The organism is Nonomuraea sp. NPDC003707 (assembly GCF_053587055.1).
This window is the reverse complement of record NZ_JBSFNK010000030.1, coordinates 1-56519: the sequence shown is the minus strand read 5'-3', so window position 1 is coordinate 56519 and position 56519 is coordinate 1. Positions and strand designations below refer to the sequence as shown.

Annotated in this window: 51 protein-coding genes and 1 pseudogene (1 of these 52 running past the window's edge); 25 read left to right on the top strand and 27 right to left on the bottom strand. The window is 71.3% G+C overall.

Translation table 11 applies throughout. The features are described from left to right. The 4 genes in view from ACWDRB_RS48990 to ACWDRB_RS48975 are tightly spaced (at most 15 nt apart) and all read left to right on the top strand, a layout consistent with a single transcriptional unit that may run on beyond the window. Positions 1 to 621, top strand: partial view of a condensation domain-containing protein gene (locus ACWDRB_RS48990; protein WP_449906354.1) — the 3' portion only. Its footprint begins 699 nt before the window's first position; the window shows 621 of its 1320 coding nt (coding positions 700-1320); its start codon lies beyond the left edge, outside the window; it ends in the stop codon at positions 619 to 621. A gap of 8 nt (positions 622 to 629) precedes the next feature. Further along, positions 630 to 794, top strand: a complete 165-nt coding sequence (locus ACWDRB_RS48985; RefSeq protein WP_449906637.1) for an MbtH family protein — start codon at positions 630 to 632, stop codon at positions 792 to 794. A gap of 15 nt (positions 795 to 809) precedes the next feature. Continuing rightward, complete coding sequence (locus ACWDRB_RS48980; protein ID WP_449906351.1) at positions 810 to 2681, top strand: non-ribosomal peptide synthetase; 1872 nt, start codon at positions 810 to 812, stop codon at positions 2679 to 2681. Further along, the gene (locus tag ACWDRB_RS48975; protein WP_449906348.1) at positions 2678 to 5713 is read left to right on the top strand and encodes a condensation domain-containing protein; all 3036 of its coding nucleotides are present in this window, start codon (positions 2678 to 2680) and stop codon (positions 5711 to 5713) included. The genes ACWDRB_RS48980 and ACWDRB_RS48975 overlap by 4 nt, the downstream gene beginning before the upstream one ends. Here the strand turns inward: ACWDRB_RS48975 and ACWDRB_RS48970 are convergent. Genes ACWDRB_RS48970 through ACWDRB_RS48960 form a run of 3 tightly spaced genes read right to left on the bottom strand, consistent with a single transcriptional unit; the run spans position 5703 to position 8753 of the window. Next, a complete protein-coding gene (locus tag ACWDRB_RS48970) occupies positions 5703 to 6839 on the bottom strand; it encodes a 2-oxo acid dehydrogenase subunit E2 (RefSeq protein WP_449906345.1) in 1137 nt (378 codons plus the stop codon). The two genes, ACWDRB_RS48975 and ACWDRB_RS48970, sit on opposite strands and share 11 nt — an antisense overlap. Next, positions 6836 to 7837: an alpha-ketoacid dehydrogenase subunit beta gene (locus tag ACWDRB_RS48965; protein ID WP_449906342.1), complete on the bottom strand. Its 1002-nt coding sequence runs from the start codon at positions 7835 to 7837 to the stop codon at positions 6836 to 6838. The genes ACWDRB_RS48970 and ACWDRB_RS48965 overlap by 4 nt, the downstream gene beginning before the upstream one ends. Positions 7838 to 7841: 4 nt before the next feature. Continuing rightward, complete coding sequence (locus ACWDRB_RS48960) at positions 7842 to 8753, bottom strand: thiamine pyrophosphate-dependent dehydrogenase E1 component subunit alpha (protein WP_449906339.1); 912 nt, start codon at positions 8751 to 8753, stop codon at positions 7842 to 7844. Between the two features lie 259 nt (positions 8754 to 9012). Between ACWDRB_RS48960 and ACWDRB_RS48955 the strand changes: the two genes are divergently transcribed. Both ACWDRB_RS48955 and ACWDRB_RS48950 read left to right on the top strand, forming a co-directional pair. Further along, positions 9013 to 10428, top strand: coding sequence for a condensation domain-containing protein (locus ACWDRB_RS48955; protein WP_449906336.1), 1416 nt, complete (start codon positions 9013 to 9015; stop codon positions 10426 to 10428). 10 nt (positions 10429 to 10438) lie between these two features. Continuing rightward, complete coding sequence (locus ACWDRB_RS48950) at positions 10439 to 11731, top strand: condensation domain-containing protein (RefSeq protein WP_449906333.1); 1293 nt, start codon at positions 10439 to 10441, stop codon at positions 11729 to 11731. A 16-nt stretch (positions 11732 to 11747) separates the two neighbouring features. Here the strand turns inward: ACWDRB_RS48950 and ACWDRB_RS48945 are convergent, their stop codons facing one another. Both ACWDRB_RS48945 and ACWDRB_RS48940 read right to left on the bottom strand, forming a co-directional pair. Further along, positions 11748 to 12956 (bottom strand): FAD-dependent monooxygenase, encoded by a 1209-nt coding sequence (locus ACWDRB_RS48945; protein WP_449906330.1) that lies wholly within the window; start codon positions 12954 to 12956, stop codon positions 11748 to 11750. Between the two features lie 51 nt (positions 12957 to 13007). Continuing rightward, positions 13008 to 16094 carry a BTAD domain-containing putative transcriptional regulator gene (locus ACWDRB_RS48940; RefSeq protein ID WP_449906328.1) on the bottom strand — a complete coding sequence of 1029 codons (3087 nt, stop codon included), beginning with the start codon at positions 16092 to 16094 and terminating at the stop codon, positions 13008 to 13010. A gap of 212 nt (positions 16095 to 16306) precedes the next feature. Between ACWDRB_RS48940 and ACWDRB_RS48935 the strand changes: the two genes are divergently transcribed. From ACWDRB_RS48935 to ACWDRB_RS48915, 5 genes are read left to right on the top strand one after another with little or no spacing between them, the layout of a single operon-like run. Then, entirely contained in the window at positions 16307 to 16693 is a 387-nt protein-coding gene (locus tag ACWDRB_RS48935; protein WP_364257937.1) for a YbaB/EbfC family nucleoid-associated protein, read from the top strand. A 21-nt stretch (positions 16694 to 16714) separates the two neighbouring features. Beyond that, on the top strand, positions 16715 to 17014 hold the full coding sequence (locus tag ACWDRB_RS48930) for a hypothetical protein (protein WP_449906324.1): 300 nt from the start codon (positions 16715 to 16717) through the stop codon (positions 17012 to 17014). Then, entirely contained in the window at positions 17011 to 21021 is a 4011-nt protein-coding gene (locus ACWDRB_RS48925; RefSeq protein ID WP_449906321.1) for a toxin glutamine deamidase domain-containing protein, read from the top strand. Before ACWDRB_RS48930 ends, ACWDRB_RS48925 begins: the two co-directional genes overlap by 4 nt. 19 nt (positions 21022 to 21040) lie before the next feature. Beyond that, positions 21041 to 21325, top strand: coding sequence for a YrhB domain-containing protein (locus ACWDRB_RS48920; protein ID WP_449906318.1), 285 nt, complete (start codon positions 21041 to 21043; stop codon positions 21323 to 21325). After that, the gene (locus ACWDRB_RS48915; protein ID WP_449906315.1) at positions 21322 to 21561 is read left to right on the top strand and encodes a hypothetical protein; all 240 of its coding nucleotides are present in this window, start codon (positions 21322 to 21324) and stop codon (positions 21559 to 21561) included. The genes ACWDRB_RS48920 and ACWDRB_RS48915 overlap by 4 nt, the downstream gene beginning before the upstream one ends. Before the next feature lie 523 nt (positions 21562 to 22084). Here the strand turns inward: ACWDRB_RS48915 and ACWDRB_RS48910 are convergent. Beyond that, on the bottom strand, positions 22085 to 22327 hold the full coding sequence (locus ACWDRB_RS48910; protein WP_449906312.1) for a hypothetical protein: 243 nt from the start codon (positions 22325 to 22327) through the stop codon (positions 22085 to 22087). 398 nt (positions 22328 to 22725) lie between these two features. Here ACWDRB_RS48910 and ACWDRB_RS48905 point away from each other — a divergent pair, with 398 nt between their 5' ends. Together ACWDRB_RS48905 and ACWDRB_RS48900 are read left to right on the top strand one after the other, a co-directional pair. Beyond that, positions 22726 to 23109, top strand: a complete 384-nt coding sequence (locus ACWDRB_RS48905; RefSeq protein WP_449906309.1) for a hypothetical protein — start codon at positions 22726 to 22728, stop codon at positions 23107 to 23109. A gap of 495 nt (positions 23110 to 23604) precedes the next feature. Continuing rightward, positions 23605 to 24909 (top strand): phosphatase PAP2 family protein, encoded by a 1305-nt coding sequence (locus ACWDRB_RS48900; RefSeq protein WP_449906306.1) that lies wholly within the window; start codon positions 23605 to 23607, stop codon positions 24907 to 24909. Positions 24910 to 24920: 11 nt separating this feature from the next. Here the strand turns inward: ACWDRB_RS48900 and ACWDRB_RS48895 are convergent, their stop codons facing one another. The 6 genes from ACWDRB_RS48895 to ACWDRB_RS48870 are packed head-to-tail and all read right to left on the bottom strand — an operon-like array spanning position 24921 to position 30924. Continuing rightward, complete coding sequence (locus ACWDRB_RS48895; protein WP_449906303.1) at positions 24921 to 25466, bottom strand: gluconokinase; 546 nt, start codon at positions 25464 to 25466, stop codon at positions 24921 to 24923. Continuing rightward, entirely contained in the window at positions 25456 to 26685 is a 1230-nt protein-coding gene (gene manD, locus ACWDRB_RS48890) for a D-mannonate dehydratase ManD (RefSeq protein WP_363975308.1), read from the bottom strand. The genes ACWDRB_RS48895 and manD overlap by 11 nt, the downstream gene beginning before the upstream one ends. A gap of 43 nt (positions 26686 to 26728) precedes the next feature. Next, positions 26729 to 27877: a galactonate dehydratase gene (gene dgoD / locus ACWDRB_RS48885; RefSeq protein WP_449906300.1), complete on the bottom strand. Its 1149-nt coding sequence runs from the start codon at positions 27875 to 27877 to the stop codon at positions 26729 to 26731. 5 nt (positions 27878 to 27882) lie between these two features. After that, positions 27883 to 28698 carry a carbohydrate ABC transporter permease gene (locus tag ACWDRB_RS48880; RefSeq protein WP_449906297.1) on the bottom strand — a complete coding sequence of 272 codons (816 nt, stop codon included), beginning with the start codon at positions 28696 to 28698 and terminating at the stop codon, positions 27883 to 27885. Then, entirely contained in the window at positions 28695 to 29645 is a 951-nt protein-coding gene (locus ACWDRB_RS48875) for a carbohydrate ABC transporter permease (RefSeq protein ID WP_449906294.1), read from the bottom strand. The genes ACWDRB_RS48880 and ACWDRB_RS48875 overlap by 4 nt, the downstream gene beginning before the upstream one ends. Before the next feature lie 28 nt (positions 29646 to 29673). After that, positions 29674 to 30924 carry an ABC transporter substrate-binding protein gene (locus ACWDRB_RS48870; RefSeq protein WP_449906292.1) on the bottom strand — a complete coding sequence of 417 codons (1251 nt, stop codon included), beginning with the start codon at positions 30922 to 30924 and terminating at the stop codon, positions 29674 to 29676. 231 nt (positions 30925 to 31155) lie between these two features. Between ACWDRB_RS48870 and ACWDRB_RS48865 the strand changes: the two genes are divergently transcribed. Further along, entirely contained in the window at positions 31156 to 31860 is a 705-nt protein-coding gene (locus tag ACWDRB_RS48865; RefSeq protein ID WP_350735496.1) for a FadR/GntR family transcriptional regulator, read from the top strand. A gap of 103 nt (positions 31861 to 31963) precedes the next feature. On the opposite strand, the gene ACWDRB_RS48860 is transcribed toward ACWDRB_RS48865, so the two are convergent. Then, entirely contained in the window at positions 31964 to 32536 is a 573-nt protein-coding gene (locus ACWDRB_RS48860; protein WP_449906287.1) for a molybdopterin-dependent oxidoreductase, read from the bottom strand. A gap of 111 nt (positions 32537 to 32647) precedes the next feature. On the opposite strand from ACWDRB_RS48860, the gene ACWDRB_RS48855 reads away from it, so the two are divergent. The 5 genes from ACWDRB_RS48855 (at position 32648) to ACWDRB_RS48835 (ending at position 36240) form a co-directional block, all read left to right on the top strand. Then, complete coding sequence (locus ACWDRB_RS48855; RefSeq protein WP_449906284.1) at positions 32648 to 33061, top strand: TOBE domain-containing protein; 414 nt, start codon at positions 32648 to 32650, stop codon at positions 33059 to 33061. A gap of 10 nt (positions 33062 to 33071) precedes the next feature. Next, a complete protein-coding gene (gene modA, locus ACWDRB_RS48850; protein ID WP_449906281.1) occupies positions 33072 to 33881 on the top strand; it encodes a molybdate ABC transporter substrate-binding protein in 810 nt (269 codons plus the stop codon). Between the two features lie 6 nt (positions 33882 to 33887). Continuing rightward, complete coding sequence (locus ACWDRB_RS48845) at positions 33888 to 34253, top strand: hypothetical protein (protein WP_449906278.1); 366 nt, start codon at positions 33888 to 33890, stop codon at positions 34251 to 34253. Next, complete coding sequence (locus tag ACWDRB_RS48840) at positions 34250 to 34507, top strand: hypothetical protein (protein WP_449906275.1); 258 nt, start codon at positions 34250 to 34252, stop codon at positions 34505 to 34507. The genes ACWDRB_RS48845 and ACWDRB_RS48840 overlap by 4 nt, the downstream gene beginning before the upstream one ends. 164 nt (positions 34508 to 34671) lie before the next feature. Beyond that, positions 34672 to 36240: an aldehyde dehydrogenase family protein gene (locus tag ACWDRB_RS48835; protein WP_449906272.1), complete on the top strand. Its 1569-nt coding sequence runs from the start codon at positions 34672 to 34674 to the stop codon at positions 36238 to 36240. 308 nt (positions 36241 to 36548) lie between these two features. Here the strand turns inward: ACWDRB_RS48835 and ACWDRB_RS48830 are convergent, their stop codons facing one another. Beyond that, complete coding sequence (locus ACWDRB_RS48830) at positions 36549 to 36770, bottom strand: hypothetical protein (RefSeq protein WP_363975334.1); 222 nt, start codon at positions 36768 to 36770, stop codon at positions 36549 to 36551. A gap of 127 nt (positions 36771 to 36897) precedes the next feature. On the opposite strand from ACWDRB_RS48830, the gene ACWDRB_RS48825 reads away from it, so the two are divergent. Further along, on the top strand, positions 36898 to 37416 hold the full coding sequence (locus ACWDRB_RS48825) for a PadR family transcriptional regulator (protein WP_449906268.1): 519 nt from the start codon (positions 36898 to 36900) through the stop codon (positions 37414 to 37416). A 10-nt stretch (positions 37417 to 37426) separates the two neighbouring features. Here the strand turns inward: ACWDRB_RS48825 and ACWDRB_RS48820 are convergent, their stop codons facing one another. From ACWDRB_RS48820 to ACWDRB_RS48790, 7 genes are all read right to left on the bottom strand, one after another. Beyond that, positions 37427 to 39226, bottom strand: coding sequence for a cytochrome c oxidase assembly protein (locus ACWDRB_RS48820; protein ID WP_449906265.1), 1800 nt, complete (start codon positions 39224 to 39226; stop codon positions 37427 to 37429). 80 nt (positions 39227 to 39306) lie between these two features. Further along, the gene (locus ACWDRB_RS48815; RefSeq protein WP_449906262.1) at positions 39307 to 41595 is read right to left on the bottom strand and encodes a polysaccharide lyase 8 family protein; all 2289 of its coding nucleotides are present in this window, start codon (positions 41593 to 41595) and stop codon (positions 39307 to 39309) included. A gap of 393 nt (positions 41596 to 41988) precedes the next feature. Beyond that, positions 41989 to 42810: an SAM-dependent methyltransferase gene (locus ACWDRB_RS48810; RefSeq protein WP_449906259.1), complete on the bottom strand. Its 822-nt coding sequence runs from the start codon at positions 42808 to 42810 to the stop codon at positions 41989 to 41991. Between the two features lie 149 nt (positions 42811 to 42959). Continuing rightward, positions 42960 to 43208 carry a hypothetical protein gene (locus tag ACWDRB_RS48805; protein WP_449906256.1) on the bottom strand — a complete coding sequence of 83 codons (249 nt, stop codon included), beginning with the start codon at positions 43206 to 43208 and terminating at the stop codon, positions 42960 to 42962. Positions 43209 to 43285: 77 nt separating this feature from the next. Continuing rightward, positions 43286 to 43924 (bottom strand): hypothetical protein, encoded by a 639-nt coding sequence (locus tag ACWDRB_RS48800; RefSeq protein WP_449906253.1) that lies wholly within the window; start codon positions 43922 to 43924, stop codon positions 43286 to 43288. Positions 43925 to 44036: 112 nt separating this feature from the next. Next, the gene (locus ACWDRB_RS48795) at positions 44037 to 44975 is read right to left on the bottom strand and encodes a D-alanine--D-alanine ligase family protein (protein ID WP_449906250.1); all 939 of its coding nucleotides are present in this window, start codon (positions 44973 to 44975) and stop codon (positions 44037 to 44039) included. Then, on the bottom strand, positions 44957 to 45511 hold the full coding sequence (locus tag ACWDRB_RS48790) for a hypothetical protein (protein WP_449906247.1): 555 nt from the start codon (positions 45509 to 45511) through the stop codon (positions 44957 to 44959). The genes ACWDRB_RS48795 and ACWDRB_RS48790 overlap by 19 nt, the downstream gene beginning before the upstream one ends. Between ACWDRB_RS48790 and ACWDRB_RS48785 the strand changes: the two genes are divergently transcribed. Continuing rightward, positions 45505 to 47490: a TIM-barrel domain-containing protein gene (locus ACWDRB_RS48785; RefSeq protein ID WP_449906245.1), complete on the top strand. Its 1986-nt coding sequence runs from the start codon at positions 45505 to 45507 to the stop codon at positions 47488 to 47490. The two genes, ACWDRB_RS48790 and ACWDRB_RS48785, sit on opposite strands and share 7 nt — an antisense overlap. Before the next feature lie 15 nt (positions 47491 to 47505). Further along, a complete protein-coding gene (locus tag ACWDRB_RS48780; RefSeq protein WP_449906243.1) occupies positions 47506 to 48546 on the top strand; it encodes an amidohydrolase family protein in 1041 nt (346 codons plus the stop codon). A gap of 78 nt (positions 48547 to 48624) precedes the next feature. Here ACWDRB_RS48780 and ACWDRB_RS48775 read toward each other — a convergent pair whose 3' ends face one another. Then, positions 48625 to 49503 carry an LLM class flavin-dependent oxidoreductase gene (locus ACWDRB_RS48775; RefSeq protein WP_449906241.1) on the bottom strand — a complete coding sequence of 293 codons (879 nt, stop codon included), beginning with the start codon at positions 49501 to 49503 and terminating at the stop codon, positions 48625 to 48627. Continuing rightward, positions 49503 to 50447 (bottom strand): zinc-binding dehydrogenase, encoded by a 945-nt coding sequence (locus ACWDRB_RS48770; protein WP_449906238.1) that lies wholly within the window; start codon positions 50445 to 50447, stop codon positions 49503 to 49505. The genes ACWDRB_RS48775 and ACWDRB_RS48770 overlap by 1 nt, the downstream gene beginning before the upstream one ends. Positions 50448 to 50926: 479 nt before the next feature. Between ACWDRB_RS48770 and ACWDRB_RS48765 the strand changes: the two genes are divergently transcribed. Further along, positions 50927 to 52384 carry an FAD-binding protein gene (locus ACWDRB_RS48765; protein WP_449906235.1) on the top strand — a complete coding sequence of 486 codons (1458 nt, stop codon included), beginning with the start codon at positions 50927 to 50929 and terminating at the stop codon, positions 52382 to 52384. A gap of 180 nt (positions 52385 to 52564) precedes the next feature. Here the strand turns inward: ACWDRB_RS48765 and ACWDRB_RS48760 are convergent, their stop codons facing one another. The 3 genes and pseudogenes from ACWDRB_RS48760 to ACWDRB_RS48750 all read right to left on the bottom strand — a co-directional run bounded on the left by ACWDRB_RS48760 (position 52565) and on the right by ACWDRB_RS48750 (position 54367). Further along, complete coding sequence (locus tag ACWDRB_RS48760) at positions 52565 to 53377, bottom strand: methyltransferase domain-containing protein (RefSeq protein ID WP_449906634.1); 813 nt, start codon at positions 53375 to 53377, stop codon at positions 52565 to 52567. 507 nt (positions 53378 to 53884) lie between these two features. Further along, a pseudogene (locus tag ACWDRB_RS48755) lies at positions 53885 to 53941 on the bottom strand (hypothetical protein); the annotation flags it as partial. Between the two features lie 42 nt (positions 53942 to 53983). Next, positions 53984 to 54367, bottom strand: a complete 384-nt coding sequence (locus ACWDRB_RS48750; RefSeq protein WP_449906232.1) for a hypothetical protein — start codon at positions 54365 to 54367, stop codon at positions 53984 to 53986. Between the two features lie 463 nt (positions 54368 to 54830). Here ACWDRB_RS48750 and ACWDRB_RS48745 point away from each other — a divergent pair, with 463 nt between their 5' ends. Then, entirely contained in the window at positions 54831 to 55361 is a 531-nt protein-coding gene (locus tag ACWDRB_RS48745; RefSeq protein ID WP_449906229.1) for a DinB family protein, read from the top strand. Positions 55362 to 55368: 7 nt separating this feature from the next. On the opposite strand, the gene ACWDRB_RS48740 is transcribed toward ACWDRB_RS48745, so the two are convergent. Next, complete coding sequence (locus tag ACWDRB_RS48740) at positions 55369 to 55797, bottom strand: hypothetical protein (protein ID WP_449906226.1); 429 nt, start codon at positions 55795 to 55797, stop codon at positions 55369 to 55371. A gap of 458 nt (positions 55798 to 56255) precedes the next feature. Between ACWDRB_RS48740 and ACWDRB_RS48735 the strand changes: the two genes are divergently transcribed. Next, the coding region (locus tag ACWDRB_RS48735) for a hypothetical protein (protein ID WP_449906223.1) at positions 56256 to 56519 on the top strand (264 nt) is incomplete at its 3' end.

Genomic DNA, 56519 nt, shown 5'->3' with positions numbered 1-56519 from the left:
CCCAGGTTCGTCAAGCTCGGCATGGAGTCGGCGGCGCTCGGCGCGGCGGCCACCGGGCTGGCCGCGCGCTGGGGGGTGAGCACCAGCAGCGTGCTGCTCGGGGCGTACGCGACGCTGCTGTCCCGGCTGACCGGCCGCGGCACGGTCGCGCTGCAGCTCATCGTGGGCAACCGGCACGATCCCCGGCTGGCGCCCATGGTGGCCACCCTCGTCCAGGACGGGATCTTCGTCCTGGACGTGGCCCCGGGTCAGCCGCTCGCCGAGGTGGTGCAGGCCGCCCACCGGGGGGTGCTGGCGGCGTACCGGCACGCCCGCTACGACCCGGCCGCCCAGCGGGCGCTGATCGAGGAGACCGGGCCGCCGCCCACCGCCTACTTCAACGACGTACGGGTCACCGGGGGCTGGCCCAACCTGCCGCCGAACCCGCCCGCGACCCCCGGCCGGATCTTCCCGGTGGGGGCCTGGCCGGAGGTGGACGCCGAGGTGTTCTGCACCGCCGGCCCCGCCACCCACACCTGCCGGCTGGACCTGCTCGCCGACACCGCCCTCCTGCCCCGGGAGGCGATCGAGGCGACGCTGCGCGAGGTCGAGACGCTACTGGTCAGCGAGGAGAACACGTGAGTGCCGAGATGCGCGTGGTCGTCAACCACGAGGAGCAGTACTCCGTCTGGGCCGCGGATCGCGAACTGCCGCCCGGCTGGTCCGACGCGGGGTTCGCGGGCACCCAGGAGGAGTGCCTGGGCCACATCGAGACCGTCTGGACGGACATGCGCCCGCTCAGCCTGCGAGACTGAAAGGCGATACCGACGTTGAGTGACGACACGACGCCGCCCCCGCGCAGTGCCGCGAACGGGACGGTGGGCACGATATGGCGGTGGCTGGACAAGGCGCCCGACGCGGTGGCCGTGACCGGCTCCGACGGCCAGGTGACCTACCGGGAGCTGCACCGGCGCGTCGAGGACCTGGCCGCCGTGCTGCGCGGGCACGGCGTCGGCCCCGAGACGCCCGTGGGTCTGTGCATGGAGCGGACCACCGGGATGCTCGTGGCGATGCTCGCCGTGTGGACGGCGGGCGGTGCGTACGTGCCGCTGGATCCGGCCTTCCCCGCCGGACGGCTGCGCATGATGCGCCAGGACGCCGGCATCGGCCTGGTGCTGACCCAGGCGGGCGTCGATCCCGCACTGCTGGACGGCGTTCCGGCCGTCGTCACGCTCTCGCCCGGGGGGAGGCCGCTGACCGGCGCTCCCGCCCCGTCCGGCGGGGTCGCGGCCGATGGGGACCGGCTGGCGTACCTGATGTTCACCTCCGGCTCCACCGGCCGCCCGAAGGGGGTGGCGGTGCCGCACCGGGCCGTGGCGAACCTGCTGGAGTCGTTCGCCGAGCTGCTGCCGATCGGGCCGGAGGACCGGTGGCTGGCCGTCACGACGCTGTCGTTCGACATCTCGGTCCTGGAGCTGCTGCTGCCCCTGTTCACGGGCGGCCGGGTGGTGATCGCGGCCACCGGGGAGGTCTCCGACGGGTGGGCGCTGCGCGAACGGGCCGTCGCCGAGGGGGTCACGATCATGCAGGCGACGCCGGCGGGCTGGCGGATCCTGCTGGAGTCCGGCGGGGTCCCCGCGACGATCAGGACCCGGTTGTGCGGCGGCGAGGCGCTGCCCCGCGATCTCGCGGACGCGCTGCCGGCCGACGGCGCCGAGCTGTGGAACGTGTACGGCCCCACCGAGACCACCGTGTGGTCCACGGCCGGCCGGGTGCGGCCGGGACCCGAGGCCGTGGATCTCGGCTCGCCCATCGGGCGGACCTCGCTCCACCTGCTGGACGGGAACGGGACGCCGGTCGCCGACGGGGAGGCCGGCGAGCTGCACATCGGCGGCGCGGGGGTCGCCCGGGGATACCACGGGCTGCCCGGCCAGACGGCCGCGCGTTTCCTGCCCGACCCGTACGCCGGCGTCCCCGGCGCCCGCATGTACGCCACCGGCGACCTGGCCAGGATCACGCCCGACGGCCGGCTGGAGTACCTCGGCCGCGCCGACCAGCAGGTCAAGGTGCACGGATTCCGCATCGAACTGGGCGAGATCGAGGCCGCCCTGCGATCGGCCGCCGAGGTTAAGGACGCCGCGGCCGCCGTCCGCGACGGGCGGCTGGTGGCCTACCTGGTCCCGCGGGCGCAGGCCGTGGACTGGGCCGCGCTGCGCGAACGACTGCGCGCCTCGCTCCCCGACTACATGATCCCGGTCCGGCACACGACCCTGACGTCCCTGCCGCTCACCCCCAACGGCAAGCTCGACCGCGCCGCCCTGCCCACCCCGTCCTGGACGCGCCCCGGCACCGCCGCCTTCCGCGCCCCGGCCGCCGGGGTCGAGTCCGACCTCGCCGAGATCTGGGCGGGGGTGCTCGGCGCCACCGAGCCCATCGGCGCCGACGACGATTTCTTCGAGCTCGGCGGCCACTCCCTGGCCGCCACGCAGATCATCGCCAGGGTCCAGGCCAGGTACGGCCTCGAGGTGCCGATCGTCGTGCTGTTCGAGCGTCCGACGATCGCCGGGTTCGCCGCCCGGCTCGACGACCTGGACGACGCCGAGCTCAGCCTGGCCGACGTCGCCGCGCTGCGCGACCAGCTCGACGGCCTGAGCGCCGAGGAGCTCCAGGGGCTGTTCGACGACCTGGCGGCCGGGTCATGAGGGCGCCGCTGTCGCCCGCGCAGGAACGGCTCTGGATGCTCCAGCGGCTGGAGCCCGGCGACGCCTCGTACACGATGTACCTGGTACGACGCCTGCGCGGCCCCCTCGACCGCGACGCGTTCACCGCCGCCGTCGGCGCGCTCGTGGCCAGGCACGAGAGCCTGCGCACCGCCTTCGCCGAGGAGGACGGCACGCCCTGGGCGGTGGCCGGGCCGGCCGGCTGGGCGCTGCCGATCGAGTGGCTGACGGCGGCGGAGGAGCAGGTGGGCGCGCTGGTCGCCGAGCGCACCAACGCCGCCTTCGACCTGGCCGCGGGCGTCCCGCTGCGGGTCGCCGTCATCGAGGTGGCCCCGGACGATCACGTGCTGTGCCTGACGCTGCACCACATCCTGGCCGACGGGCACTCCCTGGAGATCATGCTCGACGACCTGGGCGAGCACTACGCCGCCGCCGTCGAGGGCCGCCCCGCCCGTCTGCCCGACGTGCGCATCCAGTCCAGTGACTACGCCCGCTGGCAGCGGCGCAGGGCGGACAAGGCCATGCCGTACTGGACCGAGGCGCTGGCCGCGCCGCCGGTCACCGAGCTGCCCTTCGCCCGCCCGGGAGCGCGCGCGGCCGTCCGGGAGGGCGGCCATCACTGGGTACGGCTGGGCGCGCGGCACCTCGCGGAGGTGGAGCGGCTGGCCGTGGCCCACCGGGCGACCCCGTTCATGGTGCTCATGGCGGCCTACCAGGCGTTGCTGTTCCGGCACAGCGGGCAGCACGACCTGGTGGTCGGCACCGTGGTCGCCGGGCGGGACCGGGTCGAGCTGGAGCGGATGGTCGGCTACCTCACCCAGACCCTGCCGCTGCGCGGCGATCTGGAGGGCGATCCGACGTTCGCCGAGCTGCTCGGGCGGGTCAAAGGGGTGGTGCTGGACGCGATGGGCCGGCCCGCGCCGCTGCTGGAGCGGCTGGCGCGCGGCGTCGAGACGCTGCTGCCGACCGTGTTCATCATGCAGGACTACGCCGCCGGGCAGGACCGGGCGTACGGCGGGGTCCGGGTGTCTGACTTCGAGGGACGCCACGAGCAGATCGTGGTGGATCTGCTGGTGGAGGTCTGGCCGGCGGGGGAGGAGCTGGCGATCTGCTTCGGCTACGACGGCGCGGTGTTCGAGGCCGGCGAGGTGGCGACGATCGCCGAGCGCTACCTGACGCTGCTGGCCGGGGCCGTGGCCAGGCCGGACACGCCGATCTCGCGGCTGCCCGCGTGGACCGAGCGGGACGAGAAGGCGATGGCCGAGCTGGCCGACGGTCCCGCCGAGCCGGTCGCGGACGGGGTGCTGGAGCTGGTGGCGGACGTGGTGCGCCGGACGCCGGAGGCCGTGGCCGTGCGCTGCGGCGATCAGGTGGTCTCGTACGCGGCCCTCTGGGACCAGGCCGGCGCGCTCGCCGGCACCCTGCGGGAGAGCGGCGTCCGGGAAGGTGACGTGGTGGCCGTGCGGCTGGCCCCGTCCGCCGAGGTGATCGCCGCGCTGCTGGGCGTGTGGCGGGCGGGCGCCGCGTACCTGCCGCTGGACCCGGCCGACCCGCCCGCCCGGCACGCCGACGCCATGGCCGCCGCGGGCGCCGCCTGGCTGATCGGCGAGGACCGGGTGCGCCCCGTGGCCGAGGGAAGCGTGGCCGAGGGAATCGCCTACGTGATGACCACCTCGGGGTCCGCCGGGCTGCCCAAGGCGGTGCTCGTCGAGCATCGTTCGGTGGCGGCCAGGGTCGGGTGGATGCGGCGGGAGTACGGCCTGGGGCCCGGGGACCACGTGGTGCAGTTCGCGTCGCTGAGCTTCGACACCCACGTCGAGGAGATCTTCCCGGCGCTCGCGTCCGGGGCGACGGTGATGCCGCTGCCGGACGGCCCCGCGAGCCTGCCCGACCTGCTGGCCGGGCCGGACGGGCACCGGATCACCGTGCTGGACCTGCCGACCGCGTACTGGCACCGGCTCGTCGAGTCACCCTCGGAGGTGGCCTGGCCGCCCGCTCTACGGCTGGTGATCCTCGGCGGCGAGCAGGCCGACGGGGCGGCCATCGCCCGATGGCATCGTGAGGGGCCCGGGGCTCGGTTGGTCAACACGTACGGGCCCACCGAGGCGACGGTCATCGCCACCTGGGCCGAGCTGGACGGGACCGACTCCGGCGGGCGCCCGCCGATCGGCCGGCCGCTGTCGGCCACGTCGGTGCGGGTGCTGGACGCCCGGGGGGAGCCGGTGCCGCCGGGCGCGGCGGGCGAGCTGGCGATCGGCGGCGCCGGGGTGGCCCGCGGATATGCCGGGCTGCCCCGCCGCACCGCCGCCGCCTTCGAGCCCGACCCGTACGGCGAGCCCGGGGCCCGGCGCCTGCGCACCGGTGACCGGGCGCGGTGGCGCTCGGACGGGCAGCTGGAGTTTCTGGGCCGCCTGGACGACCAGGTCAAGGTGCGCGGCGTGCGCATCGAGCCCGGCGACGTGGAGGCCGCCCTGCGCGAGCACCCCGGCGCCGGGCAGGTGGCCGTGGCCGCGCGCGGCGAGGACCTGGTAGCGTACTTCACCGGCCCGGCCGCCCCGGCCGAGCTGCGCGCGCACGCCGCGGGCCGGCTGCCGAGGGGCTTCGTGCCGACCCGGTGGTCACGGCTGGCGGAGCTGCCGCTCACCTCCCGGGGCAAGCTCGACCGGGCCGCGCTGCCCGAGCCGGACCGGGTCACCGGGACGGACTACACGGCGCCGCGCACCGACAGCGAGGCGCTGGTCGCCGAGATCTGGGCCGAGGTGCTCGGCCTTGAACGGGTCGGCGTGCTGGACGACCTGCTGGAGTTGGGCGGGCACTCGCTGATGACCACCCGGGTCGCGGCGCGGCTGCGGGCGATGCTGGAGGTGGAGGTGCCGATCCGGGTGGTGTTCGGCTGCGGCACCGTGGCCGAGCTCGCCGAGGCCGTCGAGGACCTGCTGATCGAGGAGATCGACGCGATGAGCGAGGAGGACGCGCGGCGCGCCCTGACCGGGCCGTCCGGGCTCAGGGAGTGATCGTCTTCCGGATGGCGTTCAGGAACATCGCCGCCTCGCGTCCGTTGACGAGGCGGTGATCGAACGCGAGCCCGAGGGTGACCGTGGTGCGTTTCACGACGTTCCCGGCGGAGTCGAGGGCGAACTCGTGCTGCGGCGCGCACAGCGACAGCGCGCACGTCTGCCCGGGGAACACGATCGGCACGGCGAGGAGCACGGCCGTGTCGGTGTGCAGGGTGACGACGATGTTCCCGCCCGCCAGGTCGTCCTCGCGGAACGCCGCCTGTGCCGCCTTCGTCCGGTACGCCGTGAGCCGCTCCGCGATCTCCTTGACGGACAGGCGGTCGGCGTCGCGCAGCACCGGGACGTACAGGCCGTTGCCGACGTCCACGGTGACGCCGACGTTCGGCGCCGTCGAGGGGCGTACGGCCAAGGGGTCGGCTGCCACCGGCTCGGCGAAGCACATCGGGAACCGCCCGTGCAGCGACGCGACCGCCGAGACCAGCAGCTCCGGCAGCCCGATCAGCGCCCTGGCCTCCTTGCTGAGGGCGCGGGCCCGGGCGATCGCGGGGCCGGCGTCCAGCTTCACGGCGGTGAAGGCGGCCGGGATCGTCTGGTGGGAACGGGTGACCGCGGCGGCCACGGCCCGCTGAACGGCCGGCAGCGGCTGCGCGTCGCCTGTGCCGGTTTCCAGTGTGCCGGTTTCCAGCAGGGCCAGGACGTCGGCACGCTTGATCAGCTTCTTGCCCAGTGTGCGGATCCGGGCCGGGTCCACGCCGTGCTCGTCGATCAGCGCCTGGGCGGGCGCGGTGACGATCGGCCCCTCGGCCGCCGCACCGGGGTCGGGGGCCGCCGGCGGAGGCGCCGAGCCGTCCGTCGCCGCACCGGGATCGGCGGCCGCAGGCGGGGGTGCCGAGGCGTCGGAGATGTGCGCGATCACGTCCCCGGGCCGGCAGGTCGCGCCGGTCTCCGCCGTCCGCCGCAGTACGCCGTCGGCCTCGGCCATCAGCTCCTCGGCCGCCTTGGAGGTCTCCAGGACCACCACCGGATCGCCCTTCACCACCCCGGCGCCGTCCTCGGCCAGCCACTCGACCAGCAGGTACTCGGTGTCGTTGTTGTTGAGCTTGGGCACGCGCAGCTCGGTCAAGGCAGGAGCTCCTGTACGGCGCGGACGATGGCGGTGTCCTGCACCAGCACGTCTCGCTCGAGATGGGCGGCCGCCGGGATCACGCTTGCCGCCGAATGGACGAGGGACACGGGACGCCGCAGGCGCCCCCAGAGCCGACTGTGCACCTGGTGCGCCACCTCGGCCCCCCAGGTGCCGCCCGCGGTGCTCTCCTCGGCGACGACCACGGCGCCGGCCCGCTCCAGCAGCGGCGACAGCGGGGCCACGTCGAAGGGGTACAGGCGCCGCGGCACGAGCAGCAGGCAGGAGATCTCCCGCTCCAGCAGCAGCGTGCGCATCGCGGCCAGGGCCCGGTGCGCCAGCCCGCCCGGCGCGACGATCACGCAGTCGGCCTGTTCGGGATCGTCCACGTACACCCTGGTCACCCCGCCGGCCCCGGGCAGCACGTCGTACTGGAACAGATCGTCCGCGACCCCGCCGCCGAAGAGCTGCCGGGTGTAGAGGATCTTGTCCTCGAACAGCAGGCACGGCTCGCCGCGCGCGAGCATCTCGCCGAACAGCTCGCGATGGTCGTCGAAGGGGGACACCTCGTACACCGCGAGACCAGGGACGCCGATGAAGTGCTTCTGCAGGCTCTGGCTGTGCGTGGGGCCGTAGCCGCGACCGCCTCCGGACGGGCAGCGCACGATCAGCGGCAGCCGCAGCGGCCTGCCGTACATGGAGACCGACTTGCTGGCGAAATTCACGATCTGGTCGAAGGCCAGGGCCACGAAGTCGGAGAACATGATCTCGACGATGGCCTTGCCGCCCGCGAGGGCCAGGCCGCCGGCCACGCCGACGATGCCGTTCTCGCTGATCGGGGTGGCCAGCACCCGGCCGGGGAAACGGCTGGACAGCCCTTTCGTGATCTTGAACGCCCCGCCGTACGGGTCGAGCACGTCCTCGCCCAGCACCCGCACGGACGGATCCTCGGCCAGCACCTCGTGCAGCGCCCGGTTGAGGCTCTCCGCGACCCGCATCGCCTCAGCCCTCCCGCGCCGACAGCGGCCGCCCGAGCACCTCGCCGGCGACCACCTCGACGAACGCGCGCGCCTCCGCGTCCATGCGGGCGAAGCGGGGGGAGCCGCCCTGGCGCGGGTACCAGTCGTGGTCGCGGGCGTGCCGGATCTCCTCGGCGGAGCGGGTGTCGTCGCCCTTGCTGTGCGGCCCGATCCGGTGCGTGGCGAACTCCACCACCAGCGGTCCCGCGCCCTGCCTGGTCCGCTCGAACAGCGGCCGCAGCGCGTCCCGGATCTCGTGCGGATGCCGCGAGTCCACGTGCAGGAACCGGCACCCGAACGCCCGCGCCCGATCTCCGATCGTGCCCGCCAGCTGCGCCGACGTCGGCGTGGTCTGCGCGATCCCGTTGTTCTCGGTCACCACGACCAGCGGCAGCCGCCAGAGCGCGGCCATGTTGAGCGCCTCGTACACGGCGCCCTCGCCCCACGTCCCGTCGCCGATGTACGCCAGCGCCAGCGCGCCCGGCTCGGCGTCCCGCAGGTGCAGCGCCACGCCCGCGGCGACCGGCAGGCTCTCGCCCTGGATCCCGGTGGACAGGTAGCGGCCGGACAGGATGTGCTGGCTGCCGCCCACGCCCCCGCAGACCGCGCCCTCCCGCCCGGTGATCTCCGCGAGCAGTCCGTACGGATCCCGGAATCGTGCCAGGTAGTGGCCGTGTCCGCGATGATTGCTGAAGACATAGTCCCGCTCGCCCAGCAGCGGCGTCAGCGCGACCGGCACGTACTCCTGCCCCAGACAGGTGTGGGTGGTGCCCTGCACGAGCCCTTGGCCGAACAGGTCGAGCAGCTTGCGTTCGAAGTGCCTGATCAGCAGGAGCAGCCCGAGGTCGTCGTCGGACAGGTCCTCCGTGATCTCTTCCAGCAGGCGTTCCGGCACGATCGGCACTCCTTGAGGGGGAATGGTGGTTTTGGGAGCGCTCCCATAAATTCTATCGATCACCATGAGGAGCGGCAATGGTCGAACGGGGAGCTTTCCAGACTGTCAAATGCCGAGAATGAAGGGCCGGTGTCACGTGTGCTGATCGCCCACCGTCCGATTCCGGTCACATGGCGTCGCGGTGGGGGATCTTGACCGGCCTCCAGCGTGAAACCTAGGCTTCGGTGGGAGCGTTCCCAACTTTCGAGGTGACCCCCACGTGAGCCCCGACCTCGAGCGCGAGAAGCTGCGGCGCCGCCTGGCCACGCTGCCCCCCGAACGCCGTGCGGCCCTGCGCAGGGCGCTGCTCGGCGGCCGGGACCAGCGCACCTGGCCGCTGTCCACCGGGCAGGAGCGGCTGTGGTTCCTGCAGCGCTTCGATCCTGACGACTGCGCTTATCACATCACCTGGCCGGTACGGCTGCGCGGCCCTATCGACGAGACCGCACTCGCCGCGGCGTTCACCGCGATCGCCGCCCGGCACGAGGTGCTGCGCACCCGCTTCGTCCTGGACGGCGACCTGCCCGCGCAGCTCGTGGACGAGCCCGGCGAGGTACGGCTGGACCGCCTGGATCCCGCCTCCGCCGACCTCGTACAGGCGGTCGCCGGCTACGCGGGGCGGCCGTTCGACCTCGCGGCGGCCCCCGCGTGGCGGGCGGGCCTGCTGCGCCTGGCCGCCGACGACGCCGTCCTGTGCATCGTGCTGCACCACATCGTGGTCGACCACTGGTCGCTCGACGTGCTCATGCGCGAGCTCGGCGAGTGCTACCGCGCCCACCGGGAGGGCCGTGCGCCCCTGCTGGACGAGCTGCCCGCGCAGTACCGCGACTTCGCCGCGGCCGAACGGCGGCGGGCCGAGGAGGGCCGGGACCACCTGGACTACTGGACCGAACGGCTCGCCGGGGCACCCCCGCTCGACCTGCCCCTCGACCACCCCCGCCCGGCCCGCTGGACCGGCCGCGGCGCGAAGGCGGCCGTGGCCGTGCCGGACGCGGACGTCACCCGCCTGGAGCTCCTCGCGCGCGCCCACCGGGCCACCCCGTTCATGGCCCTGCTCGCCGCGTGGCAGGTCACGCTGGGCGCGGCCGCCGGGCAGGACGACTTCTGCGTGGGCGTGCCCGTGGCCGGCCGGGATCGGCCCGAGCTGGCCCCGCTGATCGGCTACTTCTCCACCACGCTCGTCGCGCGGGCCGACCTGTCGGGGGACCCGACCTTCGGCGAGCTGCTGCGGCGTACCCGGATCGGCACCATGAAGGCCCTCGCCCACGCCGGAACCTCCTTGGACCGCATCCTCGGCGCGCTGCGGGTGCCGCGCGACCTGAGCCGTCCGCCGCTGTGCCAGGCGATGTTCAACCTCACCCACAACCTGCCCACCGGCGACCTGCTCCGCACCGAGCTGGGGGACCTGGCCGTGGAGGTGTGTCCGCAGCCCGACCTGGGCCGGGCCCGGGTGGAGGTGTCCCTCGACGTGTACCGGGGGCCCGAGGGGATCGGCGGCTGGCTGGAGTACTCGACCGACCTGTTCGACGCCGCCACCGCGCACCGTCTGGTGGAGGCGTTCGCCCGCGTGGTGACGCGCGCGGGCGGCGACCCGAGCCTGCGGCTGTCCGAGCTGGGAGCAGCGGTCCGGAACTAAGGAGAGCGCCATGCGGCTTTCGGTGGACTTCGCCTCCGGCCGTTCCGGCACGGCGGAGCTCGCATGGGGACAGCGGGACGTCTGGACGGCTATCCAGGGGGTGGGGCCGGACGCACGCTACTTCAACGTGCCCCGGCTGCTGACCGTCCCGGGCGCGGGAGGCCCGCGCCGTCCCGGGGCCGTGGCGGCCGCTCTGGCCGAGGTGATGGGTCGGCACGACGCCCTGAGATCCGTGGTACGGCTCGGCGCGACCGGGCCGTACCAGGAGGTGGCGGCGGCCGGGACCCTGGCGATCGAGCCGGTCGAGGCCGCACGCGGCGACGTGGACGATGCCGCGGCCGGACTTGTCGCCCGTCTGGCCGGGCGACCCTTCGGCGACGGCGAGCAGCCGCTGCGCGCCGGGATCGTGGTCCGCGACGGCGTCGCCACCCACGTGGCGCTTGTGATGAATCATGTCGTCGCGGACTGGCGCGCGGCCGACGTCGTGGTACGCGATCTGCGGATGCTGCTGCTCCGCGGAGTGATCACGCGACCGCCGTCGTCGCAGTTGCTCGACCTGGTACGGGAGGAGGAGGCGGCCTCGGCCCGTTCGGCCCGGTCGATCGCCCAGTGGGAGGCGCTGCTGCGGACCGTACCGTCCGCCATGTTCCCCACCGTGGTCGGCAGCGGCGCGACGCCGAGGTTCGCGCGGGCCGTGCTGTCGTCGCCCCGGCTCGACCACGCCGCACAGGTGCTCGCCCGCCGCACCGGCGTCAGCACCGCCACAGTCCTGCTGGTGGCGGTCGCCATGCTGCTGCGCGAGCTGACCGGGCACGAGGTGTCCGCGATCACCCCGATCGTGCACAACCGCTTCGACAGCCGGACCCGGGGCCTGGTCACCAGCCTGAATCAGCTGGGACTGTTCACCCTGGGCCCGTGCGGAAGCCTTGCCGAGACCCTCGTGAGCGCGTATTCGGCGGTTCTCGCGTCTTACCGGCGCGCCCGCTTCGACTCGCTGGCCCTGCACGCGATGGTCGACCGGATGAGCGCCGACCGAGGCGTCCCCATGTTCCCGTTGTGCTGCTTCAACGACCTGCGCCCCGGCGAGGATTCGGGTGGCGCCGACCGCGCGGACGGGGAGTCCGAGCTGGAATGGCTGCCCGGCATGGACCGGCGCAGCTGCGACTTCTGCGTGGCCCTGATGCGCTGGAAGGGCACGCTCGGTGTGGAACTGAGCGCCGACACGACCCGCCTGCCCAAGGGCGAGATGGCCGCCCTCCTGCACCGGCTGGAGTGCTTCGTGGCCGGCGCGGCTCACCCCTGACGGGGCCGAGTCCCGCTCAGTAGTCCTTGAGGGTGATGGCGTTCGCGGCGGCGTTGAGCGGCTTCAGGATCGGGCGCAGGGCCAGGTCCTTCCAGGGCAGGTGGCTGACCATCCGCATCATGGTCGTCTGCATGCGGATCTGGCGGGTGCTGCCGGCCACCATCTGTTTGGCGTTGCTCTCGCCGAGGCTGAGGTTCACGTCGACGTACCCGCTCATCTCCTCCTGGTAGCGGGCGAACGCCACCCGGTGGTCGCCCCCGGCGGCCTTCAGCTCGCCGGCCAGCACGTACGCCCCCACGAGGGCGAGGCTGGTGCCCTGCCCCGACAGCGGCGACGGGCTGTGCGCGGCGTCGCCGACCAGCGCGATCCGCCCGGCCGACCAGCGGTCCAGCCGGACCTGGCTGGCGGAGTCGAAGTAGAAGTCGGGGGAGTGCGGCATGGCGGCCAGCAGCGTGGCGCTCTCCCAACCGGCGCCGGCGAAGGTCTCGGCGACCAGGCGCTGCTGTGCCGCGACGTCGCGGCGGTCGGGCAGCACGGCGGGGGTGGGGAAGATGAACTGGGCCTTGGCGGCGGACTGCCGGGTGCTGTAGAGGTTCACGACCTTGCCCGGCGTCGGGTAGATCAGCTCCCAGCGGTCGAGGCCGAGGTGGTTGGGCACGGTGAACACGCACGCGTGCATGCCGAGCGGGCGCACGAACTTCGCCTCTTCGCCGAAGACCTGGGCCCGCAGGTTCGAGTGCAGCCCGTCCGCGCCGATCACGAGGTCGAACATGCGCGGCGCGGAGCGCGCGAAGGTCACCATGACGCCGTCGTGGCCCTGGGTGAGGCCGGTGATGCTGTCGCCGAACAGGTACTCCACGCCCTGCTTGGTCGCGTCGTACATGATGCGGGCCAGGTCGCCGCGCAGCACCTCGTCGTCGCCGCGGGCCCGCAGGCCGATGAGGTCGGGGCCCAGGGTCGCGAGCGGCTTGCCGGCCGTGTTCACCCAGGCGCCCCCGCGCATCTGAGTGCTGTACCGCTTGACGGCCGGGGTGAGGCCCATCCGGTCGACGACGTCCATCGCCACGCCGCGCAGGTCGACCTTGTAGCCGCCTTCCCGCAGCGCCGGGGCCAGCTCCACGACGGTCGGGGTGAACCCGTACCGCTGCAACCAGTAGGCGAGGGCGGGACCGGCCACGCTGGCGCCGGAGATCAGGACCGTCTTGTTCACGAGGTGTTGTGTCATGGCGACAGCGTCGCCGGTCCCGCTCGCCGGGCGCTCACCAAGCGCTCACCGTCACTTACCGGCCAGGTCGAGCACCTCCTCGGCGCTCAGCGCGCGGCCCCGGCGACGTGCTTCGGCGTACCGGCCGGGGCCGAGCGCGCGTTCGGCCTCGGCGGCCGTCTCGTCCACGTCGCGGTCGGCGACCAGCTCCGCCCCACGCAGGGACGCCGCCGCGCCGATGAGCGTCCCGGCCCGCTCCGCGTCACCGGTCAGCAGCGCGGCCCCGGCGAGGCCGTCCACCGCGTCCGCGGCGGCGGGCAGGTTGCCGCTGCGCACGGCCGTCTCGAGCGCGGCGCGGTGGTGGGCGCGGGCCTGCGCGGCGTCCCCGTCCATGGTGGCGGCCCAGCCGAGTCCGGTGAGGATGCGGGCACGGATCCGGCTCCCGGTGATCGAGGCGTCCCCGCAGTCGGCCAGCGCCGCCTCGTACAACTGCCGGGCCTGGTCGGGCTCGCCGGATCGGCGGGCGAGGTCGGCGAGGCCACGGCGGGCGTCGGCGAGCAGGTCCGGTGCGCCGACGGCGCGGGCGACCTCGGCGGCGCGCCCGTAGCCGGTCCCGGCGGCGGCGAGGTCACCGTCCTGGGCCAGCAGGTCGGCGCGGCGGGTGAGGAGGTCCGCGGCGTCCTCTGTACGGCCGAGCTCCTCGATGAGCGTGATGGCCTCGTCCATCCAGGCGACCGCGCGGGCCCGCTCACCGCGCCAGGCCGCGATCCCGGCGAGCTTGTCCAGCGAGTTCGCGATCGCCCAGCGGTCGCCCGACGTGCGGAAACCGGCCAGCGCGGCGGTGAGCGCGTCCTCGGCCGCGGAGGTCCGCCCGCCGAGCAGCAGCCGCAGTCCGTCGCCCATGCGCAGGAACGCCTGCGACCACGGGTCGGTGTCGAACAGCCGGTGCTGAAGCGCGGGGTCGACGTCGAGCAGGCGTCCGGCCATCGAGAGCAGGAACACGACGTGGGGCCGGCGCAGTGGCCGGTCGTGCGCGGCGAGGCCGGCGGCGGCGCGGTCCAGGTGGTCGCGCAGGCCGGCGTCGGTGGAGTTGCCGGTCGCGGCGGCGGTCACGACGCAGCACGCGTACTCCTCGACTTTCTCCGCACCGGGAGCGTGTTCGCCCAGCAGCCGGGCGGCGAGCGGGGCGGCCTCGCCGCGCAGGCCGCGCAGCCACCAGAACCAGGAAAGGGCCGCGATCAGCCGCGCGGCCAGCGGCGGGTCGGCGGTGACGGCCCAGCCCAGTGCGGCCAGCAGGTTGCCGTGCTCGGCGTCCAGCCGCGCGAGCCGATCCAGCTGGCCGGGCCCCCGCAGGTGGTGGTCGGCGGCTTCGGCCAGCGCGGTGAAGCACTCCGCGTGCGCCCGCAGGCATTCCTCCCGCTCCCCGGTCTCGGCGAGCCGCTCCGCGCAGTACTCGCGCACCGTCTCCAGCATTCGGTAGCGGCCGTCGTGTGCCTCGACGAGCGACTTGTCCACCAGGCCGGCCAGCACGGCCGCCACGTCGTCGGACCCGGCCGGCCCGTCCAGGCCGCAGACCCGCTCCGCGTCCGCCAGGGTGACGCCGCCCGCGAACACGGTGAGCCGGCGCGCGAGCGCCTGCTCATCCGGGTCGAGCAACCCCCAGCTCCAGTCGACCACCGCGCGCAGCGTCTGATGCCGGGGCGCCGCGGTGCGCTCGCCGCGCGACAGCAGCCGGAACCGGTCGGCCAGCCGCGCGTCCACCTCGTCCAGGGTGAACGAGCGCAGCCGGGCCGCCGCCAGTTCGATGGCCAGCGGCAGCCCGTCAAGGGCGGCGCAGATCCGCCGCACCGCGCCGATCGTGGCGGCGTCCACGACGAACCCGTGCCGTACGGCGGCGGCCCGGTCGGCGAACAGCCGCACCGCCGGGCAGGCCAGCGCCTCGGCGAGCGCGGCATCGGGTGCGGGCACGGCCAGCTGCCCGACCGGGAAGAGGACCTCACCGGTGATGCCGAGCGCCTCCCGGCTGGTGGCCAGGATCCGCAGCGCGGGGCAGGCGGCCAGCAGCCGGTGCGCGAGCCCGGCCGCGCTCGCGACGACTTGCTCGCAGTTGTCCAGAATCACCAGCACCGGCCGGTCGGCCAGCGCCGCGACGAGCCGATCCTCCGGCGGTCCCGACTCGCGCAGGCCCAGCGCGGCGGCCACGGCCGGCGCCACCTGCGCCCCGTCGCTCAACGCGGACAGGTCGACGAAGCACACCTCCCCGGACACCCGGCCGCTCGCCTCCACCGCCAGCCGCGTCTTGCCGGTGCCACCCGGACCGGTCAGCGTGACCAGCCGTGATCCGGCCGGCAGCGCCGCGAGCTCGCGCAGCTCCTCCGCCCTTCCGACGAAGCTGGTGAGCTGGGCCGGCAGCCGCCGGAGCGCGGGGGCTGCCGCGGGTTGGGCGCGCAGGATGGCCAGGTGCGCCTCGGCCAGCTCGGCGGACGGATCGACCCCCAGCTCGTCGCCCAGGAACCGGCGGGCCTGCTCGTACGCGGCGAGCGCCTCCGCCTGCCGGCCACCGGCGTACAGGGCCCGCATCAGCAGCGCCCGCGCCCGCTCCCGCAACGGGTGCGCCTCCACCAGCTCCGTCAGCTCCGCGGCCACCGCGTGGTGCTCGCCCAGCGCGAGCGCGGCCTCGGCCCGGTCCTCCACCGCCGCCAGCCGCTCCTCCAGCAGCCGGGCGGCCGCCGCCTCGGCGAACGGCGCGTCCAGCACGTCGGCGAGCGCCGGCCCGCGCCACAGGTCCAGCGCCTGACCCAGCACCATCGCGGCGCCCGCCGGGTCCCCGCCGGCCAGCGCCTGCCTGCCCTGCCCGGCCAGCCGGGCGAACCGGTGCGCGTCCACCGCGTCGAGGTCGACCGCGAGCCGGTAGCCCGCCGGTCCGAACTCCACGGCCGCCCCGTCACGCAGTCCTCGCCGGAGCCGGGAGACCTGCGACTGCAGCGCGTGCGCCACGTCGGCGGGCGCGTCCTCGCCGTACAGGCCGGCGGCCAGCCGCCCGACGCTCACCGGGCGACCGGCCTCCAGCAACAGCATCGCCAGCAGCGACCGCACCTGCGGGCCGCCCACCGCCACCGGGCCCCCGTCGGGCAGGCGCGCCTCAACCGGACCCAACACGCCGAACCGCATCAAAAGCCCCCGGCTTCGCACATGCCGGCAATTATCCCAGCCGCGGGCCGCTCAGCGCTCCGAGGCGGTCTCCCGTACCCAGGGCAGCGCACAGCAGGACGGAGACCGTGGCCGAGCTCCTCTGACCGCGCGGGCCGGGTCACTTCGACGAATCCTGAAATGGGGCTAGGAGCCGACTTTCCCCCATTACGGTGCGAGAAATGAACGCTGACCAGTTGCATGAATACGCGAACCAATTGCGTGACAATTTCTTGCGACTGCAGGATCAATCCCTGGAACTGCACCAACGCGCCCGAGCCCTGCAGGTCACCCACAGCTCGCCCGACGGCCTCGTCACCGCCACCGTGGGCGCCCGCGGTGACCTGATCCGGCTCGAGCTCGACCCCCGGGTCTCCCGCCTGCGGGACAGCGGCAGGCTGGCCGGCCTCATCACCGCCACCGTGCAGCAGGCCGCGGCGATGGCCCAGGAGGAGATCGTGCGGATGTTCGCGCCCCTCGTCCCGCCGGAGCAGATGCGGGCCCACCTGGATGGCGACCTCGACAGCGTGCTGGGGCACCTGGACGACCGGCTGCGCGAGATCGGGTAGCGGATGGCCGAGCACGTACGCATGGAGCGGTCTCAGGTCGAGGCCGGGCTCAAGGGCTGGCAGGGCCACGCCGCCGGACTCGGTGACGCTCTGCGCGACGCCGGCGCCCGCATCGAACGGCTGAACGCCGCCGCCCCCTGGGGTGGCGACTCGGCCGGGCAGGAGTTCTACCGGGCGTACTCGGCCGAAGGAGGGCCCGACACTCTCATCGCCTGGGCCGGACAGCTCATGAGAGACCACGAGGCCACCGGCGAGGGTGTACGGCAGACCGTGGAGACCACGAGCGAGGCCGCCTCCGCGCCGAGGGGCGACCGGGTGTGAGCGTCCACGCGGGGGCGGAGCACAACCGCAGCACACCGGTCACCAGCCCGCCGGGCGGTGGCGACGACACGATCGGCAGCGGCGGCTACGCGACCGACGTCACGCCGGCCTGGGGAGAGGGCGCGCCCGAGTGGGTGGACGTCCTGATCTCGCTGGTGGCGGCCGGGCAGATGTGGCCGGAGGGCAGCGAGAAAGGCCTGGCGGAGCTGGCGGTGGCCTTCGACGACCTGTCGCGGGCGGCGCTGGCCGGGCAGGACGTGAGTTCGCGGGCCACGATGCTCGACGGGTGGTCGGGCGCGTCGGCCGACGCCTTCCGCGAGCACGCCGACGAGCTCGCGTCGGGGGAGACGGGGCTGGCGGGGATGGCGCAGGCCGCTCGGGCGTACGCGCTGCAGCAGGACTCCTTCGCGCGCGCCACGCAGTACGGCAAGCTGTCCATCAACGTCGGCTACTGGATCACGGTCAGCGCGGCCGCCGTCGGGGTCACGGCGAGCTTCCTCACCGCGGGCGCGACCACACCGCTGCTCGCCGCGTACGCGCAGCGGCTGCGTACCTTCCTCAACCAGGTGTTCGGCTCGCTGGAACGGGCGGCGGGGGCCGGGCGCGGGCTCACGACCCTCGCGCCGAAGCTCGCCGCCGTCCAGACGGCCCAGTTCGGCGGGCGAAAACTCGGCCAGGGGCTGCTGGCCAGGGCGGTCACCAGCCACATGCTGCGCGAACTGCCGGAGGAGGTGGGCGAGGGCCTGCTCATGGACGGGCTCGCCCAGCGCCGGCAGATGGACCTCGGGACGCGTACGAGCTGGGACACCCGCATGACGGCCGCGAACGTCCTCGGAGACGCGACCGGCGCCTTGCTGGCGTCCCGGGTCGCGCCCGCGGTCTCCAAGTACGTCTCCGGCCTCCCCGGCCTGCGCCACCTCGACACCGCGGCCGGGGACGCCGGTGGGCTGGCGAACGTCCTCATGCGGTACCCCACCAAGGCCGCGAGCGCGGCCGCCACCAACGCGGTCGTCTCGGCCCCCGCCGGGATGATCTCCAACGGCGTCGTGTACGGCACCTGGCAACTCCCCACGATGGAGGGGCTGGTGGGCAGTATGGCGGCCGGCGCCGGCCGAGTGGGCACCATCAGCCCTCTCAGCACCGACGTCCTCTCCGCCCTCGCCAACCCGTCAACGGCCCTCGCCCGCGCGGACTCCACCGTCCGCGCCCAAGACCCCACCCCCTCGCCCTCGGCACCCACCGCCGGCTCCGGCCACGTCGGGAGCACCCAGAACACCGCCACCCACGGGGCCGGCGGGGTCACCCCGATGACCACCACCCCGCCCACCCCGGCCGGCGACGCACACGGGACCGGTTCGACAGGCACCCCCCAGCGCAGCGGCCCCACCCCGACACCGGCCGGCGCCCCCACCGCGTCGGCCCCCACCGCGTCGGCCCCCACCGCGTCGGCCCCCAGCGCGTCGGCCCCCAGCGCGTCGGCCCCCAGCGCGTCGGCCCCCAGCGCGTCGGCCCAGGCCGGAAGCGCACCTACCGGAGCGCCACCGAGCACCACCTCCAGCGGCGCCACCCAGGCAGGCGCGACACCACAAGGATCAGCACAGAGCACCGCGTCCGGCGGGACCGCGCAGGCCGGCGCGGCGTCGCAGGGTGCGCCATCGGGCACCGCGCCGGGGGGGACGGCGCAGGCGGGTACGGCACCGCAAGGATCGGCACCGGGCACCTCGTCCGGTGGGACGGGGCAGGCCGGTGCGGCATCGCAAGGGGCGGGATCGAGCGGCCAGTCGGCGGCCGTTGGTGCGCCAGGTGGCTCATCGGCACAGACCAGCCCGATCGGCACGGCTGCCGGCACCCCGGTCGCCGGGACGGGTGGGCCCACCACCCCGGCCGCGGCGGGGGCCGGGCCGACCGCCCCGGCCGCTGCCGCCTCTGTGCCGACGGCCTCTGGCGCCCCGAACGTGACAGGGCCCGGGGTGGATGTCGAGGGCGGGGGGTTGGTGCCGTCCAAAGAGGCGTTGGCTCTGGCGCTCAGTGGGGCGGGCGCCCCGTCCGTACCGAGGCTCGAGGGGATCGGGCCGGAGGCGGCGAGTGACATTGATCAGGCGTTACGTGAGCTGGCCCGTGACTACCCGGACCTGACGCGCGCCCTCGGCGCCGTCAGCACCACGGACCCGCACGGGAACTTCGTCACTCAGCCGGACCTGGTGGCCTACGCGGTCATGGACGGCGGTGAGCGGGGCATCCACCTGAACCCTGTCGCCATGGCCGACCAGGTGGAGGCCGGGCGGGTGGAGGAGGCGACCGGGTGGACGGTGCCGGGCGGTGGGTCGGTGCGCGGTGTGCTCTACCACGAGGTGGGCGAGCACATCGCCGACCGCATCATCAGCGACCCCGATGCGCGCACCGCCCTGGACGCCACCGTCTCGGCCGCGCTGGGCCGCCCGTACGACGTCACAGGAGTGCACGACCAAGAGACCGTGACCGCCGTCGAGTCCCGCCTGTCCACGTACGGCGCCACCACCCCCCGCGACCTGATCGCGGAGGCGTTCACCGAGTACAGGACCTCGGCGACCCCGCGTCCCCTGGCCAGGGCGGTCGGTGAGCTGATCGATCGGCTGCACAGCACGCAGGCACACCGGACACAGGACACCGCGCTGACGACGCGCTCCCGCGAAGAGGTCTATGCCCGCAGGCGCGGTCCCTCCGACGACCCGGAAGCGGATCCGGACCTGTGGGCGCTGCGGGCCATGGACGGGCGGATGAGCGAATCCCGCTATCGGGACGAGGACGCCGAACGCCAGGCAGGCAAGATCCTCCAGCGCATGGCGAACACCTGGGGCCGCGACGGGACCCAGTGGCTGCTGGATACGTTCCAGGCGCGTTCCCCGTACGTACGCGACGGCATCGTCTGGGCCGCCCGCCAGAACGGCCTGGCCGGCCCGAGCGGCGAGCAGCAGTCAATGGCACAGACGTCTCGGCCCCTGGGCCAGAGCGGCCAGAGCGGCCAGTCGCAGGAGGCCGCCTACCAGGCCGAGAACCTGTACGACTCCCAGGCCGACCGGCGCCACTGGAAAGACGTCATGCGGGAGGCCGACCATCTCGCCCACCAGTACACGGCCGCCGACCGCAACCAGGACGCGGACGCGTTCCAGGACGCCATCGACAACGCCCAGGCGTTCGTCCGCCGTCACGGCCTGGCCGACGCCGGCCGGACGCCTTGGTACAAGTTCAAGGGCGCGGCGGAGATGGACGACTGGATGGCCTTCCGCGAGAGGGAGGACACCAGCACCGGCATCGGCTTCATCAGCGAGATCCTGCTCTATGACTTCGACCTGGAGCCGGACGACCTCAAGGGCACCGGTGCCGCCGGTCAGAGTGGGACGAAGGGGTACGAGCCGCCGATCTCCGACCACGACGACTTCGGCAAGGTCAATGTCGAGCGCCGGACCAAGGTGCCCCTTGCCGGACTGCGCCCGCAACGGGTGGAGGACTACGACAAAGCCTCCCAGCCGCTCAGCGAGGAGCACAAGGAGGCCATGCGGAAGGCGTACGGGGAGTTGCGGAAGTTCATCGACGACCTCGGCTCCAGGGAGATCAGGTTCGGTGACCTGCTCGCGATCATCAACAAGGTCAACCCGACCGGGCACAACAGGAACTGTCCGGAGACCAGCCTGGCCATCGACGACATCCTGCGCGGCAAGCCGGCCGTGGCCGGGCCACTGAATGCCGCGCCGGTCCCGGTCATCCGCACCACGATGGGCAGGCGGGCGATCGAGAAGCACCTGCGGCTCAGCAATCTCAAGAAGGTAGAGAAGATCTTGCAGAACGAGGGGCCGGGATCACGCGGCGTGGTGATCGGCTACAGCGGCTCCGGCATCGGGCACGTGTGCAACGTCCTCAACGTCAACGGCCACATCTACTACGCGGACGGCCAGCACCAGCGGGTGTACATGGACCGGCACCCCATGGAGGGCAAGTACCGCGAGTACGACTTCTTCCAGACCCGCTGAGAAAGGACGGATCACCATCATGATCGGCAAGGAGGAGGCCGAGCAGATCGTGCGCGCGTACATCGCGGAGGAACTGAGCGCGGTGGGGGAGGGGCTGGTCGTGCACGACGCGGTGACGGTGGAGCGGCCGTACGGGTGGTTCTTCACGATCACCACGGTGGAGTACGTCGAGACGGGCGACCCCGGCACCACGTACGCCGGGCTGGGACCGGTCCTGGTGCGGCGGGCCGACGGCGGGCTCGTCGAGTACGACTCCATGTACACCGGCGAGTCGGCGGCCGAGGACTACGAGGCGGCGCTGTGACGCGGCGGCGGCCCGCGATCTGCGACGCGTGCGCCAGGCTCCGGCAACGGGTTGATTCGCAGGCGGCCGGCCGGTACGTCCCCTACTGCGAGGCCTTCCCCGCAGGCGTCCCGGCGGAGATCTATGAGGGCGGCTTCGACCACCGGCACGAATACCCCGGCGACGGCGGTGTCCGGTTCGCGCTGCGGCCGACGGCCGAGGGGGCGGTGCGGGCGTTCGAGCTACGCCGCACCTGAGAGGCGAGGGGTCGCCCTGCTGCGCCTCCGCCGGCAACCTCTTCTGTGAGATCGGCGCGACCGTCGCCACAGCCGCGGTCGGCGCGCTGTTCGCCGAGCGGCTCACCGGTTCCCTTCTTCGCGGGCCTGTCCGTGGTCGCCCTCGCAGCCCTGGTACTCGCGTTCTTCCTGCCTGACCGCAGGCCGCGGGAGGACGAACCCGAATCGGAGACCGCAGACGCCCAGGCGCTTCAAACCGTCGTAGCCGGCCGGCGGAGCGGCGCATGATCGCCGGACTGGAAGCCCGGCTCGGCGAGCCGGGTTGAGCAGGGCGGTGGTGGCCCGTGCGCAGTTCGATCTCACCGTCGATGCTCGCAACTCCACCGTCACTGTCGCCAACTCAACGAAGCGCCGGGGATCTCGGGCACCTGTGCGTTGGGGATGTGGTCGGCCACGTGCCGCGCTGGCGTGGTAGAAGGGCATGGTGTCGGATCCGTGCAACACCAGCACTGGAGCGGAGATCGCGCCGAGCACTGCCGGCTCCTCAGCGTTGGGGCCTTCGTACCAGCCCGGCTACGCCGACCGCCATGCCGGTGAGCATACCGATCACGCTGGCCCTTTGATCCAGTACCTCCAGTACCTCGGCCGGAAGGTGTAGTGGGTCGGCGAAGAACCAGACCGGCCTCGCCGCGAGTGAGGCCGCCGGCACCACGATCGCGGTGATCGCCATGCCGCGCCACAGCCGCGAACCGGGCGCGCGCTTCACCCCCGCCGTCGTCTTCGACATACGTCCAGAGTGCTTCCAAAACGGTACGAGCGGGACCCATGGTGACGAATGCGTTACCTGTCATCACAGCGAAAAGTGAAACGGTCGTTTGCGGGACGGTCGACGGCGGCCAGCGGTGCGGCCCGGCCTCGTGCTGCCCCTCAACGGCGAGGAAGCCGGGCCGCACCGGGTGCTCGACGCGCGAACGAGGAGACCGCGCAGAGCGGACGCACCCCCGGAGGGTCCGACCGCCACAACCGGGCTCCCGGGGGCGCTCCTTCGATAGGTGGGGACGGGAATGGCCGCCAAGTGTCCGGTCAATGCCCTGGAACGCCCGAAAGGGCTGATCGACACTCAATCATGTCGGATCCGCTCCGATTCCCCGCGAGGCAGAGCACTAGGGCGAAGGAGTTATGTCGATGGGTCAGAGGCTCGCAGCAATTGCTATGTCGGTGCTGGCCGGCGGCATCCTGCTCACGGCGGTCCCATCTGCCGCGCAGGCGGTACCGCCGTGCAAGCAGCCAGTAGGGGCGAAATGGTCGGCGGGCAGGATCGTCTACCTGTGGTGGTGTGACGGGACGAGCGGAACCAGGAGGGGCTACCACGGGCAGATCCAAAACGTAGTGGATGGCGATCAGGTCTACCTCAGGAGCGGAACCGGTAGCATCACGGCGCTCGTGAACATCACATGGACCGGTGGGAACGAGGACACTCCAACCGTCGGCGACTGGGGTGCCCCCTGGGCCGCGTGCATCACGGTCAGGAACGTGGGCGAGACGTGCACCGCCCACGGGAAGGTCTAGCAGGTGGGGACGGGTTCGAGGAGCCGCCGCCTACGACAAGGCGATCTCCTGACCCGCGACTGACCCGCGACGCCGCCCAGCGGGACCATCTGGTCGGATGCCGAGAAACGCTCCGCTTATGACGAAACGGCCGGACCTGGATCGTCCGGCCGTTTTGGTTGGTAGCCGGAGCAAGGCGATCCGCTGTATGTCGTGTCCTTGCCCACGTGATGGCCGACGTGCAGAATGACGTGCACCAGGAGCTGATGTGGGATCTGCGGGCGCTTGCCGCCGTCGATCTGGTCACCCGGCGAGGAACATCATGGCGGCGCCGTGCTCCCGGAACGGCCGCCGGCGAGACACCCCGCATGGCGGTGGCGCATTCCCGCGGTGTCAGGAAGGTTCGCACCGCATTGCGCTTTCGCCGAACGGGCCCCAGTGTCGTCGGCCTGGTTGCCGACGTGGCAGTTGTTCGCGCGCTGGCTCGATCGGTGGCGGTCGGAGTAATTTCCCATCATGGTCAAATTACGTTCCGCCGGATGGGCAGGCGTCCTTCCGCGCAAGGCCGTCAGCTTATCCGTCGCCGGAGTCATCGCTGTCGGGTCGCCGATCGGACTCGGCTCGTCGTTCGCGAACGCGTCGACTTCGAACGCGCCTCCCAATGCCGTCATCACCTGGGACAGAAACGCCCAGACGGCGATATGGGACATCGCTGGCCAGCAACCACAGGTCCAGGCGCGCAGCTTCGCAATGGTGCACGGAGCCGTTTACGACGCCGTGAACGCGATCGCCGGCACTCCCTATCAGCCGTATCTGATCGCGCCGCCTGCCGACGGGACCGAGTCGACGGACGCGGCCGTCGCGGCCGCGGGCTTCCTTGTGCTGAACGCTCTGTTCCCAGAACAGCAAGCGAGGCTGAAGACGCAGTACGACGAGGCGCTGGCCGCGATCCCCGACGGTACCGCCAAGCAGCGCGGAATCACCGTGGGCACTCAGGCGGCCTCTGCGATGAACGCCGCACGGCAGAACGACGGAGCGTTCGGAAACCAGACCTGGACTGTGGGCACCCAGCCCGGTCAATGGCGGCCGGCGCCACCCACGTTCGCCTCCGACGGAGCCTGGGTCGGTGACCTCAAACCGTTCCTTATCCGCAGCGCCTCCATGTTCCGCACGTCCGGCCCGCCATCGCTAACCAGTCACCGGTACGCCCGGGACTTCAACGAGGTCAAGACCATCGGCTCGGCGACCAGCACGGTCAGGACGTCCGACCAGACACAAGCCGCGATCTGGTGGCACGACCGGCACCTGGCCGAATGGGAGATCAAGCGCCAGCTGGCGACGAAGCGGCAACTGAACACGTTGCAGACGGCGCGGATGTTCGCGATGGTCGACCTGGCCGAAGCCGACGCCACGATCGCTTGCTACAACGAGAAGGCAGCGTGGAACTTCTGGCGGCCCGTCACCGCGATCCGCCTGGCCGACACCGACGGAAATCCGGGAACGGCGGCCGATCCCGACTGGACGCCATTGCTCGTTACACCACCGCACCCCGACTACACATCCGGACATACCTGCTTCACAGCGGCCAGCATGTCGGCGTTGGCGTATTTCTTCGGCCGCAACGACATCCCCTTCAGCGGATACAGCGCCGCCTCGGGTACCACCAGGTATTTCCGCAGTTTCTCGCAGGCGCTCGCCGAGGTCATCGAAGCACGCATCTGGGGCGGAATCCATACCCGAACGGCCGACGTCGAAGGCGCGAAAATCGGCAAGAAGGTCACTGCCTACATGGTCGCGCACTACTTCAAACCGAAGGAGTAATGACCTGCTCTTCACCCTGAAGTCGGGCGGGTGGCCGTCGGCAGGCCGAGCCGGGTCGCCACCGCCGCCGCCAGCTCGTCCGGCGACAGCGCCACCTCCAGCACCATCCCGGACTCCTCAGGGCCGAGGTGCTCCAGGATCGCCCGCTGCGAGTCGAACAGGCCGGGCGACATGTAGTGGTCGGTACGGCGGGTCAACCGGTCCCGGATCAGCGTCGCCAGCCCGTCCAGGAGGACGAACTCCACCTCCGGCGGGCCCTGCCGCAGCACGTCCCGGTAGGAGCGCTTGAGCGCCGAGCACGCCAGCACGGTGGAGACGCCCTCCGCGTGCCGGGCGGCCATCCAGGCGGCCAGGTCACGCAGCCACGGCCAGCGGTCCGCGTCGTCCAGCGGGATGCCGGCGCGCATCCGCGCCACGTTCGCCTCCGGGTGGAACTCGTCCGCCTCGGCGAACCGCAGCCCGGTCAGCTCGCTGATCCTGCGGGCCACGGTCGTCTTGCCCGCGCCCGACACACCCATGACCACGATGTGCCGGGTGCGCCGCTGCTCACCAGTCATGGACGGTGCCGTCCTTGAGCCGGTTGAACGGCAGGTAAGCCGGCTGGTACGGGAACCGCGCCGCGGCCTCCTCGTCGAGATCCACGCCGAGCCCCGGCAGCTCCCCGGGGTGCAGGTAGCCGTCGCTGAAGCTGAACGACTGCCGGAACACCTCGTTGGTCGCCTGGCCGTGCTGCATGTACTCCTGGATGCCGAAGTTGTGGATCGCCAGGTCCAGGTGCAGGGCGGCGGCCATGCCGACCGGCGAGATGTCGGTCGGGCCGTGGATGCCGGACTTGATCTGGTACTGGGCGGCGTAGTCGAGCAGCTTGCGCATGGCCGTGATCCCGCCGGTGTGGGTGACGGCGGAGCGGACGTAGTCGATGAGCTGCTCGCGGATCAGGGTCTGGTAGTCCCACACGGTGTTGAAGATCTCCCCGATGGCCAGCGGGGTGGTCGTGTGCTGACGGACCAGGCGCAGCGCCTCCTGGTTCTCCGCCGGGGTGCAGTCCTCCAGCCAGAACAGGTCGTACGGCTCGAGGGCCTTGCCGAGCTTGGCGGCCTGGATGGGGGTCATCCGGTGGTGCCCGTCGTGCAGCAGCGGCAGCTCGGGGCCGAACTCGTTGCGCACCGCCTCGAAGACGCCGGGCAGGTGGCGCAGGTAGGCGCGGGTGTCCCAGTCCTCTTCGGCGGGCAGCGCGGTGCGCTGGGCCGGCTCGTAGTCGTACCGCTTGCCCTCGACGCTGGGCTGGGCGGCCACTCCGTACACGGCGTTGATGCCCGGTACGGACGTCTGCACCCGCAGCGACCGGTACCCCATCTCCAGGTGCCGCCGGATCGAGTCGAACAGCTCCGGCAGGTCCCGGCCCGACGCGTGCCCGTACGCCATGATCCCGGTTCGGGAGGCGCCGCCGAGCAGCTGGTAGAGCGGCATCCCGGCGGCCTTGGCCTTGATGTCCCACAGCGCCACGTCCACGGCCGCGATGGCGGCCATGGTGACGGGCCCGCGCCGCCAGTACGCCGAGCGGTAGAGGAACTGCCAGGTGTCCTCGATGCGATGCGGGTCCCGCCCGATCAGCAACGGGACGACGTGGTCGGCCAGGTACGACGCGACCGCCAGCTCACGCCCGTTGAGGGTGCCGTCGCCCAGCCCGGTGATCCCCTCGTCCGTCGTGATCTTGAGGGTGACGAAGTTGCGGTCGGGGCTGGTCACGATGACGTCCGCTGCGATGATCTTCACGCGGGTGCCTTTCTCACGTCGGCGGTGCGGTCGGGGGTCATGGTCACCATTCCGCGTACGAGCCGTCCCGGTGCCGCCAGACAGGGCTGCGCCAGGCGTGTCCCTTCTTGTCGGCGGCGCGGACCGCCTGATCGTCGATCTCGATGCCCAGGCCGGGTGCGGTGAGCCGCTCGACGTATCCGTTCACGAAGGTCAGCGGGGTCTTGTCGAGGCAGTAGTCGAGCACCTCGGCACCACGGTTGTAGTGGATGCCGATGCTCTGCTCCTGGATCAGGTAGTTCGGGGTGGCGAAGCCGACCTGAAGGCAGGCCGCGAGGGCGATCGGGCCGAGCGGGCAGTGCGGGGCGAGCTGCACGTCGTACACCTCGGCGAGGGTGGCGATCTTGCGGACCTCGGTGATGCCGCCGGCGTGCGAGAGGTCCGGCTGCGCGACCGCGATGCCGGCCTGGAAGACCGGCAGGAACTCCTGCCGGCTGTAGAGCCGCTCCCCGGTCGAGACCGGGGTGGTCGTCGAACGGACGAACTCGCCGATGAGGTGCGAGTTCTCCGGGACGACCGGCTCCTCCAGGAACAGCGGCCGGTACGGCTCCAGCAGCGGCGCCACCCGGCGGGCGTTGGCCAGGGTGAAGCGCCCGTGGAAGTCGACGGCCACGTCGCGGTGGTCGCCGAGCACCTCGCGGGCGGCGGCCACCCGGGCGACCACGCCGTCCAGCTCGGCGACCGAGGCGACCGGGCTCATCGCGCCGGAGGCGTTCATCTTCACCGCGGTGAGCCCGGCCTCGAGCTGGGCGGCGATGTGATCGCGGACCTCGCTGGGCTCGTCGCCGCCGACCCAGCCGTACACCCGGATCCGGTCCCGGACCGGACCGCCGAGCAGCTGGTGCACGGGGGCGCCGAAGTGCTTGCCGGCGATGTCCCAGAGGGCCTGGTCGAGGCCCGCCACGGCACTGGCCAGGATCGGGCCGCCCCGGTAGAACGAGCCCTTGGTCAACACCTGCCAGTGGTCCTCGATGCGTAGCGCGTCCCGGCCGACCAGCAGCTCCGCGAGCTGGTCGACGGCGGTGCGGACGGTCTCGGAGCGCCCCTCGCAGGTGGCCTCGCCCCAGCCGATGATCCCGGAGTCGGTCTCCACCCGGACGAAGAGCCAGCGGGGGGCGACGAGGAAGGTCTCCACGCGCGCGATGGTCGTCATGCCGGTCAGCCCTTCGTCGCGCCGGCGGTGAGGCCGGAGACCACGTACTTCTGCACGAACAGAGCGATCACCATGATCGGCACGGTGACCACGGTGGCCGCGGCCATCAGGCCGCCCCAGTCGATGCTGGCGTACCCGACGAAGTCGAAGATCGCCACGGGCAGGGTCTTGGTGTCGGCGTCGGAGAGCACGAGCGCGAACATGAAGTTGTTCCAGGAGAAGATGAAGGACAGGATCCCGGCGGTGGCGATGCCCGGCACCGCCAGCGGCAGGGTGATGCGCCGGAACGCGCCGACGTGGGTCAGCCCGTCCACCAGCGCCGCCTCCTCCAGCTCCTCGGGCAGGCTGTCGAAGTAGCCCATCATGATGTAGACCACCAGCGGCAGCGCGACGAACATGTGGCTGATGATCAGCACCCCGAAGCCGCCGACCATCTTCAGGTTGGAGAAGACGTAGTACCAGGGCACCAGCAGCGAGACGCCGGGGATGACCCGGGCCATCAGCACCACCAGCGCGGACTTCTTCATGTTGAACCGGCTCATCGAGTACGCGGCCGGCACGCCGAGGATCAGCGAGGCCACCGTGGCGGCGAAGGCCACCCAGAGGCTGTTGACGATGAACTCGACGTAGTTCGCCTGCTGGAGCACCTTGGCGTAGTTGTCGATGGTGGGCGAGAAGGCCAGCGCCTTGCCCGGGTCGTAGATGTCGACGTTGGTCTTGAACGACGCGGAGACCATCCAGAGCAGCGGCGCGACCAGGGAGAGCACCACGATGGTGAGCGCCACCACCCGGAACACCTGATACGCGGGCCGGGCCTTCATCGCTGCGCCTCCTTGCGCCGGGCGGTCAGGGCCCACATGGCCCCGATGATGATCAGGAAGAAGAGGATGAGGACGGTGGAGGAGACGCCGTACTCGTTGTAGTCGAAGCTGAGGCCGTAGGCGTACACGTTCAGCGTCTCGACCTCATGGAACGAACCGCCGCCGCGGCCCTTCGTGGCGTAGAGGACGTCGAAGGTCTTGAGCGCGTCGATGCCGCGCAGCAGGATCGCCACCGTCAGCGTGGGCATCAGCAGCGGCAGGGTGACGTGCCGGAACCGCTGCCAGGTGCTGGCGCCGTCGATGTGCGCCGCCTCCTGCGGCTCGTCCGACAGCGAGGTGAGCCCGGCGAGCAGGATCAGCACCACCATCGGCGTCCACTGCCACACGTCGATGAAGATCGTGGTGGCCAGGGCCGTGTGCTGACCGGCCAGCCACGGCTGCGGCCCGATGCCGAACCAGCCGAGGAGCTGGTTGGCCATGCCGATGTTCGGGTCGAAGATGAGCCGCCACATCATGCCGACCGCGACCGGAGTGGCCACGAGCGGCATGAGGATGGCGACCCGGACCCACCGCTGCCCCTTGAACGGCCGCCAGAGCAGCAGCGCGATCGCCATCCCGAGGACCACCTCGAACAGCAGCGCGACGGCGGTGAACGTGGCGGTCCGCCCGACCGCGGGCCAGAACCGCTCGGTGTCCGTCAGGACGTCGAGGTAGTTCCGCAGGCCCACGAACTCGCTCTCCGCGCGGACGGATCCCTCGGCGTCGGTCAGGCTGAGGTAGCCGGTCCAGGCCAGGGGGAACACGAGCAGCGCGGCGACGAAGACCATCGCGGGCGCGGCGAAGAGCCATTTGCGGTGGGCGTCCATCCAGCGCAGCCAGCCGGGCGTGCCGGGGGCGGCGGGGGCGCCGCGCGGCGCCTTGGTGGTCGGTGTGGTGATCGTTGCCATGGGGACTCCAGGGGTCGGCGGGTGCCGCTTACTTGGCCTCGTCGTCCAGGAACTTCTGGAACGCGGCGTTGGCCGTGTCGGCGGCCGCCGCGGCGTCCTTGCCGGTGATCGCGTCGACGATCGGCTGGCCCACGATCTCGCGGGACTCGGCGACCTTCACGACCAGCGGCCGGTCATGACCCACCCCGTCCTTGGTGCTGGCCGCGATGGCCTCCACCAGGTCCTTCGGGAAGGTCGAGGTGCCCTCCGGGTTGGCCCACACGGAGGTGCGGGCGCCGGGCACGCCGGACTTCTGCTGGGCGAGCGTCTGCGCCTTGCCGGTGGCCCACTCGATGAACTTCCAGGCGTTGGCGGTGTTCTCCGAGCTGGAGTTGACGCCCAGCGCCCACGACGGGATGTTGTACGGCTTCGAACCGCCAGGGCCGGCCGGGAACGGCGCGAAGCCGACGTTGTCCGAGACCTTGGACTTGGCCGGGTCGGTGGCGTTCTTGTAGAGCGAGTTGGCCTCGGTGTAGAAGGCGGCCTTGCCCTGGGTGAAGATGGCCATCGCCTCGGGCCAGCCCATGTCGGTGCTGACGTTCGCCGGGCCGGAGTCCTTGATCAGCCCGCCGTAGTAGGCGTACGCCTGCTTGGCCGCCTCGCTGCCGACCGCGGCCTTGCCGCTGCCGTCGACGAAGTCGCCGCCGAAGCTGTACAGGAAGCTGGAGAACTGGGTGACCGCCGGCGACTTGCCGGTACGGGCGACGAACCCGGCCATGTCCGGCTCGGATGCCTTGATCTTGGCGGCGGCGGCCTTGAGCTCGTCGAGGGTCTTCGGCGGGGCGCTCAGGCCGGCCTTGGACAGCAGGTCCTTGCGGTAGTAGAGGACCTCCTGCTCGGTGATGATGGGGACGCCGACCGGCTTGCCCTCGTACGTGGTGGCCTCCACGGGGCCGGCCTGGAAGTCGCTGAAGTCCCAGTCCTTGTTGGCCTTCACCTGGTCCGACAGGTCGGCCAGGTACTTGTTCTTGGCGAAGAGCCTGCCCTCCTGCAGGGGGCGGTACATCATCACGTCGATGTCGGACGAGCCCGCGTTCAGCTTGACGTTGTACTGGTCGGAGAGCTGGTCCTCACCGAGCTGGGTGATCTCGGCCTTGAGCCCGGTCTGCTTCTCGAACTCGGGCAGGGCCTTCTTGATGTTGTCGGTCCACACGTGGTTGGCCAGGGTGATCCGGACCGTCTTGGACCCGCCGCCGTCACCGCCACTGCCACAGGCGGACAGCCCCATGGCGGCCACCACGGCCAGAGATGTACCGAATATCGCTCGACGTCGCACGTCAATCCCGCCTTCCTGTCATGGTCGCCGCCCCCCGGAAGAGCGCCACATGCTCGTAACATCTGCTTAATGCCGGGATGCTAGGCCAAAAAAGCTGACTTATTCAAGAGTCAGCCTTCAACTGATATGTTCTATGCCGTGAATCAGTCCTCCCCGGGGGCCGCCCCCACTCGGCCCGCCCTTGCGGAGGCTGGGTTGCACGCACGGGTCCTCGACCACCTCGGCACCGCCATCTGCAGCGGCGACGTGGCCGCCGGCTCGGTCCTGAGCATCGAAGACCTGGTCGACCGTTACCAGGTCTCCCGCTCGGTGATCCGCGAGGTGCTGCGGGTGCTCGCGTCCATGGGGCTCATCGAGACCCGGCGCCGGGTCGGGATCATGATCCAGCCTCCCGGGGTGTGGAGCGTCTTCGATCCGCAGGTGATCCGCTGGCGGCTCGCCTCGGAGGGGCGGATGGCGCAACTGCGCTCGATCACCGAGCTGCGGACCGCGATCGAGCCGTACGCCGCCTGGCTGGCCGCCGGGCGGGTCGACCACGACGAGGCGAGCGAGCTGGTCGGGCTCGCGGCCAAGATGTGGGCCGCCGGGAAGGCGGGCGACGAGGCCCGCTTCCTCGACCTGGACATCGACTTCCACCGGCGGGTGCTGGCCGCCTCCGGCAACGAGATGTTCGCGAAGCTGCAGCTGATCGTCGCCGAGGTGTTGGCCGGCCGGCACCACTACCACCTGATGCCTCACTACCCGGACGAGGAGGCGCTGCAGCTGCACACCGACGTCGCCCAGGCGATCCAGCGGCGCGACGGCGAGCGTGCCCGGGAGGCCATGGTGGGGATCATGGAGCAGGGGTTCGCCGAGATGAAGTCGTTGTGGGAGCGGACCGCCGAGCCGGGCGGCGCCTGACCGGCGGCCTTCGCGTCAGCGCGCGGTGGCCAGCAGCAGACCGGCCCATCGCAGCAGTCGTCGTGACATGGGTGTTCCGCCCTCCGGTCGGGCGGGGGGCCGGTCAGGCGGGGTCGAGTGCGTCCGTGTCGCAGACGTGGAGGCGTACGACGCCGCTGACGTAGCGGCCGCCCTTGACGTCGCCGGGCACGACCAGGCGCGGGCCTTCCTCGTCCAGTTTCGCGCCGTCCTGGGTGACGGCGAGCAGCACCTTCTTGCCGGAGAAGGCCGGGTCGAGGTCGGCCCAGGCCAGGGCGGCGCGGTAGCCGTCGGAGCCGGTGGCGGTGACGACCAGGCGTAGCTGCGCGTTCTTGACGTCGGGGTCGATGCGCGGCTCGGTCAGCTGGAGGACGTCGGACAGCAGCGGGCCGGTGAAGGTGTGCTTCTCCGCGCCGTGGGAGGTCTGGTAGCGCACGCGGACGGTGTGCTGCGGCAGGCCGCGCAGCCGCGCCATGGTGAACGAGCGCGGACGGTTGACCTGGCCGCGCACCTTGACCGTCCCGGCGGCGGCCTGCCGGACGGAGGCGGGGCCGGCGGCGGTCGCGGCCGTGGCCGGGGCGGTGGGCGTGAGCGTGGCCAGCAGGACGGTGGCGAGCGCGGACGCGACGGCCCGGCAGCGGGGGGAACCGATACTCACGAGGGTGCTCTCCGATCTCGTGGATGCCATGGCAGAACCGTAGATCATGCCGCTGGTGCGGCGGAAGCTGGGTATTCAGGCTCGAATGTGCGGAAGGTATCGTGAGAGCTTGTGACGACGTTTCGGATCAGCGAGGCCGCGGCGCTGCTCGGGGTCAGCTCCGACACGGTCCGCCGGTGGGTGGACGCGGGTCGGCTGGGGGCCGAGCGGGACGAGCACGGTCATCGGCAGGTGAACGGAGCCGACCTGGCCGCCTTCGCCCGCTCGCAGATCGAGGAGAGCGGCGACGGCAGCCGCTCCTCGGCGCGTAACCGCTTTCGCGGGATCGTGACCGAGGTGATCCGCGATGCGGTGATGGCGCAGGTGGAGATCGCCGCCGGGCCGTTCCGGGTGGTGTCGCTGATGAGCCGCCAGGCCGCGGACGAGCTGGGCCTGGAGGTGGGGATGGTCGCGGTCGCCGTGATCAAGTCCACCAACGTCGTCGTGGAGATTCCCGGTCACGAGCGCGTGGCCAGTTACTTGTGAGGAGCCCCCTGTGGAGTTCAGGCGTCTTTCCCGATGGGCGATCGCCCTGCCCGTCGCATTCGCGCTGGCGGGCCTGGCCGGCTGCGGCTCCGGCGGACCGGCCACGTCCACGGCCGGGGCCTCGTCGGCCCCGGCCGCCGGTGGCGGGGCCAAGGAGGTGACGGTGTTCGCGGCGGCGTCGCTGACCGGGACGTTCACCGAGCTCGGCAAGACCTTCGAGGCCGCGCACCCGGGTACGACGGTGAAGTTCAACTTCGGCTCCAGCGCGACGCTGGCCCAGCAGATCACCCAAGGGGCTCCGGCGGACGTGTTCGCCGCGGCGAGCCCGGCCACGATGAAGACGGTGACCGACGCGTCGCTGGCGAGTTCGCCGACCACGTTCGTGCGCAACAAGCTGGAGATCGCCGTGCCGAAGGACAATCCGGCCAAGGTGGACGAGCTGAAGGATCTGGCCGACAGCAAGGTGAAGGTGGCCCTGTGCGCCGAGCAGGTGCCGTGCGGGGCGGCGGCGATCAAGGCGCTGGACGCGGCCGGGCTCAAGGTCAAGCCGGTGACGCTGGAGCAGGACGTCAAGGCCACGCTGACCAAGGTCGAGCTGGGCGAGGTGGACGCGGCGCTGGTCTACAAGACCGACGTGATCGCGTCGGCGGGCAAGGTGCAGGGCATCGAGTTCCCCGAGGCCGACAAGGCGATCAACGACTACCCGATCGCCACCCTGGCCAAGGCTCCCGCGGGTGACCTGGCCAAGCAGTTCGTGGACCTGGTGGTGTCGCAGCAGGGCAAGGACGTGCTGACCAAGGCCGGCTTCGAGGCCCCCTGATCCTGGATGAGCTCCTCGGCATCGGAGCAACTCGACCCGGTGAGCCCGCGCGGCGGGCTCACCGGGCGTTCGGCGGGTTCGGGCGGTGGGTTCGCTGGGCGTATCGCGGCTCCGCGTGCCGGTCTCCCCGGGCGTCCGGTCGCGGGTCGCGAGGTCTCCGGGCGGCTGCCGTGGATGCTGGTCGTGCCCGCGCCGGCGGGCCTGGCCTTCCTGGTGCTGCCGCCGGCCGGGCTGCTGCCGCACACCTCCGAACGGTTCTACGGGCCCGCGTTCGTCGCCTTCCCGCCCGCCGTCGCCGACCTCGACCTGACCCCTGGCCGGCAGATCTGGGCCTCGGTCAAGGCCGCCGAGACCCACGCCCACCCCGCATGAACGAGCTCCCGCCCGACGGCCGCCACGACTGCAACGCCATCTGCCTCGGCGGACCCTGCCACGGTCTCCTCACCCACGTCGACCAGGACATCGGCATCCTGACCGTCCCCGTGCCGCGCCTCTCACCGGACGAGCCCGAGACGTGCGCCCGCTACCGCATCACCCGCGAACGGGTGCGCTACTTCGGCCAGGCCGAGCCGTACATCGCCCTGCACTGGGCAGACCCGCCATGCTCGTGCGGCCTGGACCCATAGCCGGTCGTCGGCGCACACCGGGCTTGTGGCGCCGCGGCCCGGAAACGCAGTACTCATCTGCGAGGTGGAATCAGCCTCCTCATGGCGGATGAGATGGAAAGACGGCTAACGACGCCGCTTGTGAGTGCCCACGCCTCTTGCCTTCTTACGCCGTCAGTAGTCTCATGGGGACTACCAAGCGCCGGCTCGGTCGGCCAAGCCAGGCCCCGGGCGAGCGCACGTTCATCGACAGGAAGCCGACGCTGATGACGGTGACCTTGGACAAGAGCGTCGAAGACTTCGTGGCGACGCCTCGGCAGCTCTTCATTGACGGCCGGTGGGTGGACGCCGCCTCCGGCAGGACCTTCGCCACCCCGAACCCCGCCACCGGCCGGCCGCTCGCCCAGGTGGCCGAGGCCGACGCCGAGGACGTCGAACGCGCCGTGCGGGCCGCCCGCCGCGCCTTCGACGGCCCGTGGTCGCGGCTGACCCCCTCCGAGCGCGGCCGGCTGATCTGGAAGATCGGCGACCTGATCCTGGAGCACGCGGACGAGCTGGCCCAGCTCGAATCGCTCGACAACGGCAAACCGCTGGCCGTGGCACGGGCCGCGGACATCCCCCTGTCGGCGGACATGTTCCACTACATGGCCGGATGGGCGACCAAGATCGAAGGAAACACGATCACGCCCTCGGTGCCGTACATGCCGGGCGCCGCCTTCCACGCCTACACCCTGCGCGAGCCCATCGGCGTCATCGGCCAGATCATCCCGTGGAACTTCCCGCTGCTCATGGCCGCCTGGAAGCTCGCCCCCGCGCTGGCCACCGGCAACACCGTCATCCTCAAACCGGCCGAGCAGACCCCGCTCACCGCGCTGCGGCTGGCCGAGCTGATCGCCGAGGCCGGCGTCCCCGACGGCGTGGTCAACGTCCTGCCCGGGTACGGCGAGACGGCCGGAGCGGCGCTGGCCGCCCACGACGGCGTCGACAAGGTCGCCTTCACCGGCTCCACCGAGGTCGGCAAGCTCATCGTGCACGCGGCGGCGGGCAACCTGAAGAAGGTCTCCCTGGAGCTCGGCGGCAAGAGCCCCAACATCGTCTTCGACGACGCCGACCCCGAGCTCGCCGTCCAGGGCGCGGCCAACGCCATCTTCTTCAACCACGGCCAGTGCTGCGTGGCCGGATCCCGGCTGTTCGTCCAGCAGAGTCACTTCGAGCAGGTCGTCGAAGGCGTGGCCGACATCGCCCGCGGCATCAGGCTCGGCTCCGGGCTGGAGCCCGGCACGCAGATGGGGCCGCTGGTCTCCGACGAACAACTCCAGCGCGTGACCGGCTACCTGGACTCCGGGCGCAGCGAAGGGGCCCGTACGGTCGTCGGCGGGGCCCGCCACGGCGACCAGGGCTACTTCGTCCAGCCCACGGTGATCACCGACACCCACCCCGAGATGAAGATCGTCCGTGAGGAGATCTTCGGCCCGGTCGTGGTGGCCTCGCCGTTCTCGGACCTGGACGAGATCGCCGCCCAGGCCAACGACACCACGTACGGCCTCGGCGCGGGCATCTGGACCCGCGACATCTCCAAGGCGCACGCCCTGGCGAGCAAGCTCCGGGCGGGCACCGTCTGGATCAACTGCTACAACGTCTTCGACGCGGCCCTGCCGTTCGGCGGCTACAAGCAGTCCGGCTGGGGCCGGGAGATGGGGCACGAGGTGCTGGAGGCGTACACCGAGGTCAAGGCGGTGTGCACCCAGCTGTAGAGGACCTCCCGGGCTCGGGATTGGCGGACCCGGGAAACGAGGGGTGGGCGCGGGCGGCGCGCTGCCAGGCGGGAACCTGCACGCCGCCGGCCGCGCCCACACCTCCGGCGACCGCGCACCGGCTGCGCCCCGACGCCCGGCCTCCGCCCGGAACCCCTCCTCGAACGCGGCCGCGCGGTCGGTCGCGATGCCCACGTACTCCACACCCAGGGGCAGCGCCTGCCGCGCGAGCGTCAGGAGGACCAGGCTGCGGGGCTCGTGGAAGGCAGAAGTCATGATCGGCATGCTGGCGGCGGCGCGCCGCGACCTCAGAGCTGGCCGTGGGCGGGCTCGACCCAGCTGAGGACGACGAACGGGGCGGCACACGAAGGATGGTGGACACGACCCGCCGTGACCCGATAGGGGGCGCCGCGCGTCGAGCCGTCCGCCTCGAACGCGAAGACCTCCACGACGCCGACGTCCTGGTCGATGCGGGTCAGCATGCCGTCGTGCGGGCCGCCGACGCAGATGGCGTTCGGGACGGGTCTCATCCCGGGCGACGCCCTAAGGTGCCGGCCTCGTTCTCCCTCACAGAGCAGTCCTCCGCAGCCGTGGCTAGTCAATGCGAGACTACTTGGCGACCCTCCGACGCCCGCGACTGGCCCTACCCTTGAGCGTGTGAATCCTCGCGCGCTGTCGCTCACCGAGTGGATCGTGCTCGCGCTCGTGGCGGAGGGGCCCACGTACGGCTTCGCCGTCGCGAGGCTCACCGCTCCCACCGGTGCCGTCGGCGCGATCTGGCAGGTGCCGCGGCCTCGGGTCTACCGCGCGCTCGATCGGCTCGCCGACCTGTCTCTCATAGAGCCGTGCGGCAAGGAGCGGGGGCAGGGCGGTCCACAGCGTACGGTATTCACCGCCACGGCGTCCGGGACATCGGCCGTGAACGGCTGGCTGATATGCCCGGTCGAGCACATCCGCGACATCCGCACCGAGTTCCTGATCAAGTTCGCCCTGCTCCAGCGATCCGGCGCGGACCCGCGCCCGCTGCTGGACGCGCAGGCGGAGCGCATCGAGCCGATCATCCGCAGCCTGCGCAGGCAGCGGGACCAGGCGCATGGCTTCGACCACGTCGTGGCCGCCTGGCGGTATGAGACGGCCGAGGCGGCGCTACGCCTCATGCACACGGCCCGGCACTGACAGAGCGCGGTCACTTCAAGGGCGGGCTCGTCCGTACGCGGGCGAGCGCCGCCTGCCTGAGCCAGGCCATGCGTACGGCCAGGAGAGCGAACACGGGCAGTGGAAGGAGCATGGCCACGGCTCCGGCGAGCCGCTGGTCGGCGAGGAGGTCCGGGACGCCGGGCGGGGCCGCGAGGGAGAACCAGTCGTTCGCGACCGGCGGCCCGAGCAGCAGGAACGCGCCCAGAGCCAGGTGGGTCAGGATGACGGCGGCCAGCAGCCGGGCGCGGACGGCCCAGGGAATCGGGCGGGGGAGCGGGTCGACACCCGCCGGCACCCAGAAGGTCAGCAGGCCGAGGCCGACGAACAGGACCTGGGTGAGCAGGTGCTGGGCGTAGCCGGACAGGGACCACGGGAGCCACGGCGTGGCGTACAGCAGCAGGAAAGCGACCGGGTAGACGGAGAGGAGGAAGGCAGGGTGGGTCAGGCGGCGGGCGGGGAGTTCGAGGTCCTCGCGTAAGGACGCGGCCAGGGTGAGCGGCGCGCCCAGGCAGAGCAGGAGCGGGGCGACGGCGGTGAGCACGACGTGCTGCAGGACCTGCGCCGACAACATCGCCCGCGCGTACCCGCCCACGCCGCCGAGCAGCACCAGCGCCATGAGCGCCAGCCCCGCGCACCAGGCGACCGTACGTCCGACCGGCCACGACGCGGCCCGGCGCACGCCGACCAGGTAGGCGACGGCGGGCAGCGCCAGGAGCAGCAGGACGGTCGGGTCCAGGCGGACCTCGGTGATCAGTGCGCTTGGGGTGAAGGGGGCGAGCGGGTACTCCAGGACGAGGTGGTCGTGGCCGCCGCCGCTCCCTGGTGGTGGCGGGGTGCGGGACAGGCCGACGGCCAGCCCGATGACCGCCGCCATCACGGTCAGCTCGCCGGTCGCCAGTCGCACGAAGGTGTGGCGTACGGTCCGGTCGGCGACGCCCGCGACGGTACGGTGGCGATGCGTCCAGCCGAACAGGCCCAGCGTCACGAGCGCCACGGTCTTGGCCACCAGGAGCTGCCCGTAGGTGCTCTGCCAGAGGTCGGACGGGCTGCCGAGCCGTACCCAGGCGCCGGCAACGCCGGAGACGGCGACGGCGGCGAAGCAGCACAGGGCGAGCGTGCTGAAGCGGGGCAACACCGTCGGAAGATGCTCGGAGCGGCGGAAGTGGACGAGGACCGCGGCCAGGCCGCCGACCCAGACGGAGACCGAGACCAGGTGCGACATCAGCGCGGACACGGCGATGTCGTGGTCACCGGCGGAGGCGGCATGCCCCACGTACGCGGGCGGCAACAGCCCGACGGCGGCGATCAGCGGGCGTACCCAGGCGGGCAGCGTCCGCAGTCGCGAGGAGACGGCCGCGAGCGCCGCCACGGCCGGGACCCACAGCAGGGCCCGCGTCTGCGGCAGCGCCGTGCCGAACCGCAGCAGGTCAGGGGCCCCGAGCAGGTCCGCGACGGGCAGGGGGATGAGGTTGGACAGGGTCAGCACGTAGCTCAGCAGCGCGGCGAAGGTCCAGCCGAGAGCCCACCAGCCGGCCGCACGCAGGCACGCCTCGGACTCCTTCGTACCGGTCGGGGCGAGGGCGGCCGCCGTGAGCGTTCCGACACAGGCGAGCGCGCACAAGTCGTAGCAGAACCGGACCAGCGGCAGCCCCCACACGGTGACCGGCCCGGCGCTGGGCAGCCCCGGGAGCTCCGGCTGGATCGCGCCGCCGAACCGGAGCACGACGACCAGCACGACCACGCCGGCGGCCACCGCCGCACCGGCGTAGATCCGTTCCGGGGCCTTCATGGCGGCTCCGCCCGGTCAGTGTGCCCATTCGCATCGTGCCACACCGGCGGTGATCAGCCCATGGGCTCGCCCCGGAGGTTTCAGACGCGCACCACAGCGGTGTGGGCGTGCCCGCGGCTGCCGCCGACCTCCACCTTGACCGCTTTCTTGGACTTGCGCACGCTGCGGTCGCTCTCCTTGACCGATTTCACCGGCCAGGGCAGCGTGATCTTCACCTCGTCGGCGGTCCTGGACGGGTCGGAGACCGCCAGCCGTACCCGCTTCTGGTCGCGGCGGATCAGCAGCGTGCAGGGGCCGTCGGCGGCGAGCGGGCCGTCCGCGGTCTCGACGGTCCCCGCGCGCCAGAAGACGGCGGCGAGCACGCCGTCGCGGGAAATGGCCTGCACCGTACGGGAGTTCGCGAGGATCTCGACCCGCCCGCGGTACGCCGCGGTCTGGGCGACGGAGGCGTCGGGGAGCACGGCATAGGCGTAGCGCGCCCTGCGCGGATCGACGCCGTGGTCGACGAGGATCGTCGTGTAGTGCCTGGTGACGGGGGTGTCGTCGCCTCCGGTGGTGGCGCCCTTGTCGATGTCCCGCCAGTGGCCGGTGCGCTTCCCGCGGATCACCTTCGCCTTGACGCCGTCGAGCAGCGCGTAGCCGGCCACCCCGCAGAGGTGGACCCAGCCGTCGCCCTGGGTCAGCGGCGGGTGAGTGTCGTGGGTGTTGCGGTTCTCCACGACGGTCTCGATGCGGCGGCCGTCGGAGGCGGTGATGCCGGCGCCGAGGGCGATCACCGCGTCATCGAGGAGGAACCACGCCTTCCTGGCCCGCAGCGAGGAGCCGTCGGCGATCAGCCTCATGGCCGCCACGCCGTACTCGCCGTCGAGCGCCACGCCGCCCGCCCACGGGGTGGGCGGCAGGCGACGCTTGCCGTGCCGGAGATCGGCGCGTCTGCGGGTGTCGACCGTCGTGCCCGGCAGCCGGTACGGGTCGATCGTGGGCCACAGGTCGTCGTTCCAGTGGGTGAGGTCGCCGGTGTAGAGGTAGGTCATGCCGTCGCCGGTGCACCAGCCGTGCAGGTTCTCCAGGTTCATGGCCTCGGCCGCGCCGATGCGCTTCGAGCTCATCGCGATCGCGTAGGCCCAGGTGGGACGGTGGTGCACGACCCGGTCCATGTCCGCGAAGACGTACGTGCCCGTCGGACGCGGACCGACCGGCACCGACGGGTCCGCCAGCAGGGCCTTGGCTCCCGCGATGCTCGGGAGCGGCGCGAGCGTGTCATACGGGATGGCCTGGTTGCGGGTGAGCCAGCCCTTCACCAGCGGCCGCCAGCGCTGGGCATAGCGTTCGGGCGCCGCCTCCAGCAAGGTGAGGATGGCCTCGACCGCCTTCTGCCCCGAGTGGTAGTCGCGGTGGCCCTGCACCGAGATCTGCCGGCCGCGTACGCAGTCCATCATCAGCCCGTCGAAGATGAACGGCGTGAACGAGCGGTCCACGATGTCGTAGACGTTCCCGATTCCGCCGATCTCCCACGGTGACTTCGCGAGCATGGCGATCAGCTTGGCCACGCTGTCCAGGTAGTCCACGCCGTAGCTGCCGGTGTAGGGGAACACGTCGTGCTGGATGAACGACCCGTCACGGTAGAAGCCGTCGCCCGGGCCCTTGGTCCGCCGCAGCAGATCGGAGACGGCGTCCCTGGCCCGCTTGACCAGGCGTGCGTCGTGGGTGAGCAAGCCGCGCATCGCCACCGCCATGGCCTTGCCCGCCCGGTTGGCGCCGGTCTCGACGACGCCGGGGTGGCTGACGCGGCGTTCCGGGTCGGGGCACCAGCGGCGTAACGGGCGCAGCCAGCGCTCAATGCGGTCCTTGGGCAGGCCGTCGTACATCAGGGCGCAGGTGTCGGTCAGCGCGCGGGGGACGCCGATCTCCCACCAGTACCAGTTGCTGCCCTGCCGGTCGAGCCCTTCGCGGTAGGCGTGCTCGTACAGGAAGTCCAGCGCGCTGACCGCGGTCTCGGCGACCTGCGCGTTCCTGTGCAGGGCGGTGCCCGGCGTGGCCCAGCCCAGCGCCAGCGTGCGCATGCGGTTGTAGGCGCGGTTGAAGTTGCCCGTCCGGGGGTCTCCGAGCGGCAGGTCGGGCCACAGGCTCGGGGCGCCGGGGGTGAGCTTCAGCTTGCGCAGCACCGCGTTGGCCGAGCCTTCGACCGCCTGCGTCTTGTCGGCGTACGCGGCGTCGTACGACCCGCCGGCCAGCAGGCTCACCCACCGCTCGCGCGCGGCGTCGAACGCGGCGGCGCCGACCGCCTCGGCCGGTCGCTCCCACAGGGAGAGGCCGGTTAAGGCCGCGGCGCCCAGCAGGGCGGACCGCCGACTGAGGGGGTGGGTCATGGAGGCCTTCCGACAATCGGGCAAATACCTGCTGAAACGATCATATGTCCCCAGGAGGGTGGATCATTTCGTTCGGAAACCACCCCTTGCGCGCCGAAGCCGGCGGCGCGCCTGGTCGATGAGGCTGGCGTCCGGCCCATCTCCGACCTTCAGCGTTCTGTGATGGAGCACATCACGCTCCTTGAGCACGCCGTCAAGGGCGGCGTCGACGCAGAGAGCTACGCGAACACGATGCGTTCGGTGCAGAACCAGCCCGAGGACGGCGAGTCTGTGGAGTGATGCGACTTCCGGCGAAGACACTTAAGTCGGCGCCGCGACCTGCTGAAACGGCGGGGTGCCAACCGAGACCTCGCCCGCCCCGAAGTTCGGTCGGTCGGGCGGGCGAGGCATCCATCAAATGCCGGCGTCGAGCCTGTTGGTCCTCGTCCGGGGGCGGTACAGGGGCCGCTTGACATACGTGACGGGGACCGAGGAGATGGGCCCGTCGAGTGCGACGTCCGGCCGGCGACGGGCGACCGCGCGCACGTAACCGAGGTGGCGTCCGCCATCGGCGGTGAGGGCGTCGATCTCCACCTGGTTGTCCGGTGCGATCGCCCGCTGCCATTCCAGCCAGTACTTCCACCCGTCGGCCATCGTGTCGGCCACGTCCACGTGGGCGACACCGCTGCGATCCCAATGGCGGCGCCACCACTCGGCCGAGTGCAGGTTGGCCATGCTCGGCTCCCACCACGCCGCCAGGTGCTCGGGCGTCGGTCCGTCGATCTCCTGGACCAGTCCGGCACCGGCGATGCCGATCTGCCCGCCCGGCCGGACGAACCTGGCCAGATAGTTCAGGTACAGATCGTCGGTGCCGTAGTAGACGAACGAGTCGATGCTGACGACGGCATCGAAGAAGCCCGCGGCGAACGGCAGGGCTCGGGCGTCGGCGTGGATGGGGAACGCCGCGTGCTCGGCGCCGGCGTCGTAGATGCGCTGCATGCGTTCGTCGGGGCTGAACCACAGATCGGTGGCCCATACCTGGACGTCGTACTCGCGGTACAGGAAGATCGACGAGGCGCCCCGGCCGCAACCAAGATCCAGCACCCGCATGCCGGGCTCCAACGACATCGCCTCGGTGAGCCACTCGGCCAGCCACAGCGAGTTGGCCCCGCCGCTGACGCTGGAGCGGATCCAGTCCGGGTTGTAGCGGGAGGTCCGTGGGAACCGTTCTGACATCAACGGGTCAATCGGCATCGTCGGGTGTCCTCCTGTGTAGGTCCGCGGTGGCAGGTTGCGGTGGGGAGGGTAGCGGAACGTGACGCAGTGTTCCCGCATGAAACGCCGCCCGATGAGTAAAGTCTGCAGCCGGTACGGCTGATCGGCGGTTACCTGGTGACAGAGAGCGACTCCACGCGGCAGTCAATCGAGAAGCGACCCGGGATGGGCTTCGCATCTCCACACGGGTCAGTGGCACGCCCGGCGTCATCCAGGCGGGTGATCGCGCCGCCGTTGTCGCCCAGCTGCAGCGCTTCGCCGACCGGCACCACCAGGGTGGCCCCGGCAGCGAGCGGCCCGGCCGGCAACGTCAGCGTGCGCTCGACGCCGGTCGACCGTGCGCCCGGCCAGACCACCATAGGACCGCAGCGGCATAAGTCCACTCCTCCTGAACGACGATCACATCCCGCGCCGGTCCGGATGACGCGGCGCCCCCTCAGTCGGCCAGGTAGGAGATCGAGCGAACCTCGTAGCCGGTGGTCCCGGAGCCGCGTACGTGCATCAGCATCGCACCGCCCTCATAGGAGTAGGCGCACGAGTAACCCTGCGGCTCCTTGCTGCAGCCCTGGAAGAAGTAGGTGACGCCGCGCGGGTCGTACTTGACCTTGAACAGCTTCTGCACCGTGGCGGAAGTGGCGACCTCGAGCCCGCCGTACGCGTCGCCCCGCTTCCAGGCGGCGAAGAGATGCTTGGCCACGGTGGGCGGCTTGGTGATGTGCCGCGACAGGTAGACCTTGCTGACCTTCGAGCCGGTGACCACCATCGCGATGCCGTCAAGCCCGCCGGGCACGCGCACGCTTGTGTGCACGAACCGGCACACGTTGCTGGAACAGCCGTCGAAGCGGTCGGGCGCGCGGTAGACATAAGTGAAGATCGTCTTGACCGCCGCGGGGGTGGCCGCCTTCGCCGCGGCCGCGCGGTCGGCGGCCAGCCAGGCGTGGAACAGCTTGTTCGCCACCTTGCCGGGCGCGGGCGTCCCGGCCGAGACGGGAGCGGCCAGGGCGGGGCCGGTGGAGGCGAGCGTCAGTGTCGCAGCCGCACTGAGGGCGGCGCCGAGGACCAGTCGTTTGAACACGCTGCGACGCTAAGGGGAGCGCCTTGCGCAGGGATTGAGCCCGGCTTGCAGTCGTCCGGGCGCTTCGCACAGGCCGGGCAGCTCACCGGGTCATTGTGCCGCACGTCCGGGCTCAGGCCCGGTAGCCGGTCGGGGCGCGCAACGCGGTGGACAGGACAAAGGAGACGAGCCCGTCGTAGTCGAGTCCACCGGCCCCGGCCATCGTGGCCAGGTTCCCCGTCCGCGACAAGCCGGGGAGCGTGTTGGTTTCCAGCCACCACACCTCTCCATCGGCGCCCACGACGAAGTCGCTGCGAGAGTAGCCCCAGCAGCCCAGCGACCGGTGGGCGACGCGCGCCCATTCGGCGATGAGCACCTCGGCCTTTTCCGGCAGCGCGGCAGGGCAGTGCATGGTGAACCTGCCGGGGTCGTTCTTGGTCTGGTAGTCGTAGAAGCCGTTGACGGGACGGGTTTCCAGTACGGGCGGGACCCACAAGCCCGGCTCGTGGTCCAGGACGGCCGCGGTCACCGACCTGCCGGGGCAGAATCGCTCGGCGAACAGCTGCTGTCCGCCGGAGCGCAGCGCGCGGATCGCGCTCAGGAGCTCCGGCTCGGTGGCGGACAGGTGAATGTCGATGGATCCGCCTTCGGAGACGGGCTTGAGCATGAGCGGCAGCCCCAGGGCGGAGGTCAGCTCGGCGGCGAGTTGCTCCGCCGACAGGCCGTCGTCCAACTGGCGGCCGGGCAGAATGCCCACGCCGTGCGCGCCGACCATCGCCTTGGCCGCGCACTTGTGCATGGCCAGCGCACTGGCCAGCACTCCCGAGCCGGTGTACGGCATGTTGAGATGCTCCAGCAGCCCCTGCAGCTTGCCGTCCTCGGCATACTGCCCGGCGATGGCCAGGAACGCGACGTCGACCGTGCCCAGCCGTCGCAGGAAGGCGGCGCCGGCGGTGTCGATCATCACGGCGTCGACGCCCTGCCGCATCAGTGAGGCGTGGACGGCTCTGCCGGACAGAAGAGACCGGGCGCGCTCGCGGGACCTTCCGCCGGTCAGGACGCCGACGCGCACGCCGAGGGCTCCGGCTTCTCGATGCAGAACACGGTCTCCGCGCCGAACTGGGTGTCGGTCCGCACGTCCGTACGGCGGACCGTTGCGGCGCCGAAGGCCAGCAGGACCTCTGCCTCGGGCAGGCGGTAGACCGGGATGGTCTCCGGGACCTCGATCTCCAGGAACTCCGGCGCCAGCGGCGTGAACAACACGACGACCAGCTTGCGGCGGAAGGAGGCGACCGCGTTGCCGAGGATCGCCGCCCAGTCACGGTTGTGCTCCAGGACGTGACGCAGGAAGATCGCCTCGACGTCGCTCTTGTACGTGGTCAGATCGACGATGGCGTCCGCGAAGGGCGTGCGCGAGCCGTCGATGCCGCGGTAGCGCTGCCCGGGCACGAGGCAGGTCCGCAGCCAGCCCCGGCCGCATCCCCAGTCCTCGATCTCCGCGCAGTCGGCCAGGAAACGCGCGCCGATTTCGTAGGTAGTGGTTTCGCCGAAGGGCGTCGGCTCGATGATCCCGGAATAAAGGCTGTCCCATTTTCCAACGAGTGACATCCGCGGCTCCGTCTGGCTCGTTTGCTACCACCGTTGAACTACCGATCCACCGCGAAGTCAACATCTTTTCCGGTAGGTCGTTCTGTGGTTTACTTTGCTGGCCCGGCAGCAAGCACCCGATTCAAGGTGGGTATATGCGCGATCCGGTTGAGTTCTTGCGGTCCCATTGGCGCGTCACCGTCGACCCGGAACTGCCGGGCATGGAGATCGGACTCGACGGCTTCCGCCAGTTCCTGCGACTGGACGTCAACGCCGACACTCTGGAATCCTTCGACCGCAACGTGTCGGCGTCCTGGCACGGTGTCACCGACCAGGGCACCCACGAGAGGCTGGACTGGACTGCGAAGAGCACGCTCTGGAGTAAGCGCTATCACCTCGACATCCATTCCGGACATCTGGATTTCCACGCCGAGATCTACGGCGAAGGACTGATCGATCGTATCCGGTACTTCGACGTCATATCCGATCGCGACCACCGCCCGTTCTCGACCCGGACGATGCATCTCATCGATTACGGCCGGACCCCGGTGCGGGCCTATACGACGGGCTCGCCCATATCGTTTCGACGGGTCTTTTCACCGGAGCCGAACTATTACGGCCGACGCGAATTCGAACCATTTGAGTACGCCCAGATCAGTGTCGCCGGAGACAGCGAATACTGCGGGGGCAATCTCATCGCCAATCCCGGGCTGCTGTGCTTCGCGGTCGCCGCCGACCCCAGCCGGGAATGGCTGGCGTTCGGCCTGGCGGTGCGCCCGGGTGAGCACTTGTTCTCCGACTTCGAATATCTCGGCGGCGCCGACTTCTCCTTCGCCCTCACCTGCTGGGGCGCCCTTCGGGTCACGGGCACGTACCTGACTCCGCACATGGTGATCGTCCGCGGCGACACCGCCGAGCTGGCCGTGGCCGCCTACGTGGACGTGTTGCGCGACTCGGGGCTGGTGCCCAGCCCGGTCCGGGAGCAGCCGGAGTGGTGGAGCAGGCCGATCGTGTCCGGCTGGGGGCACCAGTGCTACCAGGCCGATCTGTTCCGCGTGCGCAGCGGGGCGGAGCGGCAACCGGACAACGCCGCCTACATGCTCTGCGCTCAGGCCAACTATCGGGACATGCTCGACCGGCTGGACGCCCACGACCTTCCGTGGGGAACCCTGGTCGTGGACGCCCGCTGGTTTCTCTCCGGTGGCCTCAAGGACGTGGACGTCGGCCGCTGGCCTGATCTGCCCGGCTTCATCGAGGCTCTGCACCGGCGGGGCAAGCGCGTGCTCATCTGGTGGAGCCCATGGGACACGGAGGACATACCGGCGGGCGACTGCGTCACCTACCGGCCCGAGGTGAGCCTGGGACTGCCGAACAGGCCCGGGCGACGGGCGAAGACCCCCAAGGGCAACCTGCCGATGAACACCCTGCCCGCCGGAACGAAGCTGGCCGTGGACATCACGCTGCCGGCCGTGCGCGAGCGCATCAGGCAGCAGGTGCGGGCGTTGCTCGGCCCTGACGGGCTCGGCGCCGACGGGCTCAAAATCGACCACATGTGGGCAACGCCCGGAAGCTACGGCATGGCCTTCCCCGAGGGCTCGGGGCGGCTGTTCGGCCTGGAGGCGGCGCGTGCGTACCTGAGCCTGCTCTACGAGACGGCCAAGGACATCCGGCCGGACGCGATTCTGAGCGGACACTCGCCCAACCCCTACCTGGCCGACGTGCAGGACATGGTGCGCATCAGCCCCTGGTCACGCTTCCCGGAATCCGTCGTGAGCGAGGCACGGCACAGCGCCGCCATGGCCCGCCTGGCCGACCCTGGGTGGCTGATCGACACCAACGGCCACCCGATGCCCTCCCTGACCGCGTTCCGTGAGTACATGAGCCTCCAGCCCGAGCTCGGCGTGCCCAGCCTGTTGTACGCCACCCATTTGGACACCACGGGCGAGGCATTCACCGACGACGACTACGCCATGATCCGCAGAGCGTGGAGACACGGCTGACCGGGCGGGGAGTCCATGCGGGATCTGCGCTTGTCCGACTACCGGCCCGTTTCCAGCCTGCCGCCGCTTCCTCCGCCGCCGGCCAGGGCCGCGACGCCGGCGGTGGACGCGCACACGCATCTGGGGCGCTGGCTCACGGAGGGGCGCTGGGCCGCGCCGGACGTGCCCGCGCTGATCGGCTTGATGGACTCCGTGGGCCTCTCGGCGATGGTCAACCTGGACGGCCGCTGGGGCGCGGAGCTCGAGGCCAACCTCGACCGTTACGACCGCCGCCATCCCGGGCGCTTCGCCACGTACTGTCACGTCGACTGGACAGCCCTGACCGGGCCCGCGCCGGGCGAACAGCTCGCCGCGAGCCTGGCCCGCTCGGTGTCGGCCGGCGCCCGGGGACTGAAGGTATGGAAGGACCTGGGGTTGTCGGTGCGCGACGGCGACGGCGCGCTGGTCCTGCCCGACGACCGGCGGCTGGCTCCCCTCTGGGAGCAGGCGGCGGAGCTGAGCGTGCCGGTCGCCATCCACGTCGCCGACCCGGTGGCCTTCTTCGAGCCGGTCGACGAGCACAACGAGCGGCTGGAGGAACTCCTCGCGCACCCCGACTGGTCGTTCGCCGCCCCCTGTCATCCGCGCTTCCCCCGCCTGATGGCGGCGCTGGAAGCGCTGGTGGCCGCGCATCCGCGCACGATCTTCATCGGGCTGCACGCCGGATGCAACGCCGAGGACCTGGCCTGGGTGTCGCGGATGCTGGATTCCCATCCCAACTTCCACATCGACATCGCCGCACGGATCAGCGAGCTCGGCCGCCAGCCGCGGCGCACCCGGGCGCTCGTGCTCCGCCATCCCGGCCGGATCCTGTTCGGCACCGACCAGGTCATCCAGCGCCGGGCCACCTACGAGATCTACTTCCGCTTCCTGGAGACCGCTCACGAGTACTTCCCCTACTCGGTCCTGGAGCCCCCGCCGCAGGGGCGCTGGTGCATCTCCGCTCTCGACCTGCCGGCCGAGATCCTCGCGGGCGTCTACTCGGGCAACGCCCGGCGGCTGCTGGGGATCGGCTGAAGCGAGCCCAGGAGGACCTTGAGGTCGGCGTAGAAGGCGGGCGTGGGGCTCACCTGGTAGTCCGGCAGGTCCAGATCTTCAGGGGTTGAGGAGGCGGTTGGTCTCGGCCAGCAGCTCGCTCTGGCGGAGGCGGTCGGCGGGGAACGGCATCGCGATGACGCGGTGCACACCGACCTCGGCGAGTGCGGCCAGCCGTTCGGCGGCCGCGGCGGGTGGGCCGGTGACCAGGCCACGACGGGCCTCCTCCTCGGTCATCCCGTACTCCATCAGCGACCGGGCCTGAGCGTCGATCACCGACGCGGGCAGGTCGCCGAGACCGACGCTGAGGCCGATCGTGACGCGCGGCGCCGGGCGGCCGTATTCGGCGGCGAGGCCGGCCAGTTGGGGGGTCTGTTCGGCGATCTCAGCCGGCGTGGAGAACGCCGGATACCATTCGTCGGCGAAACGGGCGGCTCGGCGCATGGGGCCGGCGCCGATGAGGACGGGCGGCATCGTCGCGCCCGGAGAGAGAGTGATCACCTCGCCGTTCACGTTCGTGGGCTTGCCCTCGACCAGGCTCGGCAGGATCTCCAGCGCGGCGTCGGTGCGCTGCGCGCGTTCGGCGTAGGAGATACCGACGGCCCGCCAGGCTGCGTCGCCGTGCACGCTGCCGCCCGAGCCGACGCCGAGCAGCACCCGACCGCCGGACAGGTGCTGCAGGCTGGCGATCTGCTTGGCGGCCCAGGCGGCCGGGCGTAGCGCCAGGACCATCACCCCGAAGCCGATCTTGACGCGCTCGGTGACGGCGGCGGCCGTGGCCAGCACTATGGTGCTGTCGAGGAACGGCCGCACCGGGATCAGATGGTCGCCGACCCAGATCGACTCCAGGCCGAGCTCCTCGGCGTGCCGGGCATGCTCGCGCACCCCGGCGGTCTCATCCACGCCGAACGACGGTAGGTTCACGCCGACCTTGAGCATCAGCGCACCTCGAGCAGGGTCTTGCCGACACTGGCGCGCGACTCGATGGCGGCGTGCGCGGCGGCGGCCCGGTCGAGGGGGAAGCGTTGCCCGATCAGCGGCCGCAGCCGCCCGCCCACGGCCTCGGCGAGGGCGCTCTCGGTGTACTCGCGCATCATCTCCGGGGTGGGCCTCGCCTGAACGAGCGTGACGCCGCGCGCAACAGCGGCCTCCGCCTCGATGCCGGCCCACTCTCCGCTCGCCAGCCCGAAACTGACCATCCGCCCGCCCTGGCCGAGCAGTTCGAAGGCGGCCCGAGCGATGTCGCCCCCGACCCCGTCGAAAACGACGTCGACGGGGCCGACCTCGTCGGTCCAGCCCGGAGCCGTGTAGTCCACCACCTCGTCGGCGCCCAGGTCGCGGGCCACACCGGTCTTGCGCGAGCCCCCGGCCGCGCCGACGACGGTGGCGCCCGCCGACTTGGCGAGCTGCACGAGGAGCGAGCCCACGCCGCCGGCCGCCGCCTCGACCAGAACCCGTTCCCCGGGCTGTGGCGCGGTCGCCCGGATCATCATGGTCGCCGTACGCCCGTCGGCCAAGACCGCGACCGCGTCGTCCAATTCCAGGCCGTCGGGGACGGTGAAGAGCCCGGAGGCATCCACCGCGGCCCGTTCGGCATAACCGCCGGAGCCCCCCGTGGAGGTCACCACCCTACGGCTGACCAGGCCGGAGTCGACGCCCTCGCCGACCGCCGTGACGATGCCCCCGACGCCGTTGCCCGGGATCATCGGCAGCTCCGGCTTGAACGGCGACGGGCCACCCGACCGGAACTGGGTCTCCACAAAGGTGATGTTGGCGTAGGCGACGTCGATCAACACCTGCCCCGGCCCCGGGACCGGATCGGGGGCGTCTCCAGGTACGAGCACCTCGGGCCCGCCGAACTCCTTCAACCACACCGCACGCACAACACTCTCCCCTGTTCAGCTGATGTCGGTCTCAGCATGTAACCTCAACCGAACTCGAGGTCAAATCGCGATCACCAGTACAGCTCGACCATGTCGGCCCGGTTCTCGGGTCGGCGTCACTGGGGGACAAGGTAGAAGATCGCCGCAGGTCGATTTGTCATCTTGGGTTGACGACCTCTTCTCGCTGGTCAGAGCGAGATGATCTTTTCTTTCGCGTGTGGCACGTTGGCTGATCTTCACAGCATGTTGCAGCGACAATGCGACCACGCGGGGCGAGGGCGATGTAGGCCGGCCAGGCACGCGAAACTCATCGGTCCATCCTGCCCCGAGGATGCTCGCCTGCCCCACGGCTCGCCCGTCGAGGCCCGCAGCGCCGTAGTAACCCTTTTGTGGCTGTCATCCGGTTTCGTTCGGGTAGCGTCGCCGGATGCCGTCGGCGATGATCGACGCGACGTGACCGCGCTGCGAAAGGATCGGGTATGACGTGGTATCCGTGGAGACGGGCATTGCTCACGGCGGGGGCGGCCGTGGTCGGCTTCGACCCGTCAACGCGCACATGGGTCACCGACGCCGCCCAGTCTCAGGGGATGGTCGACCTGCCGCCGCTGAAGGGCAAGGTGGTGACCGATCCCGCCTCGCGCGGCCAGGCGGCCGACGACTTCGGGCACCTGGTCCATCGGACCCCCGGGGCCGTGCTGGAGCCCGGCGCCGTGTCGGACATCATGCTGATGATGAAGTACTGCCGGACGCACAGCCTGCAGGTGGCCGCGCGCGGCCAGGGACACGCCACCTTAGGTCAGGGCCAGGTCGCGGGCGGTCTGATCATCGACATGACCCCGCTCAACGCGGTTGAGGTGCGGGAGGACACGGCCGTCGTGGAGGCGGGCGCGCTCTGGAGCAGCTTGGCGCAGGCGACCCTGGCCCACGGCCTGACCCCTCCGGTTTTCACCGACTACCTGGAGCTCTCGGTCGGCGGCACGCTCTCGGTGGGCGGTGTCGGCGGCCAGACCCACCACCACGGATCCCAGGCGGACAGCGTCGTGGAGCTGGAGGTCGTCACGGGGGATGCCAGCCTGAGGAGGTGTTCCGCGCAGTCGCGCCCCGACCTCTTCCACGCGGCGCTGGCCGGAAGAGGACAGTGCGGCATCATCACCAAGGCCACCGTGCGCCTGCTGCCCGCCCCCGCGACGGTCCGCCACTACCTGCTCTCCTACCCGAGCGTCGCCGCGCTGACCGCCGACCAGCGGCGCGTGGTCAACGACGGCCGCTTCGCCTACGTAGAGGGAGAGCTCGGGCTGCCGACCGGCTCCGCCGGCTGGAGTTACCAGCTTGAAGCGGTCGCCTTCTTCAACGGCACGACCCCGCCCGACGACGCCAGGCTGCTCGACGGTCTGGGCGACCAGCCCGGCGACCGGCAGATCCAGGACATGTCCTACTTCGACTTCCTCAACCGGCTCGCCGCGGGCGTCGCCTATCTGAAGTCCACAGGCGAGTGGTACCGCCCGCACCCCTGGTGGAACATGTTCCTGCCCGCGAGCCGCACCGACGCCTTCGTGGAGGCCGCCATCAAGGACCTGACCGAGACCGAGGTCGGCGCCAGCGGCGTGGTCCTGCTCTATCCCTTCCCCCGCGCCCGCCTGCACCTGCCCTTGCTGCGCGTGCCCGACGAGGAGACGGTCTTCCTCTTCACACTGCTCAGAACCGCCTCGCCCGGAGCCGAGAGCCCGCAGGACATGGTGGAGGCCAACCGTTCCCTCTACCTGCGCGCCCGAGCCGTCGGGGGTTACCAGTACCCGGTCGGCTCCATTCCCACCACGCCTGAGGAGTGGCGCGCCCACTACGGCCCCGCATGGGCCGCCTTCGAGGAGGCCCGTGAACGCTACGACCCCGACGGAATCCTCACTCCGGGCCAGGGCGTCTTCCCTCCGGGACCGTGAAGTCCGCAGCCGGATCACCCGTGCCGAGTTTCGCCACCAGGCGAAGGGCGCGGTGTTGCAGGGGGACGGCCGGTCGGGCCGCGCTGGGCGTTTCAGCTCGGGGCCGGGTAGGACCGCCGCATCGCCGCGGCGGTCAGGCTCGGCATGCTGAAGCCATCGTGACGCCGGCCTGCGCCGTGTTCACCGGCCTGTGGCTGACCGCGGCCCGGACGTCGCGGGCCATCCTGGGCGGCGTCCCCATGCCGAGATCAGCGGCGCGAGGGTGAGGTCGAGCTCGCCGGCATCGATGGCGGCCAGGTGCGCGTCGATCTCGGCGTCGTGGGCCAGCCCAGCGGCGAGCAACTCGGCGCGGACCATGCGCACCGTCGCGGTCTCCAGCCGGTCGCAGGCTACCCCGCCGACCGGGAAGCAGCCGGCCGCCGCGACATCGGCCAGGCCGGCCGCACGCAACGCCCGCGGCAGCGTACGGCCGTAGCGCAGGTCGGCGCCGCGGCGGGTCATCAACTCCCGGACGGCGCGCCGCAGCCGGTTGGCGCGCTGCTGTGCCGGGCCAACCTCGTCGAGGCAGGCCAGCGGCTGCAGCTCAGTATCGGCGTCCTCGACCAATAGCCAGCCACCGGGGCGCAGCGCCGCCACCATTGTCGCCAACGCCCGGGCACGGTCAGGGACGTGGACGAGCACGAGCCGGGCGTGTACCAGGTCGAATGTGCCTGGCTGCGGCGGCGGGTCCCCGACGATGTCGTGCCGGAGCACCTCGTACCCGCCGTGCGGGTCCAGCCAGGCAGGATTGATGTCCGTGGCCAGCACGTAACCGGTTGGTCCGACGGCTGTGGCGAGTGCCTCGGGAATGCTGGGGCCTCCGGCACCGACTTCCCAGCAGCGCCAGCCCGCCTTCACTCCGAGCCGGTCGAAGTGTCCCCGTGTGACACCGTCGAACAGCTCGGCCAGCCAGGTGAACCGCTCGCCCGCCTCCATCCGGGCGTTGTCGAGCAAGTAGCGGTGGTCCGGGGCAGACCCAGGGGTGTGCGGTGACGGGGGGCCGGACCCCGCGCCAGCAGTATTCACCGCCCCGCCTGAGGTTGTGTCCGGCTCGGACCAAGGGTCGGCGAGGGGTTGCGATGAACTCATGCCTACATCCTCACGACCTTCCGCGTGCTGTGTCAGCGCGACATGGAATGAAACCAGACGACCGCCAGGACTGGTAAGGCTCGAGGATCGGACCAGACCCTGGCACCGCGCCACTACAAAACGAATGCGGTCGAAGTACGCCAGAACGCGCCGCGTGGCGTAGGCCCCAGCTCTCAGTGTTGATGTCGCCGGGCCTGCTGGGTCGTGTTCGGCGGTGGTGCGGGCGGAGGTCTCCTCGCCGAGGCGGACGTAGCGGCCGAGGCTGGCCAGGTGCTGACGGCGGGACTCGGCCTGCAGCTCAGGTGCGGTGCGTCCGGCTTCGTGGCCGGTGAGGGTGGCCTGGTGCTGTCCGATGGCGGCGTCCCAGATCCGCACCGTTGCGTCGTCGCTTCCGGTGATGATGCGGCTGCCGTCGGGGGTGACCGCCACCGCGCTCACCGCGCGCCCCAGGTAGGCGCGTCCTGCCGGGCATCACTTCTCTCGATGCCTTTTAGTCAGGATAGCCTCCATCGCGGCGGCGAGTAGGCTGCGTCGCTGGTCGTCCATGTCGTCGAAGCGGTAGCGGCCTTCGCCGAGCGCGATGGCGAAGTTGAAGAAGGCGAGTTGGTTCTTGTATCGGTCGGTAAAGTTGCGATCGTCTTTGTCGAGCATCTCGTCGAACCAGAGGCGGGCTGCGTTCCACCCGATGGTTGCCGTGTCGTCGTTGCGCAGGTTGTCGTCCACGCACACTTCGAGGAAGTCATCGTTGTCGAGCCATGCGCTCTGGGTGTCGGCGATGACGAGTTCGACGGCGGCGGCCTCGGGCGGGGTGGTGAGGCGTGCTCCGGCGCGGAGTCGTTCAGCGAGAGTGCTCATGCGGAGATTGTTTCACCGCGCTCGGCGAGTGCCGCGGTGAACGGGCTGGCCGCCTGGCCGGCGGGCAGTGCCGTTGCCGCCGGTTTGCGAGCAGGTGGCCTGGCAGGTCGGGCATAGACGGGTCTGGGTGTCGTGCTGGCCGGCGGTCATGTCATCGCCTCGCAGACCGGGGAGCGCCTGAGCCGTCGCCGTGGGCGGGCAGCTGCAGCAGGCCTCCATCGAAGGCCTTATGGAACAGGGCGCCCAGGCGTATCGCCGCGAAGTCGGGGGCGGTCGCGACGTTATCTGGGGTAGTCAAGCGAACCAGCTGGTCAGCCGCTTGAAGGTCTGTAAGCCACGTAAGGCGAGTAGGGCTGTCCGCGATGGCGCCGGTGGACTGTTGAGGGGTCAGTTCATCCACCCAGTACTACGGCATCGACCCGTGACCCCCGCCGGAGCCGGCGGAGCCTGTCAACATGTCCTGATGAACGTATCTCGATGCGATTTGCTGCGCTGGCAGTTCGACTTCACCTGGTCATTGTTCGATTACCACCTGGAACGCCTGCAACCCGCGGACTTTCTGTGGGAACCCGCCACTCTTTGCTGGACTGTGCGCCCTGACGCCACCGGAGCATGGGTGCCCGACTGGGCGGAGACCGAGCCCGATCCCGTCCCGGTTCCCACCATCGGCTGGTTGAGCTGGCATATCGGTTGGTGGTGGAGTGTGACCATCGATCACGCTCAGGGACGCAAACCTCGGGACAGGACCGAGATCACCTGGCCGGGTGATGGAACGAGCGCCGTCGCATGGTTGCGTGACCTCCGCACCGCTTGGCGGACCGAGCTGGATCGCCTCACCGACGCCGACCTGGACGCCCCGGCGCCCCCCTTCCCTTGGCCACCGGACTCTGAGCACACCGTCGCCCACGTGATCGCCTGGGTCAACTCCGAGCTGATGAAGAACGTCAGCGAAATAGGCCAGCTTCGCATGCTGCGAGCCGCGTTCTCGGAGTGAGTTCTTCTCAGCCCAAGATCGATGTGATCAGCCTGCCGCCGGCGGCCTGGGCCATTGTGGCGAACTCTTTGCGGGCGATCGAGCAGGAGTTAACGGCCTCGAAGGTGGTGGCGCGGTGCATGTCCTTGACCGATGTCATCACCGCTCGTGCGGCGGACATGGCGTCGCGGGCGCTGAACTCATCGCCGTGTCCGTGGCGCATGTAGCGGGTGACAAAGACCCGGCGCCGGGCCGGGTCAGTGGAGGGCATGAACCTTTCCAGGCGGTCACCCCGGCCGCGATCACGCGGACGAGGCGGACGGCCCGCCGCAGTCGGTGGCCGTTGGGGGATGCCGACGCCGGCGGCGATGTCGGCGTAGCTAAGCTCGCGTCCGTGGTTGCTGCGCAGCCAGATCATCACGTCCGCGACGTCGAGCTCGGCCTGTGTCCAGGCCATCCCGTCGCGCTGCCGCCGGTTCACAGCAGCCCGCCGGGACGCGCACTGTGCCGCGGCCTGGGGTGCGTGCCGGGCAGGGCGTGTGGCCGCGGCCGCGGGATCGGGCGCGCCGGCCATCAGGGTCGTGCCGGCCAGGAGGGTCGCGCCGGTGAGTATGGAGCTGATCAGGCCGTTTGGTTTCCCGTCGCCGTCACCTCGCACATTGGAGGACTTCGGCTGGCGTGCAGCGCGGCGAGGATGGCCTACTCCGCGCCGTGGCGCACAGCCAGGACGGGACCAGAGCCCGTGCTGTTCAGCACGCGGGCGGGTGACCCCCGAAGGAAGGCCAGGTGCAGACCGCCGCCTGCTGAGCTCCCGCCCGGTCCGCACCCGCCGTAACCTGCGCCTTTCACGGCGACTCGAAGCCGTATCAGAGCGACATCAGGTCCGTGTCAAGTCGCGGGGCCACACTTCCCGGCATGGATACAGCAATGCAGCCCCCGGCCGACACCCGAAGCGCCCAGCCGAAAGGCTTCGTCGCCAAGCTCCTCGCCGACCGTCACTCCGTCCCGTTCTCCATCGCACTACACCTGGTGCCCGGCGCGGTCATCGTCGCCGTGTACGCGTTCATCGCCGCCCCCCTGGTCAGGGCGATCCACTTCCCGATCTTCCTGGCCTGGGCCATCGCCCTCGCGGTTGTGCTCTTCCCGCTCCAGCTGTTCCTGCTGTGGCTGGGCAAGAAG

Excerpts from the sequence above, each read along its gene's own strand:
- ACWDRB_RS48900 (WP_449906306.1), top strand. The coding sequence starts at position 23,605 with ATGGTCAAATTACGTTCCGCCGGATGGGCAGGCGTCCTTCCGCGCAAG.
- ACWDRB_RS48815 (WP_449906262.1), bottom strand. The coding sequence starts at position 41,595 with ATGACCCACCCCCTCAGTCGGCGGTCCGCCCTGCTGGGCGCCGCGGCC.
- ACWDRB_RS48775 (WP_449906241.1), bottom strand. The coding sequence starts at position 49,503 with ATGCTCAAGGTCGGCGTGAACCTACCGTCGTTCGGCGTGGATGAGACC.
- ACWDRB_RS48780 (WP_449906243.1), top strand. The coding sequence starts at position 47,506 with ATGCGGGATCTGCGCTTGTCCGACTACCGGCCCGTTTCCAGCCTGCCG.
- ACWDRB_RS48845 (WP_449906278.1), top strand. The coding sequence starts at position 33,888 with ATGAGCTCCTCGGCATCGGAGCAACTCGACCCGGTGAGCCCGCGCGGC.
- ACWDRB_RS48820 (WP_449906265.1), bottom strand. The coding sequence starts at position 39,226 with ATGAAGGCCCCGGAACGGATCTACGCCGGTGCGGCGGTGGCCGCCGGC.
- ACWDRB_RS48840 (WP_449906275.1), top strand. The coding sequence starts at position 34,250 with ATGAACGAGCTCCCGCCCGACGGCCGCCACGACTGCAACGCCATCTGC.
- ACWDRB_RS48875 (WP_449906294.1), bottom strand. The coding sequence starts at position 29,645 with ATGGCAACGATCACCACACCGACCACCAAGGCGCCGCGCGGCGCCCCC.
- dgoD (WP_449906300.1), bottom strand. The coding sequence starts at position 27,877 with ATGACGACCATCGCGCGCGTGGAGACCTTCCTCGTCGCCCCCCGCTGG.
- ACWDRB_RS48930 (WP_449906324.1), top strand. The coding sequence starts at position 16,715 with ATGGAGCGGTCTCAGGTCGAGGCCGGGCTCAAGGGCTGGCAGGGCCAC.
- ACWDRB_RS48810 (WP_449906259.1), bottom strand. The coding sequence starts at position 42,810 with ATGTCAGAACGGTTCCCACGGACCTCCCGCTACAACCCGGACTGGATC.
- ACWDRB_RS48965 (WP_449906342.1), bottom strand. The coding sequence starts at position 7,837 with ATGCGGGTCGCGGAGAGCCTCAACCGGGCGCTGCACGAGGTGCTGGCC.
- ACWDRB_RS48740 (WP_449906226.1), bottom strand. The coding sequence starts at position 55,797 with ATGGCCTGGACACAGGCCGAGCTCGACGTCGCGGACGTGATGATCTGG.
- ACWDRB_RS48975 (WP_449906348.1), top strand. The coding sequence starts at position 2,678 with ATGAGGGCGCCGCTGTCGCCCGCGCAGGAACGGCTCTGGATGCTCCAG.
- ACWDRB_RS48790 (WP_449906247.1), bottom strand. The coding sequence starts at position 45,511 with ATGTCACTCGTTGGAAAATGGGACAGCCTTTATTCCGGGATCATCGAG.
- ACWDRB_RS48985 (WP_449906637.1), top strand. The coding sequence starts at position 630 with ATGCGCGTGGTCGTCAACCACGAGGAGCAGTACTCCGTCTGGGCCGCG.
- ACWDRB_RS48910 (WP_449906312.1), bottom strand. The coding sequence starts at position 22,327 with ATGTCGAAGACGACGGCGGGGGTGAAGCGCGCGCCCGGTTCGCGGCTG.
- ACWDRB_RS48830 (WP_363975334.1), bottom strand. The coding sequence starts at position 36,770 with ATGAGACCCGTCCCGAACGCCATCTGCGTCGGCGGCCCGCACGACGGC.
- ACWDRB_RS48750 (WP_449906232.1), bottom strand. The coding sequence starts at position 54,367 with ATGAGCACTCTCGCTGAACGACTCCGCGCCGGAGCACGCCTCACCACC.
- ACWDRB_RS48765 (WP_449906235.1), top strand. The coding sequence starts at position 50,927 with ATGACGTGGTATCCGTGGAGACGGGCATTGCTCACGGCGGGGGCGGCC.
- ACWDRB_RS48895 (WP_449906303.1), bottom strand. The coding sequence starts at position 25,466 with ATGACTGGTGAGCAGCGGCGCACCCGGCACATCGTGGTCATGGGTGTG.
- ACWDRB_RS48920 (WP_449906318.1), top strand. The coding sequence starts at position 21,041 with ATGATCGGCAAGGAGGAGGCCGAGCAGATCGTGCGCGCGTACATCGCG.
- ACWDRB_RS48745 (WP_449906229.1), top strand. The coding sequence starts at position 54,831 with ATGAACGTATCTCGATGCGATTTGCTGCGCTGGCAGTTCGACTTCACC.
- ACWDRB_RS48880 (WP_449906297.1), bottom strand. The coding sequence starts at position 28,698 with ATGAAGGCCCGGCCCGCGTATCAGGTGTTCCGGGTGGTGGCGCTCACC.
- ACWDRB_RS48805 (WP_449906256.1), bottom strand. The coding sequence starts at position 43,208 with ATGGTGGTCTGGCCGGGCGCACGGTCGACCGGCGTCGAGCGCACGCTG.
- ACWDRB_RS48950 (WP_449906333.1), top strand. The coding sequence starts at position 10,439 with ATGCGGCTTTCGGTGGACTTCGCCTCCGGCCGTTCCGGCACGGCGGAG.
- ACWDRB_RS48945 (WP_449906330.1), bottom strand. The coding sequence starts at position 12,956 with ATGACACAACACCTCGTGAACAAGACGGTCCTGATCTCCGGCGCCAGC.
- ACWDRB_RS48905 (WP_449906309.1), top strand. The coding sequence starts at position 22,726 with ATGGGTCAGAGGCTCGCAGCAATTGCTATGTCGGTGCTGGCCGGCGGC.
- ACWDRB_RS48835 (WP_449906272.1), top strand. The coding sequence starts at position 34,672 with ATGGGGACTACCAAGCGCCGGCTCGGTCGGCCAAGCCAGGCCCCGGGC.
- ACWDRB_RS48935 (WP_364257937.1), top strand. The coding sequence starts at position 16,307 with ATGAACGCTGACCAGTTGCATGAATACGCGAACCAATTGCGTGACAAT.